53 protein-coding genes and 1 riboswitch (2 of these 54 cut by a window edge) are annotated in these 56,825 nt (G+C 72.1%); of the genes, 27 read left to right on the top strand and 26 right to left on the bottom strand.

Features of this window, described 5'->3' with window-relative positions; translation table 11 throughout:
• The 11 genes from ACXJ3V_RS06760 to ACXJ3V_RS06710 form a co-directional block, all read left to right on the top strand.
• On the top strand, positions 1–288 hold the 3' portion of the coding sequence (locus ACXJ3V_RS06760; RefSeq protein WP_457099514.1) for a GNAT family N-acetyltransferase. The gene continues 435 nt to the left of window position 1, outside the view; only the last 288 of its 723 coding nucleotides appear in the window; its start codon lies off the left edge, out of view; it ends in the stop codon at positions 286–288.
• A 96-nt stretch (positions 289–384) separates the two neighbouring features.
• Positions 385–1,323, top strand: a complete 939-nt coding sequence (locus tag ACXJ3V_RS06755; RefSeq protein ID WP_457099513.1) for a cyclase family protein — start codon at positions 385–387, stop codon at positions 1,321–1,323.
• A gap of 46 nt (positions 1,324–1,369) precedes the next feature.
• A complete protein-coding gene (locus ACXJ3V_RS06750) occupies positions 1,370–1,522 on the top strand; it encodes a hypothetical protein (protein ID WP_457099512.1) in 153 nt (50 codons plus the stop codon).
• Positions 1,523–1,550: 28 nt separating this feature from the next.
• On the top strand, positions 1,551–1,961 hold the full coding sequence (locus ACXJ3V_RS06745) for a hypothetical protein (protein ID WP_457099511.1): 411 nt from the start codon (positions 1,551–1,553) through the stop codon (positions 1,959–1,961).
• A 58-nt stretch (positions 1,962–2,019) separates the two neighbouring features.
• Positions 2,020–2,790 (top strand): isocitrate lyase/PEP mutase family protein, encoded by a 771-nt coding sequence (locus ACXJ3V_RS06740; protein WP_457099510.1) that lies wholly within the window; start codon positions 2,020–2,022, stop codon positions 2,788–2,790.
• Positions 2,791–2,821: 31 nt separating this feature from the next.
• Positions 2,822–3,955 carry an o-succinylbenzoate synthase gene (gene menC, locus ACXJ3V_RS06735; RefSeq protein ID WP_457099509.1) on the top strand — a complete coding sequence of 378 codons (1,134 nt, stop codon included), beginning with the start codon at positions 2,822–2,824 and terminating at the stop codon, positions 3,953–3,955.
• A 3-nt stretch (positions 3,956–3,958) separates the two neighbouring features.
• Positions 3,959–4,852, top strand: coding sequence for a hypothetical protein (locus ACXJ3V_RS06730; RefSeq protein ID WP_457099508.1), 894 nt, complete (start codon positions 3,959–3,961; stop codon positions 4,850–4,852).
• A 140-nt stretch (positions 4,853–4,992) separates the two neighbouring features.
• Positions 4,993–6,858 carry a substrate-binding and vWA domain-containing protein gene (locus ACXJ3V_RS06725; protein ID WP_457099507.1) on the top strand — a complete coding sequence of 622 codons (1,866 nt, stop codon included), beginning with the start codon at positions 4,993–4,995 and terminating at the stop codon, positions 6,856–6,858.
• A gap of 14 nt (positions 6,859–6,872) precedes the next feature.
• Positions 6,873–7,883, top strand: a complete 1,011-nt coding sequence (locus ACXJ3V_RS06720) for a hypothetical protein (protein ID WP_457099506.1) — start codon at positions 6,873–6,875, stop codon at positions 7,881–7,883.
• Between the two features lie 50 nt (positions 7,884–7,933).
• Positions 7,934–8,308, top strand: a complete 375-nt coding sequence (locus ACXJ3V_RS06715; protein WP_457099505.1) for a DUF4870 domain-containing protein — start codon at positions 7,934–7,936, stop codon at positions 8,306–8,308.
• A gap of 128 nt (positions 8,309–8,436) precedes the next feature.
• Positions 8,437–9,825, top strand: coding sequence for a glycine--tRNA ligase (locus ACXJ3V_RS06710; RefSeq protein WP_457099504.1), 1,389 nt, complete (start codon positions 8,437–8,439; stop codon positions 9,823–9,825).
• Between the two features lie 104 nt (positions 9,826–9,929).
• Here the strand turns inward: ACXJ3V_RS06710 and ACXJ3V_RS06705 are convergent, their stop codons facing one another.
• The 16 genes from ACXJ3V_RS06705 to ACXJ3V_RS06630 form a co-directional block, all read right to left on the bottom strand.
• On the bottom strand, positions 9,930–10,319 hold the full coding sequence (locus tag ACXJ3V_RS06705; protein ID WP_457099503.1) for a hypothetical protein: 390 nt from the start codon (positions 10,317–10,319) through the stop codon (positions 9,930–9,932).
• Between the two features lie 47 nt (positions 10,320–10,366).
• Positions 10,367–10,684: a hypothetical protein gene (locus tag ACXJ3V_RS06700; RefSeq protein ID WP_457099502.1), complete on the bottom strand. Its 318-nt coding sequence runs from the start codon at positions 10,682–10,684 to the stop codon at positions 10,367–10,369.
• Positions 10,668–13,013, bottom strand: a complete 2,346-nt coding sequence (locus tag ACXJ3V_RS06695; RefSeq protein ID WP_457099501.1) for a hypothetical protein — start codon at positions 13,011–13,013, stop codon at positions 10,668–10,670. The genes ACXJ3V_RS06700 and ACXJ3V_RS06695 overlap by 17 nt, the downstream gene beginning before the upstream one ends.
• Positions 13,014–13,358 carry a DUF6507 family protein gene (locus ACXJ3V_RS06690; RefSeq protein ID WP_457099500.1) on the bottom strand — a complete coding sequence of 115 codons (345 nt, stop codon included), beginning with the start codon at positions 13,356–13,358 and terminating at the stop codon, positions 13,014–13,016. It abuts the gene before it with no gap.
• A gap of 20 nt (positions 13,359–13,378) precedes the next feature.
• The gene (locus tag ACXJ3V_RS06685; RefSeq protein WP_457099499.1) at positions 13,379–13,690 is read right to left on the bottom strand and encodes a pore-forming ESAT-6 family protein; all 312 of its coding nucleotides are present in this window, start codon (positions 13,688–13,690) and stop codon (positions 13,379–13,381) included.
• 11 nt (positions 13,691–13,701) lie between these two features.
• Positions 13,702–14,037 carry a hypothetical protein gene (locus tag ACXJ3V_RS06680; protein ID WP_457099498.1) on the bottom strand — a complete coding sequence of 112 codons (336 nt, stop codon included), beginning with the start codon at positions 14,035–14,037 and terminating at the stop codon, positions 13,702–13,704.
• Positions 14,038–14,163: 126 nt separating this feature from the next.
• Positions 14,164–18,225, bottom strand: a complete 4,062-nt coding sequence (eccCa, locus tag ACXJ3V_RS06675) for a type VII secretion protein EccCa (protein ID WP_457099497.1) — start codon at positions 18,223–18,225, stop codon at positions 14,164–14,166.
• Entirely contained in the window at positions 18,222–19,016 is a 795-nt protein-coding gene (locus tag ACXJ3V_RS06670; RefSeq protein WP_457099496.1) for a hypothetical protein, read from the bottom strand. The genes eccCa and ACXJ3V_RS06670 overlap by 4 nt, the downstream gene beginning before the upstream one ends.
• Entirely contained in the window at positions 19,013–20,359 is a 1,347-nt protein-coding gene (locus tag ACXJ3V_RS06665; protein WP_457099495.1) for an EsaB/YukD family protein, read from the bottom strand. Before ACXJ3V_RS06665 ends, ACXJ3V_RS06670 begins: the two co-directional genes overlap by 4 nt.
• Positions 20,356–20,646 (bottom strand): hypothetical protein, encoded by a 291-nt coding sequence (locus ACXJ3V_RS06660; protein ID WP_457099494.1) that lies wholly within the window; start codon positions 20,644–20,646, stop codon positions 20,356–20,358. Before ACXJ3V_RS06660 ends, ACXJ3V_RS06665 begins: the two co-directional genes overlap by 4 nt.
• Complete coding sequence (locus ACXJ3V_RS06655; protein ID WP_457099493.1) at positions 20,646–21,791, bottom strand: DUF6177 family protein; 1,146 nt, start codon at positions 21,789–21,791, stop codon at positions 20,646–20,648. Before ACXJ3V_RS06655 ends, ACXJ3V_RS06660 begins: the two co-directional genes overlap by 1 nt.
• On the bottom strand, positions 21,788–22,564 hold the full coding sequence (locus tag ACXJ3V_RS06650) for an FHA domain-containing protein (RefSeq protein WP_457099492.1): 777 nt from the start codon (positions 22,562–22,564) through the stop codon (positions 21,788–21,790). Before ACXJ3V_RS06650 ends, ACXJ3V_RS06655 begins: the two co-directional genes overlap by 4 nt.
• A 109-nt stretch (positions 22,565–22,673) precedes the next feature.
• Complete coding sequence (locus tag ACXJ3V_RS06645; protein ID WP_457099491.1) at positions 22,674–23,417, bottom strand: ABC transporter ATP-binding protein; 744 nt, start codon at positions 23,415–23,417, stop codon at positions 22,674–22,676.
• Positions 23,414–24,442, bottom strand: a complete 1,029-nt coding sequence (locus ACXJ3V_RS06640; protein ID WP_457099490.1) for an ABC transporter ATP-binding protein — start codon at positions 24,440–24,442, stop codon at positions 23,414–23,416. Before ACXJ3V_RS06640 ends, ACXJ3V_RS06645 begins: the two co-directional genes overlap by 4 nt.
• Positions 24,443–24,446: 4 nt before the next feature.
• On the bottom strand, positions 24,447–27,191 hold the full coding sequence (locus ACXJ3V_RS06635; RefSeq protein ID WP_457099489.1) for a hypothetical protein: 2,745 nt from the start codon (positions 27,189–27,191) through the stop codon (positions 24,447–24,449).
• A complete protein-coding gene (locus tag ACXJ3V_RS06630; protein ID WP_457099488.1) occupies positions 27,188–29,896 on the bottom strand; it encodes a hypothetical protein in 2,709 nt (902 codons plus the stop codon). Before ACXJ3V_RS06630 ends, ACXJ3V_RS06635 begins: the two co-directional genes overlap by 4 nt.
• Positions 29,897–30,073: 177 nt before the next feature.
• On the opposite strand from ACXJ3V_RS06630, the gene ACXJ3V_RS06625 reads away from it, so the two are divergent.
• The gene (locus ACXJ3V_RS06625) at positions 30,074–31,075 is read left to right on the top strand and encodes an ATP-binding cassette domain-containing protein (RefSeq protein WP_457099487.1); all 1,002 of its coding nucleotides are present in this window, start codon (positions 30,074–30,076) and stop codon (positions 31,073–31,075) included.
• The gene (locus ACXJ3V_RS06620; protein ID WP_457099486.1) at positions 31,072–31,881 is read left to right on the top strand and encodes an ABC transporter permease; all 810 of its coding nucleotides are present in this window, start codon (positions 31,072–31,074) and stop codon (positions 31,879–31,881) included. Before ACXJ3V_RS06625 ends, ACXJ3V_RS06620 begins: the two co-directional genes overlap by 4 nt.
• Positions 31,882–31,938: 57 nt before the next feature.
• Here ACXJ3V_RS06620 and ACXJ3V_RS06615 read toward each other — a convergent pair whose 3' ends face one another.
• The gene (locus ACXJ3V_RS06615) at positions 31,939–34,821 is read right to left on the bottom strand and encodes an ATP-binding protein (RefSeq protein WP_457099485.1); all 2,883 of its coding nucleotides are present in this window, start codon (positions 34,819–34,821) and stop codon (positions 31,939–31,941) included.
• A 45-nt stretch (positions 34,822–34,866) separates the two neighbouring features.
• Positions 34,867–35,436: an HhH-GPD-type base excision DNA repair protein gene (locus ACXJ3V_RS06610; RefSeq protein WP_457099484.1), complete on the bottom strand. Its 570-nt coding sequence runs from the start codon at positions 35,434–35,436 to the stop codon at positions 34,867–34,869.
• Positions 35,437–35,502: 66 nt separating this feature from the next.
• On the opposite strand from ACXJ3V_RS06610, the gene ACXJ3V_RS06605 reads away from it, so the two are divergent.
• The 6 genes from ACXJ3V_RS06605 to ACXJ3V_RS06580 all read left to right on the top strand — a co-directional run bounded on the left by ACXJ3V_RS06605 (position 35,503) and on the right by ACXJ3V_RS06580 (position 39,736).
• On the top strand, positions 35,503–37,014 hold the full coding sequence (locus ACXJ3V_RS06605) for a protoporphyrinogen/coproporphyrinogen oxidase (RefSeq protein WP_457099483.1): 1,512 nt from the start codon (positions 35,503–35,505) through the stop codon (positions 37,012–37,014).
• A 103-nt stretch (positions 37,015–37,117) separates the two neighbouring features.
• On the top strand, positions 37,118–37,507 hold the full coding sequence (locus tag ACXJ3V_RS06600; protein ID WP_457099482.1) for a hypothetical protein: 390 nt from the start codon (positions 37,118–37,120) through the stop codon (positions 37,505–37,507).
• 1 nt (position 37,508) lies between these two features.
• The gene (locus ACXJ3V_RS06595) at positions 37,509–37,910 is read left to right on the top strand and encodes a phage holin family protein (RefSeq protein ID WP_457099481.1); all 402 of its coding nucleotides are present in this window, start codon (positions 37,509–37,511) and stop codon (positions 37,908–37,910) included.
• The gene (locus tag ACXJ3V_RS06590; protein ID WP_457099480.1) at positions 37,900–38,199 is read left to right on the top strand and encodes a hypothetical protein; all 300 of its coding nucleotides are present in this window, start codon (positions 37,900–37,902) and stop codon (positions 38,197–38,199) included. Before ACXJ3V_RS06595 ends, ACXJ3V_RS06590 begins: the two co-directional genes overlap by 11 nt.
• Before the next feature lie 201 nt (positions 38,200–38,400).
• Entirely contained in the window at positions 38,401–39,201 is an 801-nt protein-coding gene (locus ACXJ3V_RS06585; RefSeq protein WP_457099479.1) for a uroporphyrinogen-III synthase, read from the top strand.
• A 76-nt stretch (positions 39,202–39,277) separates the two neighbouring features.
• Positions 39,278–39,736 carry a hypothetical protein gene (locus tag ACXJ3V_RS06580; RefSeq protein ID WP_457099478.1) on the top strand — a complete coding sequence of 153 codons (459 nt, stop codon included), beginning with the start codon at positions 39,278–39,280 and terminating at the stop codon, positions 39,734–39,736.
• Here ACXJ3V_RS06580 and ACXJ3V_RS06575 read toward each other — a convergent pair.
• The 3 genes from ACXJ3V_RS06575 to ACXJ3V_RS06565 form a co-directional block, all read right to left on the bottom strand.
• Positions 39,729–40,550, bottom strand: coding sequence for an ABC transporter permease (locus ACXJ3V_RS06575; RefSeq protein WP_457099477.1), 822 nt, complete (start codon positions 40,548–40,550; stop codon positions 39,729–39,731). The two genes, ACXJ3V_RS06580 and ACXJ3V_RS06575, sit on opposite strands and share 8 nt — an antisense overlap.
• Positions 40,547–42,439, bottom strand: coding sequence for an ATP-binding cassette domain-containing protein (locus ACXJ3V_RS06570; protein WP_457099476.1), 1,893 nt, complete (start codon positions 42,437–42,439; stop codon positions 40,547–40,549). The genes ACXJ3V_RS06575 and ACXJ3V_RS06570 overlap by 4 nt, the downstream gene beginning before the upstream one ends.
• Before the next feature lie 156 nt (positions 42,440–42,595).
• Positions 42,596–43,597 carry an aggregation-promoting factor C-terminal-like domain-containing protein gene (locus ACXJ3V_RS06565; protein ID WP_457099475.1) on the bottom strand — a complete coding sequence of 334 codons (1,002 nt, stop codon included), beginning with the start codon at positions 43,595–43,597 and terminating at the stop codon, positions 42,596–42,598.
• A gap of 275 nt (positions 43,598–43,872) precedes the next feature.
• On the opposite strand from ACXJ3V_RS06565, the gene ACXJ3V_RS06560 reads away from it, so the two are divergent.
• Positions 43,873–44,943, top strand: coding sequence for an enoyl-CoA hydratase/isomerase family protein (locus ACXJ3V_RS06560; protein WP_457099474.1), 1,071 nt, complete (start codon positions 43,873–43,875; stop codon positions 44,941–44,943).
• Between the two features lie 46 nt (positions 44,944–44,989).
• Positions 44,990–45,919, top strand: a complete 930-nt coding sequence (locus ACXJ3V_RS06555) for a J domain-containing protein (RefSeq protein WP_457099473.1) — start codon at positions 44,990–44,992, stop codon at positions 45,917–45,919.
• A 25-nt stretch (positions 45,920–45,944) separates the two neighbouring features.
• Here ACXJ3V_RS06555 and ACXJ3V_RS06550 read toward each other — a convergent pair whose 3' ends face one another.
• Positions 45,945–47,327: a D-alanyl-D-alanine carboxypeptidase family protein gene (locus tag ACXJ3V_RS06550; RefSeq protein ID WP_457099472.1), complete on the bottom strand. Its 1,383-nt coding sequence runs from the start codon at positions 47,325–47,327 to the stop codon at positions 45,945–45,947.
• A gap of 155 nt (positions 47,328–47,482) precedes the next feature.
• A riboswitch (TPP riboswitch) is annotated at positions 47,483–47,591 on the top strand.
• Between ACXJ3V_RS06550 and ACXJ3V_RS06545 the strand changes: the two genes are divergently transcribed.
• From ACXJ3V_RS06545 to ACXJ3V_RS06535, 3 genes are all read left to right on the top strand, one after another.
• Positions 47,583–48,212 carry an ECF transporter S component gene (locus ACXJ3V_RS06545; protein ID WP_457099471.1) on the top strand — a complete coding sequence of 210 codons (630 nt, stop codon included), beginning with the start codon at positions 47,583–47,585 and terminating at the stop codon, positions 48,210–48,212. (Overlaps the previous riboswitch by 9 nt.)
• A gap of 1 nt (position 48,213) precedes the next feature.
• Positions 48,214–49,734, top strand: a complete 1,521-nt coding sequence (locus ACXJ3V_RS06540; protein ID WP_457099470.1) for an ABC transporter ATP-binding protein — start codon at positions 48,214–48,216, stop codon at positions 49,732–49,734.
• A complete protein-coding gene (locus ACXJ3V_RS06535; protein ID WP_457099469.1) occupies positions 49,731–50,522 on the top strand; it encodes an energy-coupling factor transporter transmembrane component T family protein in 792 nt (263 codons plus the stop codon). Before ACXJ3V_RS06540 ends, ACXJ3V_RS06535 begins: the two co-directional genes overlap by 4 nt.
• A gap of 9 nt (positions 50,523–50,531) precedes the next feature.
• Here the strand turns inward: ACXJ3V_RS06535 and ACXJ3V_RS06530 are convergent, their stop codons facing one another.
• Positions 50,532–51,044, bottom strand: a complete 513-nt coding sequence (locus ACXJ3V_RS06530; RefSeq protein ID WP_457099468.1) for an SRPBCC domain-containing protein — start codon at positions 51,042–51,044, stop codon at positions 50,532–50,534.
• A gap of 261 nt (positions 51,045–51,305) precedes the next feature.
• Between ACXJ3V_RS06530 and ACXJ3V_RS06525 the strand changes: the two genes are divergently transcribed.
• From ACXJ3V_RS06525 to ACXJ3V_RS06515, 3 genes are all read left to right on the top strand, one after another.
• Positions 51,306–52,067, top strand: coding sequence for an SDR family NAD(P)-dependent oxidoreductase (locus tag ACXJ3V_RS06525; protein ID WP_457099467.1), 762 nt, complete (start codon positions 51,306–51,308; stop codon positions 52,065–52,067).
• Between the two features lie 40 nt (positions 52,068–52,107).
• Positions 52,108–52,884: an enoyl-CoA hydratase/isomerase family protein gene (locus ACXJ3V_RS06520; RefSeq protein WP_457099466.1), complete on the top strand. Its 777-nt coding sequence runs from the start codon at positions 52,108–52,110 to the stop codon at positions 52,882–52,884.
• 118 nt (positions 52,885–53,002) lie between these two features.
• Positions 53,003–53,833 (top strand): SDR family oxidoreductase, encoded by an 831-nt coding sequence (locus tag ACXJ3V_RS06515; RefSeq protein ID WP_457099465.1) that lies wholly within the window; start codon positions 53,003–53,005, stop codon positions 53,831–53,833.
• Between the two features lie 136 nt (positions 53,834–53,969).
• On the opposite strand, the gene ACXJ3V_RS06510 is transcribed toward ACXJ3V_RS06515, so the two are convergent.
• The 3 genes in view from ACXJ3V_RS06510 to ACXJ3V_RS06500 are tightly spaced (at most 37 nt apart) and all read right to left on the bottom strand, a layout consistent with a single transcriptional unit that may run on beyond the window.
• A complete protein-coding gene (locus ACXJ3V_RS06510; RefSeq protein WP_457099464.1) occupies positions 53,970–54,608 on the bottom strand; it encodes a LysE family translocator in 639 nt (212 codons plus the stop codon).
• A 37-nt stretch (positions 54,609–54,645) separates the two neighbouring features.
• Positions 54,646–55,539 (bottom strand): hypothetical protein, encoded by an 894-nt coding sequence (locus ACXJ3V_RS06505; protein ID WP_457099463.1) that lies wholly within the window; start codon positions 55,537–55,539, stop codon positions 54,646–54,648.
• Positions 55,540–55,545: 6 nt separating this feature from the next.
• Positions 55,546–56,825, bottom strand: the end of a protein-coding gene (locus ACXJ3V_RS06500) for a hypothetical protein (protein ID WP_457099462.1). The gene runs 5,647 nt beyond the window's last position; the window shows 1,280 of its 6,927 coding nt (coding positions 5,648–6,927); the start codon falls outside the window, past its right edge; it ends in the stop codon at positions 55,546–55,548.

Here is a 56,825-nt window from a genome sequence, read left to right as displayed (position 1 = left end):
AACCGCTACGGCCCCATGGACGACGGGGTCAACCGCGGTGACGAGTCCGACCGCATCCTCGTCACGTGGTCGCTGGCCTCGCCGCCCGTGCCGACGCCGTCCGACGACCTGGTGGTCGCGACCGTAGCGGTGCCCCACGACATCGAGGCGCTGCGTCGGGAATCGCCGACGGATGCCGCGGGCTGGCGCCTGCGCGTCCGCGAGGGCTTCCTCGGCCACCGCGAAGCGGGTCTGACCGTCGGCGGGTTCGACGACGAGCGGGGCTATCTGTTCGTGCGCGCGTCCTGAGGCCTGGCGGAGGGATCCTGCCGACCGGTCAGGGAAAGGTGCCATTCTCCGAGGATCGGAGGAGTCGCGGCATCCGCCCGTCCTAGGCTCAAGCGCATGGCCAGCCCGGACTTTCGCGCCCACTTCGACTTCGACCTGTCGTTCGCCAACGGGGGTGAGCTGAGCGGCACCGCGTTCCGCCTCGACCTGCCGAGCGCCGACCTCGACGAGGCCGCGATCGGCCGGCTGCTCGTGCAGCACCTCGGGCTCGCGCTCGTCGACGACGTGCAGCTGCGGGGGCTGCGGATCGTCGAGGAGCCGCACCGCGGCAGCCGGGGCATCGCCGTGACGCCGGAGACGCAGGGGACGGATGCCGCGACCCAGACCCGCATCATCGACCTCAGCCACCCGATCCGGGCCGGGCTCGTGACGTATCCGGGGCTGCCCGCGCCGACCATCACGCCGCATCTCACCCGCGAGGATTCGCGGGCGAAGTACGCGCCCGGCACCGAGTTCGCGATGGATGTCATCACGATGATCGGCAACACCGGCACCTACCTCGACTCGCCCTTCCACCGCTACGCCGAGGGACCCGACCTCGCGGGCCTCGACCTCTCGACCCTCGTCGGGCTGCGCGCCGAGGTCTTCCACCTCGAAGACGCGTGGACTCCGGAGCGCCGCGGCATCCGTCCCGAGACCCTCGCCGATCGCGAGGTGCGCGGGTCGGCGGTGCTGCTGCACACCGGGTTCGACCGCTGGTTCGGTCAGCCCGAGTATGCGAAGGGCGCTCCGTTCCTCACCGCTGACGGCGCGCAGCACCTGATCGACGCCGGGGTCGTGCTCGTGGGCATCGACTCGCTGAACATCGACGACACCGAGTCGGGCGGCGAGCGTCCCGCGCACTCGCTGCTGCTCGCCGCCGGGGTGCACGTGGTCGAGCACCTGACCAATCTCGGCGCGCTCCCCCCGCAGGTCGCCCGGTTCACCGCAGCCCCGCCCGCGGTCGAGGACTTCGGCACGTTCCCGGTGCGCGCCTTCGCCGAGCTCACCGACTGAGGTATCTGCGTCGCCCCTCTCGCCTCCTCCACTCCAGGAGGAAGCCATGCGAGAGAACATCGAGACCCGGATCGCCGAATGGCGCTACGTGCTGCTGCACCGGCACACGCTGGCGTGGCGGCGCCACCAGCCGCGCGCGGCACGCGCATCGTTCCTCGCGGTCCCCGAGCCTCCGCGGGCCGGCATCTTCGCGCACTGACCCGGAGCATGGCCGGTACCCTGGCGCCGTGATCCCGGACGACTGGACCCCGCATCGCCGCGACGACGGCGAGCTGCTCGGCTGGATCCGGCCAGCGTCCAAAGCCGTCGGCGCCGACCAGTGGATCGCGGTCGACCTGCTCGGGCGCGCGGCATCCGATGTCCTCGACTGGCTCGACGCCGAAGCGGTGCTCGATGCCCGCGGACTCTCCTGGCTCGCGGAGATCTGGATGCTGGAGCGCCCGGACGCCGAGCCGCTCCGGGTGAAGCTGGTCGAGGTGAGCCCGCCGCGTCGCGCCGACGCGGGACGGGTCGTGATCCAGACCGACGACTTCGGGGCGATCGAGGTGCCGGTGGAGCGCTTCGAGCTGCCGTGGCCGGCGCCCGCGACGCTGCGGCCGCGGCGTCACGGTGAGTCCGGCGCACCGCCCTGGGGATGAGCCGTCACAGAGCGTCAACCCCCGTGACGATTCGCGCGTCGCGCGCTTGACTGGACGCATGACGATCCACGACAAGGCACGACGCCTCCTCGACCTGCACGAAGCCCCGGAACTCCTCACCGTCGTGAACGTGTGGGATCCGATCTCGGCGAAGGTCGTCGCCGGTGAGCCGGGCACGAAGGCGCTCGCCACCGCGAGCCACTCCATCGCCGCGAGCTTCGGCTACGAGGACGGCGAGCAGATCCCCCTCGACCTGCACCTCGACGCGATCCAGCGCATCGTGCAGGCCACCGACCTGCCGGTGTCGGCCGATCTGGAAGCGGGCTACGGCGACATCGGCGAGACGGTTCGCCGCGCGATCAACGTCGGCGTCGTCGGCGCGAACATCGAAGACCAGCTGAAGCCCCTCGACGAAGCCGTCCGCGGCGTCGAGGCGGCGCTCGCCGCAGGGGAGTCAGAGGGCATCCGATTCGTGCTCAACGCCCGCACCGACGCGTTCGTCCGCGGGCGCGATCGCACACCGGAGGAGAATCTCGCGGATGCCGTGACCCGCGGTCAGGCCTACATCGAGGCCGGCGCACCCGTGGTGTTCGTGCCGGGCAAGCTCGACGAGGCGCAGATCCGCACGCTCGTGGACGCCTTCGGCCCCCTCAAGCTCTCGGTCATCGGGGCGGGGGCCCCTTCACTCGCGAAGCTCGAGGAGCTCGGCGTCACGCGCGTCTCATACGGCCCGGCGCCGCAGCGGGTGGCACTCACTGCGCTGCAGGACCTCGTGCGCGCCATTCACGCCGGGGGCGGCATCCCGGCCGGCACTCGCGCCCTGAACTGACCGGCGTGCGCGCCGGGCGTAGCCTGAGCGCATGCCCATCGCCCGGCCCACGGCATCCGTCGCCCTTGAAGGTTTCGAGCTGCGGGTGCTGCAGATCCCGCTCGTGTCGCCGTTCACGACCTCGTTCGGCACCGAGACCGTGCGCGAGGTGATCGTCGTGCGCGCCCTGACCGCCGACGGCGACGGCTGGGGCGAGATCGTGACGGGCGAGTCGCCGCTGTACTCGAGCGAGTACACGGAAGGGGCGTGGGATGTCGCGACCCGCTGGCTCATCCCGGCGCTCCTCGATCGCCCCGCGCTCGCGCCCGAGGACGTCGCGGGCGTGCTGCATCCGTTCGTCGGCCATCGCATGGCCAAGGCGGGGCTCGAACTGGCCGTGCTCGACGCGGCGCTGCGCGCCGAAGGACGCCCGCTCGGCGAATACATCGGCGCGCTCCACGACCGGGTGCCGAGCGGCGTGAGCGTCGGGATCCAGCGCGACCCGGCTACGCTCGTGGAGGTGGTCCGCGGGTACCTCGACGAGGGCTACGTGCGGATCAAGATCAAGATCAAACCCGGACGCGACATCGGCGACACCGCGGCCGTCCGCGAGGCTTTCGGCGCCATCCCCCTCCAGGTCGACGCCAACTCCGCCTACACGCTCGCCGACATCGAGACGCTCGCCGAGCTCGATCGCTTCGACCTCCTCCTCCTCGAGCAGCCCCTGCAGGAAGACGACATCGTCGACCATGCCACCCTCGCCCGCCACCTGACGACGCCGGTCTGCCTCGACGAGTCGATCACGTCGGTCAAGGCCGCCCGGGATGCGCTCGCGCTGGGCGCGGCATCCGTCATCAACATCAAGGCCGGTCGCGTCGGCGGGTATCTCGAGGCCGTGCGCATCCACGATCTGTGCCGGGATGCTGCGATCCCGGTCTGGTGCGGCGGCATGCTCGAGACCGGCATCGGGCGTGCGGCGAACGCCGCGCTCGCCGCTCTGCCCGGTTTCACGCTGCCCGGGGACGTATCGGCGTCGAGCCGGTTCTACCACCGCGACATCGTGACCGAGCCGGCCGTGCTCGAGGACGGGCACGTGCGGGTGCCGACCGGCCCCGGGCTCGGCATCGAGATCGACCAGGTCGCGCTCGACGACTTCACGGCCCTGCGGGTGCTGGTGCGGCGGTAGCGCGTGCGGCGACGAATCGGAGTCTCGGCGGCGGTCGCGCTTGTCCTCGTGCTGGCCGGCTGTGCCGCGAATGCTCCGGATGCCGCGCCCTCCGGCCGCGCGACGGCGCTGCCCGACGGGGTCACGGTCGCCTTCGTGCAGCTGAGGTCGGACGTCGCCGCCCGCCAGGCGAATGTCGAGATCGTCAACGGCACTGACGACGTGCTCACGATCGGATCGGTCCGGGTGGCGGACCCGCGGTTCGACGGCCCCGCGGTGCGGGTGGTCGAGCGCGACAGCCGGGTCGCCGCCGGCAGCACCGTGGACATCCGGGTGCAGCTGCCCGCGGCCGCCTGCGCGGGTGCCGGGGTGGACGCGGATGCCGAAGCCGAGGCATCCGTCACGTTCGACTATTCGACCGGCGGCGACAGCGTCGAGGTGACGGCGCCGCTCCCCGATCCCGTCGGATTCGTGGCGCCGCTGCACGAGCGCGAGTGCCGTGCGGCGCTGCTCGCGAAGGCCGCGGACCTCGCCTTCACCGGATTCACGCCGTCGCCGGCGGGCACGCCGGCCTCGCTCGAACTCACGATCCGGCCCACCGGCGCCGCCGGAGCCGTGATCCGCGGCATCCAGACGACCAACCTGCTCACGTTCGGGCAGGGGGCCGGCGACACGGCCGACACGCACACCCTCGACCTCGAGGTCACGAGCACCGACACCGACGCCGTGGTGGTGTCGCTCCCGCTCGTGCCGCTGCGCTGCGATCCGCACGCGGTGCAGGAGGACAAGCGCGGCACGATCTTCACTCTCGCGGTCGAGGTGGAGGGCGATCCGGGCGAGATCGAGCTCGCCGCGCCCGCGGACCTGCGCGGCAGGATCCTCACCTGGGTCGCCGCCTGGTGCGGCTTCGGCGGCTGACCGAGCAGGTCGCTGAGCTTGTCGAAGGGTCCGGCGCTGCGCATCGGACCCTTCGACAGGCTCAGGGACCGATGCTCCGCTCGCACCGGCCGCGACGGATCCCGTGCCCGCCGCGGACCTGCGGGATTTACGCTGTACGCATGGCTCCCGGCCGACCTCCCGCTTCCACCCGTCCGACCCGCTCCTCGTCGTCAGGATCGCACCGGCGCTCCCTGGCCGTGGGAGCCGTGATCGCGGCCGCGCTCCTGTCGCTGACCGGATGCTTCGGCTCGGACGCCGAGCCCGACACGGTGGGCGGCGGAGACTTCGCCGACGACGGCTGCACCAACGTCGTGGTCGCGACATCCTCCGAGAAGGTCAACATGCTCGACGCCCTGGCGAAGGCGTTCAAGGAGTCGCCGGAGGCGGCGGCCCTGGACACCTGCGCGACGGTGCGCCCCATCAACGTGTCCTCCGGTGAGGCGACGCGGATCCTCACTGCGGGCGGCGACTGGCCCGATGAGAACGAGCGACGGTGGCCGAGTCTCTGGTCACCGGCCTCGACCGTGTGGACCGAACGGGTCGCGGCTGCGGCGTCGCCCGCCCTCGTCGGCGAGCCGGTGTCGTTCACCCACACGCCGGTCGTGTTCGGTGTGCCCGAGACCATGGCGCGCGCGCTCGGCTGGCCCGGCGCCGAGATCGGGATCTCCGACTTCGAGCGCCTGTGCTCCGACCCGGCCGGCTGGGGGAGCGTCGGCAAGCCGCTGTGGGGCTCGTTCAAGATCTCCAAGACCAACCCGAACACCTCCACCACGGGGCTCTCGGCGATCCTCATGCAGTCGTACGAGGCCTCCGGCAAGACTGCCGACCTCACGACCGCTGACGTTTCGGCGGCAGAGGACTTCTCGCGCGTGTTCGAAGAGTGCGTCATCCACTACGGCGACACCACCGGCAAGGTGCTGGCCACCCTCTACGACGAGACGCAGAACGGCGCCGGAGGCTCCGGATACGTCTCCGCGGTCGCACTGGAAGAGACCTCACTGCTGAACTACAACCAGGGCAACCCCGACTCGCACACCGTGCAGCCCGGTGAGAAGCTCACCCCGCCGAAGGAGAAGCTCGTCGCCGTCTACCCCTCGGGCGGCTCGATGTGGTCGGACAACCCCGTCACGGTCCTCGGCGCCGACTGGGTCACCGCCGAGCAGGCGACCGCGGGGGCGGCGTTCGTCGCCTTCCTGCAGACGGCGGCGGCGCAGCGGATCCTTCCCGAGTACGGCTTCCGCCCGCTCGACGAGTCGGTGCCGCTCGGCGACCTGTTCACCGAGGCCTATGGCGTCGACCCGGCCAAGCCGGCCGTGACGCTCCCGCGTCCCGAGGTCGACGTGGTGTCCGCGGCGATCGACCAGTGGACGCAGATCCGCAAGCCGTCCTCCGTGCTCGAAGTGGTCGATGTGTCCGGATCGATGGACGACCCGATCGGCGATGGCCGGTCCAAGCTCGACGGTGCGATCGAGGGCGCGCAGTCGACCCTCGGGCACTTCCGCTCGACCGACGAGGTCGGCATCTGGATCTTCACGACCGGCATGTCCTCGCCCGAGGGCGAGGGCATCTCCGTGCTCCGCGAGGTCTCGCCCCTCGCCTCGGACGGCGAGGCGCTGCGGAGCTCGCTCGACGACCTCCGCTTCGTCAACCGGCAGGGCACACCGCTGTACGACGCCGTCGCCGCGGCCTACGACGAGATGATCAAGCGCGCCGAACCCGGTCGCATCAACGCCATCGTGGTGCTCTCCGACGGGCAGGACACCGACTCGAAGATCTCGCTGGACTCCCTCGTCGCGAAGATCGGCAAGTCCGCGCGCGAAGGCGATGAAGCCGCTCCGGTCCGGGTGTTCCCGATCGCGTACGGCGAAGGGGCGGACACCGGAGCGCTGCAGCGCATCGCCGAAGCCACCGGCGGCCAGTGGTTCGACGCGTCGGACCCTGCGCGCATCGACCTCGTGTTCGCCTCCGTCATCAACAACTTCTAGGCGGCTGGCGACCGATGGAGCTTGTCACCGCTTCCGCGGGGTATGTGGACGACGCCGTCGCCGCCCTCCAGAGCGACAACGTCTACGTCTCCCCTGAGGTGAGCGGATCGGCTGAGCTCACCGCCCAGCTCGAGCAGCAGGTGACGGATGCCTCGATCGCGGTTGTGGTCTTCTCCGACAATGCGAGCCTCGAGGGCTCCGGCCCGGAGATCGTCGCGGAGATCGCGGCCAAGACCCAGTACGACACGATCATCGTCGCCGTCGGCGACGATCTGCTGGCAGGTTCCCACGTCCTCCCCGAGGGCGAGGCCCTGCGGATCGCGAACGAGGCGGAGAACGCGACCGACACCCTGGAAGCGGGGCTGACGCAGACCGTGCAGGGCGTGGTCGCGGCATCCGATTCCGCACCGCCGCCGGCCGATGCGGGCGTCGGCGGCGGTATGGTCGTCGCCCTCGCGATCGTGGTCGCTGCGCTGCTGGCCGCCGGGATCGGCGTGGTCGCCATCGTGCGCTCGCGGAATTCCCGCGCCGACCGGCGGCTGCCCGAGTCGGTGCGCACGCGCGTGATCGCGCTGCAGACGCTCGCCGGCGAGTACGCCGCCGTCGGTTCGGCGGGCAACCCGGTCGCCGCCCAGACCGGCCAGGAGATCGCCGTCATCGCCGGCAATGTCACCGAGCTGTTCACCCGGCTCGACAAGCGCAGCGGCGCCGACCAGCGGGGGATCGCCGCCGTCGAGTACGACGACAAGCTGCGCAAGCTCTCGGCGGCGCTCGATCGCGACTACCTCCTCGACATCCTCACCCACCCCCACCTCTGGGACGACCCCGACGAGCGGGTGCTCGAGGTGCGCGGCGCGCTCTCGGCCGTCTCGGACGAGCTCGTGGGCAACATCAAGCAGGTCAACGCCAGCCGAGGGCTGCACTTCCAGGTGTCGCTCGACGGGCTGATCGGGCGGCGCAAGGAGCTGCAGGAATGGGACCGGGCGTTCGGGCAGGCCTCCGACTCCGACCCCCAGCCGCAGTAGGCCCGACCTCAGGGGTCGAGTACGCCGGCGATCGCGCCTATCCTTCAGAGGTGACTTCCCCGAACTATCCCCCCTACGGTCCCCCGCAGCCGGTCCCGACGATGAGCCCGGCCGACGAGAAGCTGTGGGCGACGCTCATCCAACTGGGCGGGCTGTTCTTCGGCTTCCTCGCCCCCCTGGTCGGCTATCTGGTGCTCAAGGATCGCGGGCCGTTCGTCCGCGGCTACGCCGCCACTGCACTGAACTTCCAGCTCACCCTGCTGATCGTGAGCTTCGTCGGCGGCCTCCTCACCATCGTGCTGATCGGGTTCGTGATCCTCTTCGCGGCCTGGCTGGCCGGCGTCGTCTTCTCGATCATCGCCGCAGTGAAGGCGAACCGGGGCGAGTGGTACCAGTACCCCGCCACGATCCGCTTCGTCAGCTGACCAAGGTGGCACCCTGAGCCCCTCGGCTCGCTCAGGGTGCTCGGATTCCGCTGGGTAGACTGGACGGATGCCGCGAGTCCGCGGCATCCCGCGATTTCCGCGCCTCCCACCCGACCATTGGAGCCACCGTGGCCGAGCAGTCCCGCCTCGACAAAGTCATCGCCCTCGCCCGCCACCGCGGGTTCGTCTTCCAGGCGGGAGACATCTACGGCGGATCCCGCTCGGCGTGGGACTACGGCCCCCTCGGGACCGAGCTGAAGGAGAACATCCGCCGCCAGTGGTGGCAGACGTTCGTGCGCGGCCGGGGCGACATGGTCGGCCTCGACTCCTCGGTGATCCTGCCGAAGCGCGTGTGGGAGGCATCCGGTCACGTCGCGACGTTCACCGACCCGCTCGTGGAGTGCCTGAGCTGCCACAAGCGGTTCCGCGGCGACACTCTCGTCGAGGACTTCGAGGCCCGCAAGGGTCGCGCCGCCGAGAACGGGCTCGGGGATGTCCCGTGCCCGAACTGCGGCACCAAGGGTCAGTGGACCGAGCCCAAGGCGTTCTCCGGCCTGATGAAGACCTACCTCGGCGTCGTCGACGACGAGTCGGGCCTGAACTACCTGCGCCCCGAGACGGCGCAGGGCATCTTCGTCAACTTCGCCAACGTCGTCACGGCCGCCCGCAAGAAGCCGCCGTTCGGCGTCGGCCAGGTCGGCAAGGCATTCCGCAACGAGATCACGCCGGGCAACTTCATCTTCCGCACGCGCGAGTTCGAGCAGATGGAGATCGAGTTCTTCACGCCCCCCGCCGAAGCGGGCGAGTGGTTCGACCATTGGGTCGAGGCGTGCTGGAACTGGTTCATCGACCTCGGCATCGACCCGGGCAACCTGCGGCGCTTCGACGTGCCCGAGCACGAGCGGGCGCACTACTCCGCCGGCACGATCGACGTCGAGTACCGCTTCGGGTTCCCTGGCAAGGAGTGGGGCGAGCTCATGGGTGTCGCCAACCGCACCGACTTCGACCTGAAGAGCCACATGGATGCCTCGGGCCAGAGCCTCGCCTACTTCGATCAGGCCAGCGGCGAGAAGTACCTCCCGTACGTCATCGAGCCCTCGTTCGGACTCACCCGCGCGATGATGGCGTTCCTCGTGGACGCCTACCGCGAGGAGGAGGCGCCCAACGCCAAGGGCGGCACCGACACCCGCACCGTGCTCGCGCTCGACCCGCGCATCGCGCCGGTCAAGGTCGCGGTGCTGCCGCTGTCGCGCAACGAGAGCCTCTCGCCCATCGCGCGCGGCCTCGCCGCCGACCTCCGCGCCATGGGCTGGAACACCGACTTCGACGATGCCGGCGCCATCGGCCGCCGCTACCGCCGCCAGGACGAGATCGGCACGCCGTTCTGCGTCACGGTCGACTTCGACTCGCTCGAGGACCGCGCCGTCACCGTGCGCGATCGCGACACGATGAACCAGGAGCGCATCCCGCTCGACGGCCTTCAGACCTACCTCGCCGAGCGCCTCAAGGGCGCATAGCTCCCCGCCAGCCGAGGAGATTCGCACTTCTGAGGACGAATTCCCCTCGGATCGTCCTCGGTACTCGAGATCTCCTCGGAACGGATGCCGCGACAGCGGCGCCGTCAGCGCGGAGTGCGCTGGGGCGCGAGCCCCTGGTGCACGACGATGCCGCCGGATGCCCGGGCCGCCGCCTCGAGGATCGCGACGCCGATCGCACCATGCGGCTCCCACGGCGTGTAGGCGTCGGTCCACCAGGACGTGCCGGCAGGCGGTGTGACGCCTGGGAGCAGCCGCTCCACCTCGTCGAGACGGGGCAGCAGCCGTGGCCGCAGCACCGACAGCACCACGTCGTCGCCGGCGACGATCTGAAGCACAGCGCCCTCATCGAGCACACGGGCCTCGAACGCCTCGACGTCCGAGCCGAGCTTCTGCGACCGCACCGCTTCGGCCGCGGCCACGACGGCGTCGCCGCTGAGCGGCGTGGGTGTCAGCGCGACGCTGCTGCGAGGCATCCGTTACTCCCGTCCCACACGCCGAGTTCGCTGAGTCGTCGTTGATGTCAACCGTGGAAGGTGATGTAGCCCCACCGCCAGACGAGGGCGTCGATCGCGCGATCGTCCAGGTCGGGGAGCAGCTCCCGGTGCTTGGCGATGACCGCGCCCTTCACCTCGCTGCGGTCGCTCTCATCCACGACGATCGAGTCGGAAACCTTCAGGACCGCCTTCACCGCGGCGATGACTTCGTCGAAGCGCTCTGGATCGAGCGCGAACACGGCAGCCTCATCGGCGGTCGGGATCTTGCGGGTTCCGCGACCGGTGAATGCGACGATCGCCTCGGCGAGAAGCTCGCCAGACGGTCGGTCAGCGTCGGTAGACATAGAGGACATCTCCTGTTTGCGCATCGATGACGGTCACGGACGTCACATTCGGATTGTCGATCAGGGTCGGCAGCTCGACCTCGTTCCACACCGACTGCTCGCGCACGTCGCCCAAGAACGCCCGGACGTCTCCCGATGCGTTCTGCGCGAGAGACTCCGACACGGCCCGCCAGGTGGCCTCGGTAGCCGGGTCGTACCAGTCATCCGGCATGTCGTCGAGCAGTCCCTGTCGCTCGAGCAGCTGCTCGAGCGTCGATCCGTGCGTGCGCGAGGTGAGGTCCGCCGCCCCGTTCATTGCCGCATCGGGAATGACGACTCCGTCCTCGTCGAGGACGCGACCCGACCAGAAGGTCGCACTGTCGGGGCCGGTGACGGGATCGAGCCGGGCGAGGATCTGATGATCGACGAGGGAGTCGTCGATGACCACCGCCGGCGCATGATCGCCGGGGAACGGTCGATACTCCACCTGGCCGGCATCGGCGGGTTCCGTGGGGTTGGCGGACTGACCGGCATCGTCGATACCGTCCGGCGAGCCGCTGAGCTCACCCTCCGGCCCATGCCCGCCGCCGCCGGAGTCGCCGCCGCCGGAGTCGGCTCCTCCGGAGCCCGAGCCGTCATCGCCGCCACCCGTCGTGGTCTCCGGCTCGCGCACGATCGTCGACTCGCCCGACCCGCCTGTCTCGGTGCGGACGGGCGCCTCGTCGACGGTGGAGTTCACGGCACCGGGGCTGGTCTCGCCGCGCACGCCGCCTGCTCCGACGAGCTCGGGCTCGCGGACGTGCGCCGGGATCGAGGCATCCAATCCGCCGTCCGCCCCGCGGATGCCGCCGAGGGCGTTGTCGAACGTGCCCGCGGGCATCTCGATCTTCCCGCCGGGAAACTCGAGCGTGTGGGTGCCGAAGTCGTCGACGTGGGCGGTCACCGTGTTGAGGTCGACGCCCCAGTCATCGAGGGCCTTGATGGCGGATGCCGAGTCCGTCGCCGTGAAGACCTCGATGTGCGGCGGGTCGAGCTTCGCGCCGAGGTCGAGGCCGCCGATGAGGTTGTCGAGTGAGCCCAGGCCGACCTCCCCGAGCCGCACCGCGCCGTTCACGGCGAGCGATGCCGGGTCGATCAGGTCGACCACGCGGGCCATCTTGGAGAGGACGGATGCCGCGGTCCCGGCTGTCTTCACGCCCGCGATGGCCGCGCCGGCGGGGATGAGGATCGTGCCGACATTGAAGACCGACTCGCCGAGGGCGGTGCCGGGGTCGTCGGCCCACTGATCCCATGCGATGAGGGCCTTGCCGGTGTTGAGGGCGGCTTCGTCGGCCTGCGCCTTGAAGTCGCGGATCTCCTGGGGGAGGAATCCGCCGCCGCCCAACGCCGCCATGCCCTGGTCGGCCCACAGGAGGGGGCCGAGCACGGGAGAGTTCATCACGCCCGACGCGACGAGCAGGCCGAGGCCGCCCCACGCGGCACCGTAGGCGTCGCCGGAGAACCAGTCGCCCGTGGCGGGGTTGTAGCCGAGCACGAGCGTGCCGAGGCCTTGGATGGTGCCCCCGACACCGCCGACGAGGAGGCCCTCCCAGAGGAAGTCCTTGAACACGAACTTCGCGGTGGCCTCACCGCAGCCCTCGGATCGCTCGACGGGAGCACCCCACGGCATCTCGGTGCCTTCGGGGATCTCGCTCAGCCCGTAGCCGAGCGGATCGTTCTCCGATTCGTACGCGTGCAGGGGCGACGCGCCGTAGAGGGCGCGGATCTTGTTCGCCGCCGTCCGCTCGGCATCCCACAGGGCCACCTGCTGCGCGTTGACCTGCGCGATGAGGTCGTTGTTGCGGTCGACGTACTCCTGCACCTCGTGCCACTCCTTCGTGACGCTGCGGTACTGCGGGATGTCGGTCGCCGGGCTGGTCGTGTCGGTGGCGCCGTAGGCGTTCCATGAGCCCGAGTAGCCCTGCGCGCTGATGTAGGCGGGGTTGAGCTCCCGCACCGAGACGCCGCCGTCGATCTCGGTGCGAAACGCCTCCGCCTGCAGGCGGAGCGCGTCCAATTCGGCTTTGATGGGCCGCACGTCCGCTGCGAACTGCTGCAGCGCACCCGAGACGGTCTCGAGGTTGTCGCCCGCCGTCGTCGCCTGAGACGACACCGGCTGCATGAGCCTCAGGAGCGTCCCCGACTCGGGCGCCTCATAGACCCCGGCCATGCCCTGCCATTTGAGGTGCACACCCGAGCCGTTGTCGCGCACCGCTCCGGCGATCGTGCCGATCGTCGACGCGTTCGCGTCGATCGCATCGGGATCGATGTCCTTACCCGGAATCTGGCTCGGGTCGATGGCGGACGGCACTCACATCACCCCCGGCGGCAGGTGGGCAGGGTACACGGCGGCCACGGAGGCCGACTGCGCGTTCGCTGCCATCTCGAGGTCACCCGCGACGTACGCCTCGGTGGCTTTCACGACACCGGATGCCGCGGCGCCGATGCGGGCGTTCATGCCCTCGATGCGCGGCCCCTCCTCCTGGGTGAAGTAGGCCTGCACCGCCTCGGAGATGGCGCCGGACTGCGTCGCCGTGACGGCGCCCTGCATCGCGGGCGCCAACCCGTTCAGTGCCTCGCCGAGGGCGACCGCGTAGGTGTTGACGTCTGCCAGCACCGCCACGACCCCCGACGGCTGGATGCTCCAGTGCGTCATGGATCAGTCGCGCAGCGCGCTCAGCCGATCGACTCGACGGCCGCGCGCGCCTTGCGCAGCGCGTCCTGTGCCGACTCGTCGTTGCGCTCGAGCGAGGAGCGCAGCGTGTGGATGATGCCGCGCACCTCGGCGGCGGCGTTCTTCCAGCGCGTCTCCTTCGCGCGGTAGTCCTCCGACACGCCCTCCGCGGCGTAGTCGGCCATCGCCGCCTGCACATCGCGGTCGCGCTGGTCGATCAGCGCTTCGAGCTGCGCCGCGACGCGGTTGAAGTTGTCCTGCGCGTTCTGGGATGCCGCGATGTCGTAGTCGCGACGGTCGCTCTGATTCGCCATGGTCGCCTCCCTTACTTTCCGCTGCCGAACCGGGCGGCGTCGAACGACGACCCGGCCTCGAGGCTCTGGGTCTGGTCCACCATGGCGGACTCGCCTTCGAGGAACGAGCGGTTCATGCCGCCGATTCCGCCGAGCACGCCGTCCAGCGACGCCTTCAGCTCAGCCGAGATCGCGTCGGTGCGTCCCTTGAAGCGGTCGAACGCGGCGCGACCCGCGCCCTGGAAACGCCCTTCGAGCGGCTCGGCCGCCTCGAACAGCTGGCGAACCAGCACCGACAGGTCGTCGCTCGATCCCGAGGTCGCCTTCGTCAGCACGGTGAGGGTATCTGCGCCCATTGCGAACTTCATCCGCGTGTCATCCCTTCTCGGCGGCGAGAGGTGCGTCGCCGGATTCGACATTTATGGAACTCAGACAGGCTAACCCAAACCCGCGAGAGGGCATGTCCCCCGAATGGGGGGTTGCGCGGCAGGCGTTCATGGGGCATCGCGCCGCTCCCGGCGCGTCGGCAGGGCGGCCGTGGTCGTCGGCAGGGCGGCCGTGGTCGTCGGCAGGGCGGCGTCCTGGAGCTCCGGCGGCGCCGCGGGCGCGGCATCCTGAGCCGGCTCTTCGGTGGGGGTTGCCGCATCCGTCACCGCCGCGGGCTCGAAATGGGCGACCTGAACGAGCGCGGGACGCTCGCCGCGACGAGCGAGGCGGCCTCGTCCGGCGATCATCGGCTCGGCGTAGAGCTTGGGGAGCAGCTGACCCTCGCCGCGGTCGCCCGACATGATGAGCGCCGTGGCGCCGGTATCGCGCACGCCCTGCAGCGCGACGTCGAACATCGCGCGGGAGGCACCCGCGACGGGACGGCTGACGACGACGTTGAGCCGCAGGTCGCGCGCCGAGGCGAGGTAGGGCAGGAGTGGACGCAGGGGCTCGGCTCCGCCGGCGGCGAGGATGTCGAGGTCGTCGGCGATCACGAGGATGCGCGGACCGCCGGCGCTGCGGTCGGCCGCGCGCTTCTCGAGCTCTGCGGCGATGGACTCAGCGAGCTGGCGCGCCTGGCGCCCCGAGGTGGCGTGGCCGCCGAGGTAGTCGTCGGGGATGTCGCCGGCGAGTTCGCCGCGGGCGTCCATGAGCCCGATCACGAGCTCCTCGGGCGAGTGTCGGTCGATCGCACCCTGGGCGAGGCCGCGGAGCACCGTCGTCTTGCCGCAGCGCGAGTCGCCGAGCACCAGGAGGTGGGGGTCGCGGCCGGCGAGGTCGACCAAGGCCGGAGTCATCGTGTCCTGCCGCAGGCCCAGCGGGATCTCGTCCGGCTCGTCCAGGGCGTCGGGCAGCTCGAGGGGCGCGAGGTCCTCGGGCAGCAGACGGATGGGCGCTGCCCCTGGCCCGCCCCAGCGGGCCGCGCTCTCGCGCGCGATGCGTTCGAGGGCCTCGCCGAAATCGGCGTCGTCGACCTCCTCCAGCAGCGGCAGGGCGACCTGCGCGAAGAGCCTGTCGTCGGTCAGCACGCGCCCAGGCTCGTCGGCGCGGAGGGTCGAAGCGAGCTTGCGCGCGATCTGCGAGTCGGACGGGTCGTTGAGCTTGAGCTCCAGTCGCGTGCCGACCAGGCCCTGCAGATTGAGGCGCAGCTCGCTCCAGCGCGACAGCGTCACGACGACATGGACGCCGAAGCTTCCCCCGCGCTCGAGCAGCTGGCCGAACGGCTGCTCGAGGTCTTCGAACTCCGTGCGCAGCGCGCCGAGACCGTCCACGAGCAGCACGACGTCGGCGCTCGGCAACTCGGGGAGACGCCCGTCGGCGTGCTGGCGGCGCATGTCGGCGAGCGTGTCCAGGCCGTGCTCGCGGAAGACCCGCTCGCGCACGGCCAGCATCGCCGTGAGCTCTTCGAGCAGGCGGGAGAGCCGCTCGCGGTGACCGCGCGTCGCCACGCCGCCGACGTGCGGGAACGGCTCGATGCGGGCGAGTCCGCCCCCGGTGAGGTCCATGCCGTAGATGCTCACCTCGCGCGGCGAATGCGTGAAGGCGAGGGATGCCGCGAGCGTCCGCAGGAACGTCGACCGCCCCGACTGTGGCGCTCCCGTGATCGAGACGTGCCCGCCCGACCGGGTGAGGTCGAGCAGCCACGGCGCCTGCTGCTGGCGGCTCGGGTCGTCGAGAAGGCCGAGGGGTGCGCGCAGCCCTCCGCGGCCCTCCGTCGTCGACAGGACGCCGCCGAGCGTCAGCACGGGGGGCAGCGGCGGCAGCCAGACGGGTTTCGTGCGCACGACGCCCCGCGTGAGACGGGAGGTGGTGGCCTCGACGAGCGTGCGGCCCGTCGTGGGAGCCTCCGGCATGGCCGGCGACGCCAGCGGCTCGGCGTCGTCATCGGCGGCCCGATCGTACGGCGGCAGCTCCAGGAGCGTCGGCGCTTCGGACCGCCCAGGTCCGGCCTCCATCGGCGCGGGCACCGCGCCCGACACATAACCGGCGCGAAAGCGCGTGTAGACGGACGTGTCGACCTTGAGGTAGCCGAACCCGGGGATCGCGGGAAGGTGGAAGGCATCGGGGGTGTCGAGCACGACGGCCGACTCCGACTCCGAGAAGGTCCGCAGCCCGATGCGGTACGAGAGATAGGTGTCGAGGCCCCGCAGCCGACCGCCCTCGATCCGCTGGCTCGACAGCAGCAGGTGCACGCCGATCGACCGGCCGATGCGTCCGATCGTGAGGAGGAGCTCGACGAAGTCGGGCTCGGCCGTGAGCAGCTCGCCGAACTCGTCGATCACGAGGAACAGGTGCGGGAGGGCCGGGAGGTCCGGACGTTCGCGCCGCAGTCGGCGGTAGTGGCCGATGGATGCCGCGTTCCCGGCATCCTTCAGCAGACGCTGACGGCGCACGACCTCGCCCTGGATGCTCGCGCGGGCGCGCTCGGTCAGCTGCGGGTCATCGGCGAGGTTGTCGATGATGCCGGCAACGTGCGGAAGGCCGGCGAACGGCGCGAAGGCTGCGCCGCCCTTGTAGTCGACGAGGATCATGCTGAGGTCGTCCGGGGAGTGCGTCAGCGCGAGACCCAGGATGAGCGTGCGCAGCAGCTCGCTCTTGCCCGAGCCCGTCGCGCCGATGCAGATGCCGTGCGGGCCCATGCCCAACTGGGCCGACTCCTTGAGGTCGAGGAGCACGGGCGCGCCGCGGTCGTCGACGCCGATCGGCACCCGCAGGAAGTCGCCGGCTGTGCGCGGTCGCCACGCCTCGGCCAGGTCGATCGCGTCCACGTCGGCGATGCCGAGGAGTTCGGTGATGTCAGGAGCGAGTGTCGTCTGCGCATCGACGGCGCTCGTCCGGCTGAGCCGCAGCCCCGTGAGTGGACGCGCGATCACGTCGAGCAGCGCCGGGGGCACGGGATCGGGGCGGATGCCGACCACGGCGTCCGCGCCGGTGCCCGGCGTCTCGATCCGCGCCGTGCCGTCGTCAGCGAGCATCACACGCGCCGTGACGGCAGAGGGCTCCTTCACCCGGTCGTCGACGACGTGGATGACGGTGATGCCGAGGTCGGCGAGATCCAGCGCCGAGTCCAGGCGCGGCAGCGGGGTCGCGGCATCCGTCCCCTCGTCGATGAAGATGACGAGACGCGCGGGCTTCGTGCGCCGGCCGCTGCGCCGGGTGGCGGCGGCGGAGGCGACGCGGTCGCGCAGCTCTTCGGAGAGGAGGGCCAAGAGCTCGGACAGGGTCGGCGCGATTCGCCGCGCGGCCGCCTGCCCGGGTGGCGGACTCGCCGCCGACGCGTGGGGCAGGAGGTCGAGCCCCTGCCACTCGCCGCGCGCGGCGGCGGGGACGACGGCGGCCACGTGCACGTCGTCGGGCGAGTGCAGCGCACCGATCTGCGCGGCGATCGCGCGGCACAGGCCCACGGTGTCTTCGCGTCGCCCGACGATCGAGACATGGCCCCCGCGCTCGAGGTCGAGCACCGCGGGGAGGCCCTGCGCGACACCCGCGAACTGCACGAGCCGGGTCGCGGCACCCTTCATGACGGGGTCGAACGGCTGCACGGGGTTCTGCTCGGGCGGGAGCAGCACATCGACGGCGCGGAGGTCGCCCGTGCCGATCCGCACCCGCAGGAAGTCGGCATCGCCGGGGCGCCGCTCCCATCGCCGCGCGGGGTTCGCCCCGACCTCGACGAGCGTCGCGGGTGCCGGATCGAGGGCGAGCGCCTCAGCGAGGTGCGTCTCGGCGACCTCGCGTACGGCGCCGCGCTGCTCCTCGAGGTAGTCCAGGTAGCGTTCGCGCTGCACGCGCCGCTGGCGGGCGGCGTTGCCTCGGGCCGTGAACGCCATGCCGAGGCCGCCGACGAGCGCGACGACGAGGATGACGGCGCCGACCACGACCATGACGGGGTTGTTGCGCAGCAGCACGATCATCGTGATCGACGAGAGGCTGCCGAGGATGGGCAGGAGCGACTGCAGCGGAAACGGCGTCGAACCCTCGCCGATCGGGGGCGGTGGAGCGAGGACGATCGGAGCGGGCGCCTCCAGGGGCTGCGTCACTCGCGCCGGCCGATGGACGATGCGGAGCGTCACCGCTCTTCCGCCTTCCGGCCCGAGAGCACCGTCGCGGCGAGCTGCAGCAGGGCGCGATGCGTGGACCGGCCGCTCGGCCGTCCCTCGCCGCGCAGTCCGCGATCGAACGGGATGCCGACGACCGGCCAGGCGTCGGACGACATCATGCGGACCACGGCGCCTCCGGCGCGGGAGTGATCGACGAGCGCGAGGACGGGGATCGGTCGTTCCGGCAGCCCCGCGATCGCCGGTGCGATCGCCCGGGCGAGTTCGGCCGAAGACCGGCGTCCGTCGCTCACCAGGCAGACGACATCGCACAGCGCGGCGCACGCGGCGAGGTCGCCACGGGGATGCCGCACCCCGAAGTCCGTGATCGACACCTCGAAGAAGCGCGTGATGGGGGCGGCTTCGGCGAGCCACGCACCCACCGCTCCGTCCGGGAGAGCAGGGCGCAGGCCGAACCAGCCATCGCCGGTGGGGAGGCCGCTGACGGCGTCCGCCGTCGTCCGGGCGCCGGCACGGGTGTCGTTCGGCGTGGTTGCGGTGATGCCGAGACGTGCTCCCAGGTCGTGCTCGCCGCCCGCGACGTCGATCGCGAGCGCCGGCTCCGGGCGGCGGGCGGCGGCGATCCGCAGCACGTGGTCGGCGAGCGTCGTCGCGCCGGCCCCCGGTTCGAGCGACACGAATCCGATCCGCCGCGCGGTGGAGCGGATGCCGCGGATCGCGGCATCCCACTCCGTCAGGCGATGGTGCCCCGCGCGTGCGCTGCCGAACACGGCGGCAGGCGCGTCCCGCAGATCGAGGGTCGTCACGACCCGCCGCCGAACATGCCGAGCAGTTCGGCGTACACCCCGAGCGCGCCGAGGAGCAGTGGAAGGAGCGAGATCACCGCGAGCGTCTCGACGAGGTTGCCGAGTCCGCGCAGCCGCGCGCGCGTGTGGGCGGCGGGCCGCGCGAGCACCGCGGCGGCGACGAGCACCGCTGCCAGCGTCGCGACGCCCACGCCGATCCCCGCGAGCGCACTCGTGAGCTGCGTCACGACGGCGACCGCGGCGATCGCGGCGGCGACCGCCCACAGCGACCACACCTGCACGCGGAGGGGGAAGGCGCGCGAGCGCAGGGCGGCGACGAGCGCGAAGGCGAACGCGAGCAGCCCGCTCCACAGCTCGGACGCGAGGACGAGTGCGACTCCCGACACGGCGAGGACGGCCGACACGGTGGCGACGCTCCACGTGAGTGCCGAGTAGGCATCGTCGACCGACGAGAACGCGCGCGGCCGGTCGACGCGCTCACCGGCGGCCACGCCCCGGTCCAGGCGCGTGAGGCCCGCCGCGGAGAGCGCGATCCAGGGCAGCGGGCCCGTGGCGAAGGCGGCCACGGTTCCCGCGATGGCGGCGGCTGCGGCAGCGCCGACCCCCGCGAGGAGGAGTACCAGGAGGATCGACGCGAGCACAGCCCCCACCGCGCCGCCCGCGGCTGCGCCGGGGCGGCGGAGCGCGACGCCGAGCCCGAGGAGGACGACCGTGGCGCCTGCGGCGATCGCGACCGCGGCGCCGATGAGCGCGGCGTCGGCKGGGAAGCCTGCCGAGCCTGCCGCCGTGGACGCCGCGAAGCCGAGCGGAACGACGAGCCCCGCCGCGGCGGCGCTGGCGCACACCGACACACGCGCCAGTCCCATCAGACCGAGACTCATCGCGATCGCGACGAGCCCGGCGAGTGCGATGAGGAGCACCCATGCGGCGGTGACGGCGCCGCCGTACGGGGCGATGAGCCCTGCCACCGCGGCAGCCAGCGCGATGCCGGCGCCGCCCGCCACGGCGCGGGACCGGTCGTCCCAGCGGTCGGGGCGCGCCTGATGCGCGTCGGCGGCGGCATCCGTCACATCGATCACGACGGGAGGGGGCGGAGCGGCGTCCAGGCGCACGAGGCGCACCAGGGCGCCGTCGGGCAGGTCGAGCTGCTGGGGCGATCGCCCGATGTCGAGCTGCTCTCCGTCGGTCGCGACGAGCGTCAACGGGCGGGCGACCGTGCCGCGCGTCTCACCCAGGAGGTCGAGCAGGCGAGGAAGAACGGCGCCGAGCGGCTCGTCGCTCGAGACGACGACCTCGGCGCGACGGGTGCTGCCTGCGACGGTCAGCCGGGTGTACGGGCTCACGATGCTTCCCAGGGGGTCTTCTCGAACGGTGGGGCCGATACGGCGGAGGAGGTGCTGGAGGGCGATGGCGCCGTCGCCTGCTGCCCCGCGAGCAGCTGTACGACGAATGCGATCCCCACGCACGTCGCGCACGCGACGGCGGCGAGGATGAGCGAGCCCACCAGCCGGCGGGAGTGGTCGTTGACGGTGCGGCGCTCGTCGATCCGTCCGTAGAGGAGGGCCGAGCCGAGCCGCATGCGCTGGATCCTGGCCTGTTCGATGAGCACGGTGTCGCGCTGGTCGGGCATCATGTACTCCCTTCGTCTGGCATGGCGTCGCGGCCCGCCTGGAGGCGCGCAGCGACGTGCGGTGCGACGGACAGCAGCGCTCCGACGCGCGCGGCGTCGAGCGTGCCGAGCACGTCGGCCAGACGCCGCCACCCCCCGCCATCGGGCGAGCCGAGGTGCAGCAGCACGCCGGGCAGCCGCGGACTCCCCACGACGGCCGCGCCGAACTCCCCGGCCCAGCGGCGGGGGTCGATACCCGCCGCGCGCACGCCCGGCGGACCGATCAGCAGCGCGAGCGGCTCCGGCTGCATCGCGGCCGTCGACCGGCGCGCGAGGTCGGGCGAGCCGAGCGCGGCGAATGCGACGCCGAGCAGCGGCATCCCGATCGCCGCGGCCCGCGCGAGGAACTCGCGCGCGGCGAGCCCGATGCCGTCCGCCCGGTCGTCGCCTGGTCCCGCGACATCGGCCCACACCCGCGTCGTCTCCTCGATGCCCTCCGCCGTGCGGGCGTGGTGCAGCGTTGCGATGACGGGATGGTCGTCCGACGTGACAGCGCCTGAAGTGACAGTGCCCGAAGTGACAGTGCCTGCAGTGACAGCGGCCCAGCGGCTGTCGAGCGGCATGCGGCGGCGCGTGCGCTCGGTGAGGTCGTCGCGGTCCCACGGGGCGACGAGCGGCTCGGTCGGGCCCCAGGCATCCGGCGCGCGATCGGCGAACCGCTCGGAGGCGGCTTCGAGCACACCGCCGAGGCGCACGGGCCGGCTCACTCGGTGCCGTGTGGACACGGTCGCCACGACCTGCAGGCGCGTCGTCACTGCCGCGCGAGTGAAGGCGGCGTGCACGCCGTTGCGCGTCGGATGCGGCGGCAGCGCGAGCGCCGCGGCAGGCTCGTCGAGCGGCGCGCCGGTGCGGGCGTCGTAGCAGCCACCGTCTGCCGTGCGGATGACCCAGTGGCCCTGCACGGACGAGAGGGCCTCGGCGAGGGGCTGCGTCATCCGCGAGAACTCACCCGACACGACGATCGGCCGCTCGCCCGCGGTCGACACCCGGTGCAGGAAGTCACTCATGCCGACCGTGAGCGCGACGACATCGGCGCGGGTCTCGGTCGCGGCCCAGCCTTCGGCTCGGCCGTCCAGCAGCGGATGCGTGACGATCGGGGCGCTCACGCGGGTGCCTTCACGATGATGACGCGATCGCCCAGCTCGAGCGTCGCCTCCGCGGGCAAGGGGGTGCGCTGGAAGGGGAGAAGAGGATGCGGCACGCCCGCCGCCTGCAGGATCGTGCCGTTCGTGGAGCCGAGATCGGTGACCCACGCGAGTCGGCCGTCCCATTCGAGACGTGCGTGCGACTTCGAGAGCGTGCGGGAGAGGTCGACCCAGCGATGCAGCTGAGCGGGCGCATCCACCGTCGCGGCGGGGTTGCGACCAAGGACGAGGGGCGAATCGAGGGAGAAGGTCTGACCCGAGTCGAGCACGACGACGGGTGCGGAGCGCGTCAGGCCGGGAAGTGCCGAGATGAGCGGCGCGGGCTCGGCGACCGGGAACTCGAACGCCGCGAGGGCGGGCGCGAAGGGATCGCGGCCCCGGTGGACGTCGAACGTCCCGAGTCCGCCGCTGAAGAACGCGGGGAGCAGGGAGGCTCCGGCTGCGGCGCCCGTCGACCGGCGAACCGTGCGCGTGCTGGCGGCGATGCGGCCGAGCGAGCGCCCGGTGCGGGCGACGAGCCCGACGGCGACGCCGATCCATGCGACGGCGACGAGCACCACCACGACGCCGAGCCCCGAGTTGCCTCCCACGAGGAGAAAGACCGCGGCGACCGCGAGGAGCAGGGGAACGCCGACATCGACAGCGAACGCCGCCACCCGCTGTCCGGCGTGGGCAGGAGCCGTGAGCACTAGCGGATCGACGTCGGCGGGTCGTGTCTGGTCCGGTGTCGTCATCGTTTCAGGTCCCCCTCACGGGAACCCCCCGAGTCTAGACGGACGCCCGGATGAGTCGGTCAGGCAGCCGGCAGTGGCCTCCCCTTAGGCCTTCGGGCGTATCCACCGGTCAGTCCGAATGCTGCTGGGCGGCGGCTCGGGCCTCGGCACGCGTGCGCGGCGCCGCCGCCGCGGGATGGGAATTCAGGATCCGGCCATCGTGCAGCTCGATGAGGCGGTCCGCCTGCGCGACGAGCTGCGGGTCGTGCGTCGCGACGATCACGGCGATGCCGCGGGTGTGGGCGAGGTCGACGAGGAGCGACATGATGGCCGCCGCCGTGCGCGAGTCGAGCTGACCCGTCGGCTCGTCGGCGATGAGGATCTGCGGCCGGGCGACGATCGCGCGAGCGATCCCGACGCGCTGCTGCTGGCCGCCGGAGAGCTCTGCAGGACGCTGGGGGGCCTGCGCCTCGAGCCCGACGTCGCGCAGCGCCTCGGCGACTCTGGAATCCCGCTCGGCCGGATCGAGGGCGGCGATCCGCAGCGGCACCTCGACATTCTCGGCGGCCGTGAGCACGCCGAGCAGTCCGAACGACTGGAACACGAACCCGAAGCGCTCCCGCCGCAGCGCTGCGAGCTGCTCGTCGTCGAGGGTGGCGGTGTCGACGTCCGCCACGAACACGCGGCCGCTCGTCGGCTCGTCGAGCGTTCCCAGCAGGTTGAGGAGGGTCGTCTTGCCGGCGCCGGACGCGCCGCGCACGACGACGAGCTCACCGGCCCGCAGCTCGAGGTCGACATCGACGCACGCGTGCACATCGCCGCCCTTGGTCGCGAAGGTCCGGGTGAGGTGCTCGGCTCGCAGCACGACGCTCACGACGCGGCACCTTCGTCGGTCGTGGGCGCTTCGTCGGACGCTTCGTGTCCTGCGGCGACCGGATCGACGGATGCCGCACCCTCCGGCTTCGCGGCACTCTCCGCCGCCGCACCGCGGCCTGGCCAGACCCCGACGTGGTCGGGCTCGAGGGCGAGCCGCACTCGGTCGCGCAGGTCGAGCGCGCGCACGAAGTCGTCAGGCAGCTGCAGCCGCCCGACCCGGTCCAGCACTGCGTACTCCTCGGCGACGTGATGCTCGGCGCCGGTCTCGTCCACGTGGGTCGAGCGCACGACTTCGGTGGCGGTGCGCCCGTCGCGGATCTGGACGGTGCGTCCGACGTGCTCCGAGACACTCGGATCGTGGGTCACGATGAGCGTCGTGACGCCGAGCTCGCGGTTGACCGCACGCATCGCCTCGAGCACATCGGCGGTGGACTCGTCGTCGAGCTCACCCGTCGGCTCATCGGCGAGCAGCACCTGCGGTCGGTTCGCGAGGGCGATCGCGATCGCGACGCGCTGCTGCTCGCCGCCGGACAGCTCGGCGGGGCGCCGATCCGCGGCATGGGAGACGCCGAGAAGCTCGAGCACCTCGGCGATGCGGGAGCGCCGCGCCGCGCGTCCGCGCACCACGCCCGCGACCGAGAGTGCGGCCGCGACGTTCTCGGCCGAGGTCAGGTACGGCAGCAGGTTGCGCGAGGTCTGCTGCCAGACGAACCCCACGACCCGTCGACGGAAGTCGACCCTGCCCTGCTCGGTCATCGTGAGCAGGTCTCGGCCGGCGACCCGCACGGTGCCGGCGGTGGGCACGTCGATGCTCGACAGGATCGAGAGGAGCGTCGACTTGCCCGATCCCGACGCCCCGACGAGCGCCACGATCTCGCCGTCGTCGACGCGGAGGTTGAGGCCCTGCAGCGCCTGCACCTCGATGCCCTTTGCGGTGTAGATGCGCACGAGGTCGGCGCAGAGGATCGCGGGCTCGGATGCCGCGCCCAGCCGGGCCGGGTGTGTCTCGGTGACGACCGACATGGTGTCATCCTTCCTGACTGTCGCGCAGTACGGCGCTTGCGCGTACTCGGCGGGCGACGCCGACGGCCACCGCGGCCGCGCAGCCGGCCATCGCGACGAATCCGGCGAGGGCGGCAACGAGGAGCAGTGGGTCGAGGTGGTAGCTCGGGGTGGCTCCGGCGAAGACCCCGAAGTCGACGGTTGCGAGGAGGAGAGCGGGCACGCTCAGTCCGACCACGAGGCCGAAGACGAGTGCCGCCGCGAGCGAGGGCCACAGATCCCACCAGGCGAGGCCACGACCCACCCCGGCCGGGGTGCCGATCGCGCGCAGGAGGGCCATCGTGCGCTCCCGCGAGGCCGCGCTCAGCACGAGCGAGAGCACCACCGCGATGGCGGCGAACAGGGCGGTCGCGGCGGTCGCGATGAGGAACGCCGTCGTGATCGCGGCCGTCCCCGTGCCGCGCTGGAGTTTCTCGCGTACGGCGTCCGCGGTGAGGATCGTGGCGTCCGGTCCGACGATGTCGCGCACGGCAGCCTGCACCTGCGCGGCATCCGCTCCCGTCTCGAGGTCGATGAGCGCGTTCTGCGCGGACGGGGCCGTGTCGGTGATGTCCGGGGCGCGGGCAGCGTCGATCACGGCGAAGTCGCCCGTGATCCCCTCGGGCGCGCGAGCTGCGGACACCCCGACCATGGTCGCGGGCGCGCCGCCGATCGCGGCATCCGTCGCCTCGCCCAGCTGATCGGCGACGGCGGCCGCCGCGACGAACGGCACCGCGCTGCCGGGCGCGGTGAGGTCGGTTCCCGTGGGCACGAGCGGATAGCCGGCATCCTGAACGGCGCCGAGCGTCTGCGGGTCGACGGTCAGGAGCGTCACGAGCACGTGACCGGCATCCGTCTCGATCGTGATGCGCGTGAGCGATCCGATGCCGGCGACCCCGGCGACGCCCGGCAGCTGCGCCATTTCGGCGAGTGTGTCGGGGCCGAGGTCGGCCCGCGCGACCTGCATGTCGGCGCCGACGGATGCCCGCGCCGACGCATCGATCTGGTGGGCGATCGATCCGAGCAGCACGGCCGAGGTCACGGCGGACGAGATGCCGATCACGAGCGCGAGGACGGGCGCGACGCTCGCCGACCGCTCGCGCAGGGCTCGCGCGGCGCCGAGGAATCCGGTGAGACCCGCGGCGGCCCGCCGACGGCGCAGGATCGCGCGCAGGGGGAGCGGATAGAGGCGGAGCGCCGTCATGCCGCCGACGAGCGCCGCGAGCAGCGGCACGGCGAGGACGACCCCTGACGTGGCCGCCCCGGCCGTGCCGACCCGCTCGCCCCGGAGCGCGCCGCTCACGAGGGCGCCGATCGCGAGAACCGTGAGGGCGACGACGACGCCCTCGACGGCGAGCCGCCATCGGCGTGCGGCCGGAGTCGGGTCGTGGGACAGTTCTTCGCGCAGTCGAGGACCCGGCGGGGTGAGCAGGGCCAGGATCGCGGGGGCGAGCGCGGCGACGGCGAACGGTGCGGCGATCGAGAGCGGCGGCACCGGCAGCCCGAGCCCGACGACCAGGGCGACGCCGATGGCCGCTGTGCCCAGCGCCGGCACGCTGCCGTACCAGACGCCGTGCCAGGCCTGCAGTGCGCGCAGGCGACCGGGCGAGGCGCCGCGTGCGGACAGCAGAGCGAGCTCCGCCCGACGGCTGCGGGCGATCACCCGGCACGCGGCGATGATCAGGGCGATGGCCGCACCCACCGGGCCGGAGGCGGTGATCGCGAACACCGCCGACATCGCCGATTGCGTCGCGAGTGCCGCCTCGAGGGTGTCGATCGTCGACGTCGCGAAGGTCATGATCTCGATCGAGCCAGGGGGAGCGTCGCTGTTCGCGACGGGGACGGGGTTCGCTGTGAACGCCCGGAGCTGCGCCACCACAGTCTCCGCGTCCGACGCCGACAGTTCGGCCGGATCAAGGGGGTACCAGGCCTGCGTCGTGCCGCGCCCGAGGATCTTCACGAGCTCGAGCGCCTCCGGCGCGAGCACCGCAGCACCCGTCGTGTACTGCTCGAGGTCGATGTAGCGGATGTGCGGGGTGAGCGCGGAGGGGACGTGGTACCAGTAGTCGTCCGAGCCCGGCGCGGCATCGAACGTGCCCGAGAGCCGCAGCGGGAGCTGCATCCCGGGCACCGCCGTGAGGATCACGCGCTCCTCGCCGACCGACCAGCCGAGCTCGTCTGCGGTGTCGGTCGACAGCGCCATCTCGACCGCTGCGGCCCCCAGGTCGCCGGCTTCGTCGATCGACCACTCCGGGGGCGCCGGCCACGCGCCGGCGCTCAGGACGGCGTGATCGACGATGCGCGGGTCGAGGAGATAGGTCGCCGACTGCGTGCGGCGGCCCACGAGGCCGTACTCCGGGGTGCGCACGACGTACTCAGCCGGTCCGAGAAGCGGCGCGAGCGGCGGCTCCTGCGCCGCCCGCGCTGACTCGAGGCCGCCGTCGAACACGCCCCACTGCTCGGCCACGGCGGGAGGCAGTCCGGTCGCGTCGTCCTCGGCCGGAGCGACCTGGGGCAGCCCCACGGCGCTCGACTGCAGATCGCGCGAGCCCGGTGCGAGCTGGTCTACTGCCTCCTGCGCAACGCGGTCGCTCAGGGTGCGCAGTGCTGCCGGCACCGCGACGGCGGCACCGGACAGGATGATCGCGAGCCCCGCGACCAGGAGCGCCGCGCCCGGCCGGCGGCGCAGCATGCGCGCCGTCAGCGCTGACGACCGCACCCGGGCGCTCATCCCGCCTCCGCAAGTCGCCCGGCCAGCGCCTGCCGGCGGATCACTGCCGCGACGCTCACGACTGCGGCGACGGTCGCCACGGCGATCATGACGACGACGATCGCGAACGGGACGGGTTCGAACTCGAGGGCATCCGCGAGCACGGCGGGCACGCCCGGTACGGCGGCGCGGGTGAGCGCGGGCACCGCGATGAGGGCGAGCGGGATGCCGAGCACCGCCCCCGCGACGACGGCTCCGGTGGCGACCAGGGCGTGCTCCGCGGAGCGCCAGCGAGCCTGGCGCTTCGCGGTGACACCCAGTGCGGCCAGGACGAAGACGTCGCCCGCCCGCGCCCGCGCGAGTCCCAGGGCCCCCGCGACCAGCGCGACGCCGGCGAGCGCGGCCGCCGCGGCCGCAGCGATCCACCACGGCACGGTGAGCGCGTCAGAGAGCAGCCCGCCATCGTCGCCGCGGATGACCTCGGCCTCGGGCAGAGCGGCGGCGATCGCCGCGGCGGCGTCAGGGCCGGACGCCCACAGCTCGTCGGGCGCGACGCTGCTGCGCTCGTTCGCCACGAGCACGAGGGTCGCCTGGTCGAGGGGCAGGAGTGCCGCCGACGCGTCGGTCGAGCCGGGCACCGCGGGCACCACCAGTGCGATCTCGACCGGGATCGTGCGAGTCGAGTCGTCGAGCTTCAGCTCGAATCGGTCCGATTCGCCGAGGCCGAGCGCCGCGGCGAGTCCCGTCGTGATGACCGCCGGGACAGCGAGGGGCACAGGCGCGAAGGTCAGCGTGAGCGCGGGCGAGTCATGGTTCAGCACCCACGGCCCTGCGCTCGGCCACGCCAGCTCCCCCGCCCCGGTCGCTGCGAGCTGCTGCGGGTCGAGCATGGTGCTGAAGCTCCCTGCCGAGGTCGCGAACCCGAGGCTCAGCCCGACGAGGGTCCACGGCGCCCGTCCGGCCGGGAGTTCGGCGGAGGCCGTGAGCGTCCCCGAGGTCGGCTCGGCGGGGAGCACCTGATCGGGCTCCGTGGGGTTGGGGTGGATGGGATCCGACCAGGTGAGCGGCGCGAACACGGTCTCGAGCGGCACCGACACGGGCGTCCCCAGCGCATCGACGAACCACGCCTTGCCCGCATACGCGTCTGCTGCGGGCACGGCAGTCCGGCCGGCTGCGGCGCTCGGCGTCACGAAGAAGGTCGCCTGAACCCCTGTCGAGGCGGGGTCGAGAGTCGTGCCGACGGGTGCCGAGCCGAGGGCCGCGGCAAGCTCCGCGGGATCGATCCCGGCCGCCGGGAGGGGCGCGATGAGTGCCGCAGCGGAGTGCTCGGGCAGCGCGACCACATCGAGCGCCGCGCCGCCCGCGATGGCCCGATCGGTCAGCACCGCGCTCGCCGCATCGACGCCGGCTGCGGCATCCGTCTGCGCGACGCGAGCGGCGTCGACCTGCTCCGAACCCGCACTGCGGGCATCTGCACCGGCGACGAGAACGCCGGTCGCGTCCGCCGCGACGCGCCAGGTGCCGAGCGCCGCGCCTGCGAGCACGGCACCTCCGGCGGCGAGCGCGAGGATTGCGACGACGGCACCGGATGCCGCGATCTGGCGCGCCGTGGTGCGGGCGGAGAGGGCCGACCCGAGGCCGCGCGAACGCGCCGCAAGACTCGCGACGCCTGCAGTGGTCGGCGCGAGCAGGAGCGTGGCGAGCGTCACGACCGCCCCGAGCCCCAGTGCGGGCGCAAGCGCGACGACGATGAGCGACCACGGGTCGGCTGTGATGGCGCCGGCGTCGCGCCCGAGGGTCGCCAGCAGCCACAGGAAGACCGCTGCGGCGAGCAGGAGGAGCGCAGCGCCGACCGCGGAAACCGCGCCGCGTGCGCGGCTGGTGCCGGCGGCCGGGGGATCCTCGGCCCGCCATGCGGCGACGCCGACCGTGATGCCCAGGACGAGCGCGGCTGCGATGGGCACGAGCGCGGTGCGGGCAAGAGCATCCGCGAAGCGCCCTCCCGTCGCCGCGACGACGCCGGCGGCGCCGAGCCAGCCCACGAGCGCGCCGACCGCAGCGACGATGAGGCTCTCGGCGAGTGAGCCCCGCAGCGCCGTCCGGCGGCTGCGGCCGCGGGCGGTGAGCACCGCGGCCTCGCGCACGCGCGCCCCGCCCAGCAGCCGCGACACCTGCACGCTTGCCACGAGCCCCGCCGCGGCCACCAGGGCGAGCGGCACCGGCACGACGGCCTGCGCGGCGCGCACGACCCCGGCAGCCTCCGTGAGGGTGGCAGAGAGTCCGCCCTCTGTCGATGCACCTTCGGGCGCGAGGCCGGGCACCTCCTGGGCGAGCACGGCGAGGTCGTGCAGATCGACGGCGATCGCCCCGGTCGCCCAAGGGTCGAAACGCGTCGGGTCGACCGTGAGCGTCCACCGCGAAGTGCCACCGGGCCCGGCGGGCTGGATCTCGATCTGCAGCGAAGTGCCGAACCGGCCGCTGAGCAGTCGTGCGACCTGATCCGCCTGTGCCGCGGGATGCGCCGTCGCGGGGATCTCGAGGATCGTGGTCTGCGCGGAGGCTCCGCCGCGCTCGACCGCGCCGACCACGGCCGATCGCATCGCACCCGTGAGCCAGCCCAGGGCGGCGGCGAGCGCGATCACGACGATGAGAGCCGTACCGGCGATCGCCCAGAGCAGACGTGATTGGGCGCGAGCGCGGGCCACTGCCAGCAGCTGTCCCGCCACGTCACCTCCTCGTCCGGCCGGTCCGAGTCTCGCATATCCGCCCCCGCCGCCCGACTCGCGCGATGGCGCACGCTGACCGGCCGATGACAGCGCTCTGACAGCGTCCCTGACGCGATGACCGCGGGATGACAGCGCCTCGGGCGCAGTGTGAGATCACGCCACAGAAAGGCAGACACCATGACTTCATTCCCCTCCGCATCGCGCACGCTCGCGGTGCGCGCCGAGGGTCTCGTCAAGACCTTCGGTGACAACCGCGCGGTGGACGGCGTCGACCTGCAGGTCGAGGCCGGCACCGTCTACGGCGTGCTCGGGCCCAACGGCGCGGGCAAGACCACCACCATCCGCATGCTCGCGACGCTGCTGCGCCCCGACGGCGGCCACGCCGAGATCTTCGGCCACGACGTCGTCCGCGAACCGCAGATCATCCGTCAGCTCGTCGGCGTCACCGGACAGTACGCGTCGGTCGACGAGACGCTCTCGGCCACCGAGAACCTGGTGATCTTCTCCCGCCTCCTCGGGCTGTCCCGCGCCGACTCCAAGCGCAAGGCCGTCGAGCTGCTCGAGGAGTTCGGACTGACCGCAGCCGCCAAGCGACCGCTCAAGCAGTTCTCCGGTGGCATGCGCCGCCGCCTCGACCTCGCGGCATCCCTCATTGCGCGGCCGCCGCTCATCTTCCTGGACGAGCCGACCACGGGCCTTGACCCCCGCACGCGCGCCCAGATGTGGGACACCATCCGCCGGCTCGTCTCCGAGGGCTCGACCGTGCTGCTGACCACGCAGTATCTCGACGAGGCCGACCAGCTCGCCGACCGCATCGCGGTCATCGACACCGGCAAGGTCGTCGCCGAGGGCACGTCCGACGAGCTCAAGTCGTCGATCGGCACCTCGAGCCTGCAGCTGCGCCCCGCGGACCCCGCCGACCTCGAGGCCGTGGGCCGCGCCGTCGAGCGCGTGCTGGGCGTCCCGGCGACGGTGAGCCCCGAGCGCGGACGCCTCACCGCCCCCATGCAGAACCCCGACCTCGTCACCGAGCTCCTCCTGACGCTGCGCGAAGCGGACATCCGCCTCGCCGAGCTCAGCGTGCAGAAGCCCACCCTCGACGAGGTCTTCCTCACCCTCACCGGCCACGGCGTCACCGACGCCGAAGCCGAGCCCGAGCTCGAAGGGAGCCTGGCATGACCTCGCTCGTGTATTCCCCCGATCGGCCGCTGCGCAACCACGTCAGCCTCCGTCAGACCGTCAGCAACACGTTCACGATGGCCGGACGGGGCCTGCTCAAGGTGCGCCGCACCCCCGAGCAGTTCCTCGACGTCACGATCCAGCCGATCGTGTTCACCGTCATGTTCGCGTACATCTTCGGCGGCGCGATCGCCGGCAGCGTCGAGGACTACCTGCCCTACCTGCTGCCGGGCATCCTGGTGCAGACCGTCATCACGACCTCGGTGGTGACCGGCGTGCAGCTGCGCGAAGACATGGAGAAGGGCGTGTTCGACCGCTTCCGCTCGCTTCCGATCGCCAGGGTCGCGCCGCTCGCAGGTGCCCTCCTGGCCGACACCCTGCGGTACCTGATCGCGACGACCATCACCTTCGCGATCGGCTACGTGATGGGCTATCGCCCCGACGGCGGATTCTCGGGCGTCGTGCTGGGGGGCCTGCTCGTCATCGCGTCGGCGTGGGCGCTCAGCTGGATCTTCGCGTTCTTCGGCGTCATCGCCCGCTCGGCGGCGTCAGTGCAGGGGATCTCGTTCCTCATCCTGTTCCCGCTGACGTTCCTCTCGAACGCGTACGTGCAGAAGGACACCCTGCCGCCGGCACTGCAGTGGTTCGTCGAGATCAACCCGGTGACGCACCTGGTCTCCGCCACGCGCGCACTCACGATGGGCGTCTCAGCTGGTGGCGACATCGTCGCGACGATCGTCGGCGCCGCCGTCGTCGTCGCGGTGTTCGCACCGCTCACGCTGCGGGCCTACATGCGGCGCGCCTAGGAGAAGCGGACACTTCGACTCGCTTCGCTCGCTCAGTGCAAGTGCCGAGCGGCCGTCCTATGCGGACGGCTGCGGCAGCAGGGCCGCCAAGCTGTCGAGTTCGTCCGATGCGGCGCCGGAGAGATCCGGCGCCGCATCGTCGTGACCGGGGGCCAGCCGCTCGGTGACGAACCGGTGGAACGGATCGGCTGTGTCAGCCCGGCCCCGTCGCGCGGCCGAGACGTCGAGTGCGCGCCGGGCTGCGGCATCCTGCCCCGTCAACGCGAGCCAGCCGGCGAGACTCAGCGCGACATCCGCGATGATCGGCTGATCGCCGCTGCGCTGTGCGAGGGGAAGGCCCTGCGTGATCGCTTCGGCGGCCTCGTCGGCACGTCCGGAGAGCAGCAGCGCCTGCGCGCGCTTGGACAGCGCCCACGCCGTCACCTGTCCGGGAAAGTCGGGGGCGAGGAGCGTGGAAACCACGTCGAGGTGTGCGAGGGCGGCCTCGCCGTCGCCGGCCGCGATCTCGATGACTGCGGCGCTCATGCGCGACTGCGCGAGGGCGCGGTCCGACCCATCAGCGCGTGCCAGGCGGTCGACGTCGGCGACCCTCGCCCTGGCATCGTCGAGCCGGCCGAGGCGGATGAGCAGGTTGACCCCCTGTGCACGCTGCTGCAGAGCGTCGGTCACCGACGTCAGCCCTACGAGATCGGCTGTCGCGGCGTCGGCGAGCTCGAGCGCCTCTTCGAGCCGGCCCTCGAGCATGAGCCATTCCGAGCGCATCTGGCTCGAGAATGCCGTGGCCCACACGTCGCCCAGCGCGCGGAACGTGTGCACCGCGCGTTCGCTTTCACTCCCGAGGGTCTCGACGTCGCCGCTGTTCTGCGCGAGCGCGGACCGCATCATGCTGACGAAGGCCCGAGTCCACTCGGGTGCGGCGGACGGCAGAGCCGGGATGCGGAAGCTGCGCGACCACAGCGATTCCCCCGACGTTCGGGCGATCGCCTCGCTCGCACCGGCGAAGAGCGGGGGGAGAACCGCGGTCAGCTCCGACGGATGCTGGGCCGCCGCCTGCACGATCCGGTCGGCGGTGCGGTCGAAGGATGCGGAGAGTTCGGCGGTGGCGGCGCCGTCGGCGGACGCCTGCATCGCGGCGCTCACCGTCCGGAAGATCGTCGCAACGCCGTCGACCACCACCGCCGCCTCCGAGTCGAGGGTGCCGTCCTCGGACGAGAACGCCGTGATCCCCGCTTCGAGCCGTTCGAAGCGCTCGCGCATGATCGACTCCCAGAGGGTGGCGCGGACGAGCTCGACCCCCGTCGGGTGAAGCCGGGGCTGCTCGGTGCACGTGCGCAGCGCCGCCGTGAGGTTCTCCTCGTTGGCGTCGAACCACTTGAGGCCGGCGCGCACGTGGGGTCCTCGCAGCAGCGCGTCGCGCGCGAGGGCGAGCTCGGCCATCGACTGCGCGTGGCGCGCCCGCGCCCGCCCTTCGCGTCCCGTCGCGCGCAGGCGGTCGAGCCCGTACTCGCGGACGGTCTCGAGCATCCGGTAGCCCCCGTCGTCACGGCGCAGCAGCGAGCGGTCGACGAGCGACTCGAAGGCCGAGGCATTCGTCTCGAATCGGCGCGCGACGACGACGGCGTCCGCCGCGACGATCCCGTCCGGAAAGACGGATGCCGCCAGCAGCGCCTCGCGTTCGCCCTGGCCGAGCGTCTCCCAGCTCCAGTCGATGAGGGCGCGCAGGGTCTGGTGGCGCGGATCCGAGGTGCGCGGACCGGTGGCGAGCAGGGCGAATCGGTCGTCGAGGCCCTCATCGATCTCGGCGAGGGTGAGGACGCGAGCCCGCGCGGCGGCGAGTTCGAGAGCGAGCGGCAGGCCGTCGAGGCGCCGCACGATCCGCTCCACGGTGTCGCTCTCCGCCGGGGTCGGCGCCGAGCCCCGCGCGGCGCGGACGCGCCGGGAGAACAGCTCCACCGCGTCGCCGTCCGGCAGCGGACCGAGGTCGACGAACGCCTCGCCCGCGACACCGAGGGGTTCGCGGCTCGTCGCGAGGACGCGGGCCGCGGCGGTGGCATGCAGGAGCTCGAGGGCCACCGCGGCGGCCTCGGCAGAGAGGTGCTCGCAGTTGTCGAAGACGATCAGCACCGGACGCCCGGCGAGTGACTCCAATGCGCGCTGGCGGGGCGTCGTCGCTGAGGCGGTGGTGTCGGCGACCCGGATGCTGCGGCCCGCAGCCGCTGCGACTGCCGCCCATACTTCGCCCGGCGCCGCGGGAGCGAGTTCGACCACGACCGCCGCGCCGTGGGCGCGTGCCGTTTCGAGCGCGAGCGTGGTCTTCCCTGCGCCGCCGGGGCCGATGAGGGTCACCAGGCGCTCCGCGGCGAGCTGGTCCGCGATGAGCGCGAGCTCGCGCCGTCGTCCGACGAGTGGGGTGAGGGGTGCGGGGATGACCTCAACGACACGAGCGACCGAAGAGGCGGCGGCGCCGGCCGCACTCGCGCGCAGCTTCTCGACCCGTGCCCGGTCTTCGAGCAGATCGCGGATGACCCAGTCGAATCCGTCCGGCACCCACGGCTCGCCGGTCCACAGTGCGAGCGCCTGGTCGACGAGGTCGGCGACCTCCGCGGCATCCGTCGCTCGTCCGGCGTGTGCGACGAGGTCCTGGAAGTGCGTGACGTCGACCTCACGCCGATCGAGCGTCAGGCGATAGCCGCCCGCGGTGGCCTCGAGGGCGTCGGCCGGCAGCGCCCGCCGCAACCGCGAGGCGAGCGACTGCAGCGATGCGCGCGGGTCCACCGGGAGGTCGTCGGGCCAGACGTCCTCGGCGAGGGCGCGGTAGCCGACGGTGGTGCCGGTGTCGATCGCGAGCCGGAACAGCAGCGCTTCCTGGCCCCGGCCGCGCACCACGACCGGCTGTTCGCCGTCGTGGACGGAGAGCCCGCCGAAGAATCGCACCTGCACGCGTCAACTTTAGGTGCGCGCCTGCCGTCGCCGGAGTCGGCGGACTCAGCCGCGCGCGGCGGCCTTCATCGCGCGCTTGTGCTCGCGGACGAGGCCGAGCGACTCGGGGCTCGTGATGTCCGCGACGCTGCGGTGGCTGCCCGCTTCGCCGTAAGGAGCGGATGCCTCGCGCCAGCCGTCGCCGGTGAACCCCCGCTGCTTGCCCAGCAGCGCCAGGAAGATCTTCGCCTTCTGCTCGCCGAAGCCGGGCAGGGCCTTCAAGCGCCGGAGCACCTCCGGCCCGTCCGGGTCGCCCTGCGTCCACAGCGCCGCGGCGTCGCCGCCCCACTTCTCGATGAGCGCGGCGCACAGCGCCTGGGTGCGCCCGGCCATCGAGCCCGGGTAGCGGTGCACCGACGGGGGCTGGCGGAACACCTCGACGAACTCGTCGGGGTCGTAGGCGGCGATGGCAGCGGCATCGACCCCTCCGGTCCGGTGGGCGATCTTGAGGGGTCCGGAGAAGGCGGTCTCCATCGCGACCTGCTGATCCAGCAGCATGCCGATCAGCAGGGCGAGCGGATTCTCCGTCAGGAGTGCGTCGGCGTCGGGGTCTGCGGTGATGTGGAGAGCGGGCATGGCACCATCGTGACACCGTCGCCCGGGCCCCGCGAGGGGGTGGAGTCCCGGTGCGAGGATGGAGCAATGCGCAACACAGCGGACTCAGCGGCGGTGCGCGCCGGCGAGAAGCACGTCGTGGTGGTCGGCGGCGGGATCGCCGGACTGACCGTCGCGCTCGAGTGCGCCAAGGTCGGCCTCGCCGTCACCGTCCTCGAAGCGGGGGACCACCTCGGCGGCACCGTGCGCGCCACCGAGGTGGCGGGTCTCCGCCTCGATGCCGTCGTCGAAGGGTGGCGGACCGGCGGGGGATCCGTGCGCGCCCTCGCCACCGACCTGGGTCTCGGCGCCGAGATCGCCCCGGCCGCAGACGGAGACGTGTGGATCGACCCCGGCGACGGACCTGCGGCGCCGCTGCCCCGTCGCACGCTGGCCGGCATCCCGGAGAACCCGTGGGACGAGGGCGTCCGCCGGATCATCGGCTGGCGCGGCACCTGGCGCGCGTATCTCGACCGAGTGCGACCCCCGCTCACGATCGGGCAGGAGCGCAGCCTCGGCAAGCTGGTGCGGTCCCGGATGGGCGACGCGGTGCTCGACCGCATGGTGGCCCCGCTGAGTCTCGGTGCGTATGGGATCCACCCGGACGACGTGGACGTCGAGGCCGTCGCCCCCGGGCTCAGCACCGCCCTCACCCGCATGGGCTCGCTCAGCGGCGGCGTCTCGCAGCTCCTCATCGACGACCCGGGACCCGGGGTGGAGGGCCTCGCCGGGGGAACCTTCCTCCTCGTCGATGCGCTCAGGGCTCGCCTCGCCGACCTCGGCGCCGACCTGCGCACCGACACCCGCGTCGACCGCCTCGAGCGCGGCGTCGACGGCCGTTGGGAAATCGGCGTCTTGAGCGGAACGGATGCCGCGACCGCTGCGCCGCGTGCGGCCGCGCCCGCCGACCAGACGACGGACGACCCGAGTGCGGCATCTGCTCCACCTGTGCGTCCCGCCGACGCCGTGGTCGTGGCCGTTCCCGATGCGGAGGCAAGGCGCCTCCTCGCCGGTGTGGTCCCGGCCCTGGACGGCCCCGTGCGCCCGGTCGGTGCGACCGAGGTCGTCACCCTCGTGGTGCACGAACCTGCCCTCGACGCGCATCCGCGCGGTCGTGCGGTGTACCCGGTCGCGGGCAGTCGCCGCGCGGCTGCCGTGAGCGATTCCACCGCGCGGTGGCCCTGGCTGGCGGCAGCTGCGCCGGACCTGCACGTCCTGCGGGTGGCCTTCGGGACGGCCGCCCACCCCGCCGCCACCGCCGAGCTGGACGACGCCGCTGCGCTCGCGCTCGCGCGGGACGAGGCATCCGCCCTGCTCGGCGTGCCGCTCGCCGATCTGCGAGGCGCCGTTCGCGAACGGTTCACCCCGCCGACCCCCGCGTCCACGCTGGGTCACGACGCCGCCGCGTCCGCCGCGCGCGGCGCGATCAGAGCAGTCGCGGGGCTTGGTGCTGCCGGCGCGTGGCTGGCGGGGTCGGGACTCGCCCCGGTGATCGCCGACGCCGTCGAAGAGGCCGAGCGGGTGCGTCGTGCGGTGCTCTGGGGACCGGACGGACGCTGATCTCCCTCACCCGGGGGCGTTCTGTCAAGGCCGGATGCCGGAATCGGCATGCGGGTCTACCCTGGGGAGCAGGCAGCACCCCCGTCGACCGGAGGAGACCCACATGAGGGGCAAAGTAGGACTCGTCATAGGACTGGCGGCAGGCTACGTGCTTGGCACGCGCGCCGGCCGCGAGCGGTACGAGCAGATCAAGCACCAGGCGCTCAAGGTCTGGAACCTCGACCCCGTCCAGCAGCAGGTCGCCAAGGCGAAGGACTACGCGAAGTCCGCCGCTATGGCCCTGCCCACCACGGTCTGGGACAGCGCCGTCAAGATGACCAAGGCCGCCGGCAGCAAGGGCACGCCCGGTCAGCGGCTCGACGCGACCCTCAAGGTCGGCAAGGACTCCGCCGATGACATCGGCGCCGCGGCCCAGCAGTCCGCGGATGCGGTGAAGGATGCCGCGGAAGACGCGGTCGACGACATCTCCGACGCCGGTCGTGGCGGAGCGTGACATGACCGAACCGCGCGGCTTCCGCGATCGGGCCGACGACAGCATCTTCACCCTCGTCGGCGATGTTCCCGAACTCATCCGCAACCTCGTCATCGCCGAGGTCGATGCGGCGAAGGCCTGGCTGCGCAAGACTTCCAAGGACGCCGGCATCGGGTCGGGGTGGATCGTCGGGACGCTCTTCATGCTGTTCTGGTCGATCCCGGCCCTGGGCGCGTTCATCATCTTCGGACTGTCGTCGTGGATGCCGGAGTGGCTCGCGGCGCTGATTCTCTTCCTCTTCCTCGTGCTCGTCGCGGCGGTCATGGGTTTGCTGGGCTATCTCCGCTGGCGCAAGCTGCTCGCGCGGGAGAACCCGGTGCAGGCGATCATCAAGGACGTGGAGGTCGTGCGCGATGAGTTCTGAACTGGTTCGGCCCAGCACCCCTGGGCCCGTCAGCCCCGTCACCCCCGTTCCGCGCACCGCGGTTCCGGTCGGCCTGGTCGACCCGGTCGCGCAGGCCCGTGCCGAGCTGAAGGCTGCGCTCGCCGCGATCGAAGACAAGGCGAACGTCGCGCGGCGGACGAACCGCGCAATAGACCGGCTCGCCGTGAAGGCTCGTGCGAACCCGGTGCTCGCGGCGGCCGTGGTGGTCACGGCGGCAGCGGCCGCCGGCGCCATCGTGTGGTCGCTCGTGAGCAAGTACACGCGCTGACACGACGCACTGCATCGCGGCTATCCCCAGGCGTCGCACCGCACCGGACAGCGGCGCGGCGGCGGGGGTATGCTCGACGCAGGCAGTGCGATGGAGCAGGAACTGCCGACGGCACGAGAATCCGCAACCCGATGGATTCGAGTCACCGTCGGCTGCTCGAATGATGGGCGGCTGACCTAGCAACACAAAGAATCGACGCCCATGAACTCAGCACCCAAGCAGACACCCGACAAGCCGCTCAGCGGCTGGCGCGTGCTGGTTCCTCGTGGTGGCCCCTGGGGCGACACCGTGGCAGCGACGCTGCGCAGGCAGGGGGCTGTTCCCGTCATCGCGCCGCTCATCAACTTCGCACCGACCAACGATCAGGCGTCCCTCGAGCAGGCGCTCGCCGATCTCGCCGCCGGCGCCTTCGACTGGCTGACGCTGACGAGCGCGACGACCGTCGATGTGCTCTACGCGTATCGCGCCACCATCCCGGCCAAGACCAAGGTCGCCGCGGTGGGCGAGACGACGGCCGCGGCGATGCTCGCCGTCGGGTACCGCGTGGATCTCGTCCCCGAGCGGGACAACTCCGCGGCCGGGATGGCCGAGCAGATGATCGAGCTCGAGCCGGAGGCGCGCGACATCCTGACCCTCCGCAGCGAGATCGCGAAGCCCGTGCTCACCCGCATGCTCTCCGAGGCGGGCCACCGCGTGCGCAGCGTCGTCGCGTACCGCACGGTCGGGGTCCCGGTCACCGACCGGATCGCCGCGGACGTCCGCAGCGGACGGATCAACGCGATCCTCGTGACGAGCGGTTCGGTTGCGGAGCAGGTGCAGTCGCAGTTCCCGGACATCCCCCCGGCCACCGTCGTCGCGGCGATCGGGCCGCGCACCGCGAAGGACGCACGTCGTGCGGGGCTCCCCGTCGACGTGATCGCCGACACCCAGACCGTCGACTCCCTGATCGACGCCGTGGGGCGATTTCCGCTCCCGCACGCGTCCGACGAGTTCGCCACCTGACCTCGGCCGGTCGATCGTTGCGCTCCTGTGAGGAACGACCCCCGCGCGAGAGCGGCAGCGCTGGCAGACTAGACGCATGGTGACCCTGCTGCTGGACTCGACGCAGCTCGAGATCGCGCTGTCGGGAACGGAACGCGCGCTCGCATTCCACCGTGGGAATGTCGTCATCGAACGCACCGCCATCGCGAAGGTGCAGCTCACCGACGACGCGTGGACCTGGCTTCGCGGCGTCCCGAGTCCCGGCACCCACATCCGCGGCGTCGTGGCAATGGGCACGTGGCGCTCGGCCGGCGGCGACGACTTCGCGATCATCCGCCGCCACCGCGCCGGTGTGGTGATCGACCTCGACGGACACCCGGACTTCCACCGCATCATCCTGACGACGCGACACGGCCTCGAACTCGTGCAGGCGCTCCGCCTCGATGTGCCCGCTGAGGCCGCCGACGTGGTGGAGATCGCCGCCGAGACCGGCACGATTCCGACGACGAAGCCGAGCCCGCGCAGAGCTCCTCGTCCCGCGCCCGCCGTCAGCTGACGTCGCGGCGCCAGCTGAACAGGTAGCCCAGCAGCACGAGCACCGCGGCGTAGCCGAGCAGCACCGCGCCGCCCGCCCACCACTCCAGTTGCACGCTTTCGCCGGTCGTCGCCATGCTCGCGGTGAAGACGCTCGCTCCCACCAATGCATCGCTCGCGGCGCCGGGCAGATACTGCGTGACGTCCGAGAGGCCGTCGACGAAGGATGCCGCGGCCCGGGCGACCGGCTCGAGGAACTGCGTGAACACCAGCACTCCGACGATCGCACCCACCTGGTTGCGCACGAGCGCCCCGACCCCGATCCCGATGAACACCCACAGGACGTAGGCGAGCAGCATCCGTCCGAACATCGCCCAGGTGTCCGCGGAGGTGAGCTCGGTGTCGAGGCCGTAGCCGGCCAGGAAGGCCGCCGCGGGGCCGACGGCGGCGACGATCCCGACGACGCCGTAGAGCGCGCCGAGCAGGACGCCGACGAAGATCTTCGCCCAGAGCACCGTGCCGCGGCGCGGCGTGGCCAGGAAGGTGGGGGTGAGCACCTTGTGGCGGAACTCGCCGGTCACCATCAGGGTGCCGATGAGCAGCGGGAAGACATAGCCGATGGATGTCGCGGTGCTGTACAGCAGGGTGGGCAGGCCCTCCGCCGGCAGCTGCGGGCCGTTCCCGCCCAGTGAGCCGGTCGCGGATGCCGAGAAGACGAATCCCAGGACCGTCGCGGTGAACGCGACGTACGCGAAGAGCACGATGGCGAGGATCCACCACATCGCCGTGGTGAACTGCTTGGTCGTCTCCGACCGGGTGGTGTTCGTGAGGCTCATCGCTGCTCACCTCCCTCGCTGTCGTCGGCATCTCGGGGATCGGCGGCTCCTGGCTCTTCGCTCCAGTCGGGCGAGAGGTCGCCGATCGTCCCGAACTCGCTGGTGTCGGGGTTGGGCTCGTCCGCGGTCTCGTCCGACGGGGCATCGTCCGAGTCGTCGACGTCGGGCTCGAAGGTGACGACCTCGTCCGTGATGGCCTCGTCGGTGTCAGCCTCGATCGGCGGTTCGCTCACGGTCGGCTCCTCCGACTCCGGCGCGTTGTCCACGTGCCCGGGGTCGACGGGCGGCGCATCGGCGTCCGCATTGCCGAACGGGGGTTGGTCGGGGTGATCCTCAGGTGCCTCGGACTCGGCGGAGGAATGGGCGTCCTCGGGGGCTGCGGCGGAATTCGCGGCCGCGGCGGCGGCCGCCTGGTCGGCGTCGAAGGACGAGAAGAAGCGGTCCGCCTCTTCATCCGAGTCCGTCCTGATGTACTCCTCCCAGGGCCGCTCGACGTCGTGCGGCGCCTCCTCAGGGGAGTCCTCCGTCACCGCGTCGTCGGCTGCGGGCTCAGCACTGTCGTCGCCGTCGTCGGGCGCACCGTCCCCTTCGGCGCCGGCCTCGGCGCCGTCCGCGTGCACTTCGTCATCCGCGACGTCGGGGTCGGAGGTCTCGTCCGCCACCGGGATGATGTCGATGACGCCCGTGCCCGCCACCGCGAACCCTGCCGCAGCCGGGGCTTCGGCATCCGTCTCGGCGTCGACATCCGCTTCCGTGTCGTTGTCGGCGTCGGCGTCTGCGGAGTCGCCGGCGAGCACGGCGGCTGCGGCGGCACCCGCCGCGACCGGGGCGCCAGCGTCCGCCTCCGCGGCGACTTCGGTCGCCTCCGCTTCGGTCGCCTCTTCCGGTGCTGCTTCCGCGGGCACCGCTTCGGCGTCAGCCGCCTCGACCGCGGCGGCAGCAGCCAGGCCGGCCCCAGCAGCAGCCGGGCCCGCCCCGGCGGCGCTCGCGTGCACCCGCACACCGTTGACCAGGTCGAGGAAAACCTCTTCGAGCGCGGGACCGCGGCGCTGCAGCGACGAGAGCGGAACGCCGGCGTCGGCGGCAAGACGGCCGACGCTCGCCGGATCCAGGCCGCGCACGGTGAGGCCGGAGCGGAGCACCTCGACCTCGACGCCGGCGGCGGTCAGCACTCCGGCCAGGGCGGAACGGTCGGGCGAATCGACGACCGTCGCGAATTCGTCAGGGTTGGTGAGCTCATCCAGGGCCCCCTGGAACACGAGCCGTCCGGTGGCGATGATCAGCAGCGAGTCGACGGTCTGCTGCACCTCCGCGAGCAGGTGCGACGAGACGAGCACGGTCCGACCCTGACGGGCGAGGTCGCGCAGCAGTCCGCGCATCCACTTGATGCCCTCAGGGTCGAGGCCGTTGGCCGGCTCGTCGAGCACGAGCACGCCCGGATCGCCGAGCAGCGCGTAAGCGAGTCCGAGGCGCTGCTTCATGCCGAGCGAGTATCCGCCGACCTTGCGGCCCGCGACATCCGCGAGACCGACGAGTCCCAGCGCCTCGTCGACGCGGGACGCGGGAAGGCCGGCGGCCTGGGCGTAGACCTTCAGATGATTGGCGGCGGTGCGCCCGGGGTGGAAGCTGGATGCCTCGAGTACCGCGCCGACGGACTGCAGCGGGTTCGCGAGCTTGGCGTAGGGGAGTCCGCCGATCGTGGCGGTACCGCTCGTGGCACGGACGAGCCCGAGCAGGACGCGCAGCGTCGTGGTCTTTCCGGCGCCGTTCGGACCGAGGAATCCAGTGACCAGCCCCGGCTCGACGCGAGCGGTGAAGCCGTCGACAGCGGTCACCGCGCCGAAGCGCTTGGTGACTGCGGAGAATTCCAGCACTTGTCCTTCGGGCATGCCGAACCCTCTCGTCGTCGTGACTTTCCCCTATCTTTGCGGAAACTTCACGCTCTCGCCGGGACTTTGTGCACCGAGCCTGCGGCGCGTTGAGCGCCGTGCCGCGGCAGACACGGCGAAGGGCGCGAGGCTCCTCGCCCCGCGCCCTTCGACCCGTCAGTACCAGCCGGTCGATTGCGAGTGCGACCACGCCCCGCAGGGCGAGCCGTAGCGTCCCGAGATGTAGCCGAGACCCCAGGCGACCTGGGTGGCGGCGTTCGACTGCCAGTCGGCGCCGGCGCTGCCCATCTTGCTGCCGGGAAGGGCCTGCGGGATGCCGAAGGCACCGCTCGAGCGGTTGTAAGCCTGGTAGTTCCAGCCCGACTCCTTGTTCCACAGCGCGACGAGGCATCCGAACTGGTCGTCACCCCAGCCGTATTTCGGGAACATCGCGTACGCGGAGGCCTGTGCGCCGGCGGGGCTGTTGTCGCCAGAGCCGCCGCCGGAAGGGATCGCGGCGGTCGGGCGGGACGACGACGACGACGACGAGTCTTTACGCCCCGCAGCTGCAGCGGCAGCTGACGCGGCTTCGCGCTCCGCAGCGGCAGCGGCTTCGGCCTCGCGGCGCGCCTTCTCCTCCGCCTCCTGCTGAGCCTTGAGGGCAATCGCCGCGTCGAGGCTGCCGCGGAGTCCGGCCACCTGCTCGCTGACGGACGCGACAAGGGCGGTGACGTCGTCGGTGACATCGGGAAGCAGGGGTGCGGGCAGGTGGTCGATGCCCAGGTCGAGGCGATCCGCTGCGTCCTCGAGCTTCGCGGTATCGACCGACGTGTCGGGCACGCCGACGTCAAGTCCCGACGCCGCGATGTCGGCCGTGACGGTCACTGCTGCGGCGACTGCCGCATCTGCGGCGGCGATCGCTTCGTGTGCGTCGGTCGACGCTGCGTCGGCCGTCGACTCCGTGACTGCCGGAGCAGGCTGAGCGGAAGTCGCGAAGGAAGCGAGTGCGAAGTTCACGGGCGTTACGGAGGCCTCAGCCGTCGAGACCGGCACCGTGCCGGCGAATCCGACGAGGGTGAGTACGCCGACAGCGGCTGCTCCCGCGAGGATCGCCGGGCGGCGACGAGCGCGCCGTTCGACCAGGCGACGGGTACGGCGGTCAGGTGTGAAGGACGTCATCGAGCGCATGAATTCGGGTTCCGTATCAGTAGTCCGCGCCACCGGGAAGGCGGCCTGCGACCGCACCTGCGGACACAAAACCCTGATCCTGCACGTCTTTTCTGGACGTTATCTGAGCGTTACCTGGACGCGGGGGGTTTCGAGGGGCTTCGCAACGGGACTTCGGCATCGCGTGGAAGCACTGGTTGGTCGCCCCGCCGGGGCGTGCGTTCGAGCCGATGATGGCTGCGACGGCACCCGGCGCACGTGATCCGCCGCGCGGTAACGTTGCGATCGTGACCGACACCGCGCCCGAAGCCGAACAACGCATCCTCGCCCGGGCGGCAGGCGGGCTCGGTCGGCTGACTCTTGATCGCCCTCGGGCCATCAACGCTCTCGATCTCGGCATGATCCAGGCCATCGGCGCGGTGCTCGATGCCTGGGACGACGATACCGACGTCGACGTCGTGCTGCTCGACGGCGCGGGCGACCGCGGGTTCTGCGCCGGCGGCGACGTGCGGGATCTCTACGATCAGATCGGCTCGGGCGATCCTGAAGGAGCCGCGCGGTTCTTCCGCGCCGAGTACGCCGTGAACGCCCGCATCGCGGAGTACCGCAAGCCCATCGTCGCCCTCGCGGACGGCATCACGATGGGCGGCGGCATCGGCCTCGCCGGCCACGCATCGCTGCGGGTGGTGACCGAGCGGTCGAAGCTCGCCATGCCCGAGACCCGCATCGGGTTCTGCCCCGACGTCGGCGGCACCTGGCTGCTGGGTCGAGCGCCCGGGCGGCTCGGCGAGTACCTCGGGCTCACCGGCGGGACGATGGATGCCGCGGACGCGATCTACGCCGGCTTCGCGGACACGCTCGTCCCGTCCCAGAACCTCGAGGGGCTGCGCGACGCCCTGGAGACCCGCGCCGACCCCACCGGACCGGGCGAGCTGGTGCTGCTCTTCGACGAGACGCCTGGGCCGTCCGCGCTGCAGGCCGCACGGCCCTGGATCGACGACGCGTTCGCCGCCCCGACGGTGGCTGAGATCATCGAGCGGCTCCGCGCGCGGCCGGAGGCCGAGGCATCCGCCACCGCCGATCTGCTCGACACGCTCTCGCCCACGGGCCTCGCGGTGACGCTCGCGGCGGTCCGCCGCGCCCGCGAGCTCCCCGACCTCCGCGCCGCCCTCGCGCAGGAGTACGGCCTGGTGATGTGGTTCGTCACGAGCCACCCCGACCTCGTCGAGGGGATTCGCGCCCAGCTCGTCGACAAGGACCGGTCGCCGCACTGGCAGCCGGCGACCATCGGCGAACTGGCACCGGACACCGCGGCATCCGCCTTCGCATACGTCCCCGCGATCCCGCTGTGGGCGTGACGCAGCCGCCGCCTGCCGAATCAGGCGCGGACGAGGCGGCTTCCTGATGTTCGATTCCCCACTGTCCGCGTCGGCCTACGAGGTGCTCGAGGTCGATCCGGCTATCGATGAGGACGCGCTGCGCAAGGCGTACCGCCTGCGGATGCGCCAGACGCACCCCGACACCGGCGGCGACGCGGCCGTGTTCATCCAGGTGCAGCGCGCCTGGGAGCTCGTCGGAACACCCGAGGCGCGTGCCGCGTACGACCGAGGTCACGGGTTCGGTGCGCACGCCGCCCCGTCCTTCGCTCCCGATGCCCCAACCTGGCGTCCGCCGTCGGCCCCCGCCGACACCCGCCCGCGCGCCCGCTCGTACGGCCAGCCGGGCGGGTGGCGCCGCGAGCGCTACCTCGACCTGATGCGGGAGTGGGTGGGCCGAGGCGTCGCCCTGCCCGATCCGTACGATCCCGTGCTCGTCCGCTCCGCGCCGCAGCACCTGCGTCGCCTGCTCGCCGATGCACTCGCCGAAGAGGCGACCGCGGGGATCGTCGCCGACCTGGGCATGGGCTACACCGTGTGGCACGACGTCTCGAGCGGCCCGAATCCGGAGGCGAAGCTCGATCACATCGTGCTGGGCCCGAGCGGTCTGTACGGCGTGCTGTCCGAGGACTTCGGCGGCCCGGTGCGGGTGCGCCGCAGCGAGCTGGTCGGGGCGCCGATGCCCGGACCGCCCATCACCGGGCTGCTCAACGCGATCCGGGCGATGGCCCGCGGCACCGGGGTGCGCTTCAGTGGGGCGATCGTGGTGCTGCCCGACGAGGACCTGCTCGGGCCGATCCAGGAGCTCGGCCGACTGAAGGGCACGCCCGTTGCGGTCGTCTCCCGCAGTGCCCTGTCCACGGTGCTGCGTCGTGGACTCACCGGCGCGCGCGCCCTCGGCGGCAACGAGCTGTTCGACGTGCGCACCCGCCTGCAGCAGGCGGTCCGGTTCGTCTGAGGACGGATGCCGCGACCTCGCGCGTTCAGCCGGCCAGGCCGAAGAGCTCCAACGGGTGGGTGAGTCGCCACCAGGCGGTGGGGGGCTTGATGTCCGACGCCAGCTGGGCGCCCACCGTGCTGCTGTCGAGCGGCCCGGTCACGGTGACCGAGCCGACGACGTCGCGCTTGTCGCGCTTCTCGCCCAGGTCGAAGGTGCTCGACACCGCGCCGGCCCCGCTGTTCCACAGCACGACCGCGGCATCGGCATCCGTCACGACATCCGCGTGCTCGCCCCAGACGGTGTCGACGACGCCCACGATCGTTCCCTGGGTGACCGACGGCTCGGTCTGCAGGTCGGCCTCGAGCTGCGCGAAGAGAGCGCGGGTGGCCTCGAAGCGGGCGTCGTCGTCGGGCTGGCCGAGGACGTCGGCGTAGAGGCGCACCGGCGTCGTGCCGACCGTCACGTCCTTCGCGGCGAGGAGGTTGAACTGATCGAGTGACCCCGTCTTGACGCCGATCACGCCAGGGTCGGCGAGGAGCTTGTTGGTGTTCTCCACGTGTCCCGCGCCGGGCAGCTCGGTCGAGGTCTTCGCGACGATCTCGGCGATCACGGGGTTCGCGAGGGCCTTCTGCGCCAGCGGGATCAGCGCCGCAGCACTGCCGACGTTGCGGGAGTTGAAGCCGGTCGGCTCGACGATGGTGAGTCCCGGCACCCCGTGCGCATCCATCCACGCGCGGGCGGCGCTGGCGAAGACGGCATCCGTCGACCAGATGTCGCCGGCGAGGCGGTCGGCATAGTTGTTCGCCGAGCCGATGAGCATGCCCTCGAGCATCTGGTACTCGGTCAGCGAGCCGCCGACCGGTACGTTCAGCGCCGACTCGCCCCGCGACAGGTAGCCGTAGTAGCGGCTGCGGTCCGCCGAGGTGAAGTGATACTCCGGGCCCTGCTCGCCGAGCCCGAGCGGCAGCCGGTCGAGCACGAGGAGGGCCGTGACCACCTTCGTGATGCTCGCGATGGAGTCGGTGTCGGTCGTGGAGGCCAGGACGCCGTCGATGCCGGCGACCGAGACCGCCCCTGATCCTTGCGCAGGCCACGCGGGTGCGGCGGCGGGGGCTGGGATGGAGTCGACCTGGACCGCCGCGATCGTGGGGGCGACGGCGGTCAGTGGCCACAGCAGGGTGGTGATGGAGTAGGCGCTGAGGAGCATCGCGATGACCGCGATCGGGACGAGCACGCCGGCACGGAATGGAGACCTGCGCGGCGCGCGGCCGAGCAGGTCGGGCTCGACCGGAATGACCGGGCTCGTGGCCGCGGTGAGATCCGCCGCCGGGCCCGGCGCGAGCAGCAGGGACTGCTCGTCCAGCCACCCGAACGCGACCCGCGCGGGAGGCGCGTCCTTCACCTTCGTGACCTTCGTCGACGTCATCGTCGAATCCTTCAGTGGTATCGCTTCCGGCGCCGGCAGTGGGTCGTCGAGGACGACCGTACCCGTCTGCCCGCGGAGCGCACGGCGCGACGGCGGCGCGGCGTCGGGGGGGTTCACTCGCCTAAGGTACCGTGCCGCGGCGGCGGTATACTCATCGCCATAACCACGGGAGTCCGGTGTGCCGGGCTGAGAGGAAGCGACCAAGCTTCGACCGTCGAACCTGATCTGGGTCATGCCAGCGCAGGAAGGAGAACTATGAACGCGTCTGCGTCCGCCGCCACGGTCCCCGCACCGGTCGGATCGCGCCTGCAATGGCGGATCGTCGACATCGTCGTCGCCAGTGTCATCGGCGTCGCTTCGGGCCTGATCTTCCTCTTCTGGAATATCGGATACCTCGGCCCGAGCGCCCTGCTGTCGTCGCTGCTCCCCGGCCTGCAGGGGCTGCTCGATGGCCCGTGGCTGTTCGCCGGAGTGCTGGGTGCCCTCATCATCCGCAAGCCCGGTGCAGCCGTCTACACCGAAGTGCTCGCCGCGGTCGTCTCGGCGCTGATCGGCAACGTGTGGGGCGGGTTCCTCACCCTCGAAGCGGGGCTCATCCAGGGTCTCGGCGCCGAGCTGATCTTCCTCGCCTTCCGCTACCGGGTCTGGACCCTGCCGGTCGCGGTCCTCGCCGGCATCGGCGCGGCGCTGGCGGGCGGGATCAACAACCTCGTGCTGTGGTACTCCGGGGCCGACCTCGCCTTCACGATCGTCTACCTCGTGAGCACCGCGATCTCGGGTGCGCTCATCGCCGGCGCCCTGCCGTGGGTGCTGGTGCGCGGACTCGCCAGGACCGGGGCGCTCGACCGCTTCGCCTCCGGCCGGGCCGTCCGCGCGCGCGTCTAGCGTGACCGGCGATTCGCTCGCCGTCGCTCCCGCCGCGGTCGAGGCGCGCGGCTGGGGCTGGCGGCACGCGAGCCGGCGCGCCTGGGCGCTGCGGGATCTCTCCTTCCGCATCGAACCAGGAGAGCGGGTGCTGCTGCTCGGCGCGTCGGGATCGGGCAAGTCGACGCTGCTGCACGGCCTCGCGGGTGTGCTCGGCGGCGACGACGAAGGCGAGTCCGAGGGAGCCCTCCTCATCGACGGCGAGCCGGCCGCGGCCGCGCGTGGTCGGGCCGGGCTGGTGCTGCAGGACCCGGATGCCCAGGTCGTACTCGCCCGGGTCGGCGATGACGTCGCGTTCGGGTGCGAGAACCTCGGCATCCCGCGGGCCGAGATCTGGCCGCGCGTGCGGGCGGCGCTGGACGCCGTCGGACTCGAGGTGCCGCTGGATCGCCCCACCAAGGCGCTCTCCGGCGGCCAGAAGCAGCGGCTCGCCCTGGCGGGCGCGCTGGCGATGCGCCCAGGCATCTTGCTTCTGGACGAACCCACCGCCAATCTCGATCCGCAGGGCGTCGGCGAGGTGGTCGCGTCGGTCGGGGCGCTCCTGGACGCGCAGGCCTCGACGCTGGTCGTGGTCGAGCATCGGGTCGACGTCTGGCTGCCGGTCGTCACCAGGGTGATCGTGCTGGATGCCGAGGCGGGCGTCGTCGCGGACGGCTCGCCCTCCGCCGTGCTCGGCCGCGAAGGCGCCCGGCTCGCCGAGCGCGGCGTGTGGGTCCCTGGTCACGGCCCTGCCGTTCCCGCCCCGCCTGGTCGCGCGCCGGGGGCGGCGCTGCTGTCGGCACGAGGGCTGACGGTGGAGCGGGTGCGCGGCACCACGGTGGCCGCCGGGATCGACCTCGATGTGCGCGCCGGAGGCGTGCTCGCGATCACCGGCCCGAACGGCGCGGGGAAATCGACGCTCGGGCTCACCCTCGCCGGTCTGATCCCGCCGGGCGGCGCTCCCACCGGCCGGACCGCGCCCGCGAGCACGACGCTCGTCGCGACGCCGGAGCTCGCCGGAGGGATCGGCAGTTCGCCGATCCGCTGGACCTCCCGTCAGCTGCTCACGCGCATCGGCACGGTCTTCCAGGAGCCGGAGCATCAGCTGCTCGCCCGCACCGTCCGTGAGGAGCTGGAGGTCGGCCCGCGGGCGCTCGGCCTGGACGACGCCGCGAGCCGCGCCCGGGTGGACGAGCTCCTCGTGCGGCTGCGGCTCGACAAGCTCGCCCTCGCGAACCCCTTCACCCTGTCGGGCGGCGAGAAGCGCCGGCTCACCGTGGCCGCGGCCTTGGCCACGCGCCCGCGCGTGCTCGTGCTCGACGAGCCGACCTACGGCCAGGACGCCCGCACCTKGGCGGAGCTCGTGGCGCTGCTTGCCCGCCTGCGCGACGGAGCGGATGCCGAGGAGCGCACCGCGATCGTCGCGATCACGCACGACCTCGAGGTCGTGCGTGCGCTGCACGCGGAAGAGTTCGTCCTCGCCGGGGACGAGGCATCCGCATGACCCTCCTCGAATCTCGGGCGCGCACGGGGATGGTCGCGCGGATCAACCCGGTCGCCAAGCTCGGCGCGAGCGCGCTGATCGCGCTGCCGCTGATCCTGACCCTGGACTGGGTCTCGGCGGCGGTGGCGCTCGCGCTGGAGTGCCTGCTGTTCCCGTTCGCGGGGCTCGGCTGGCGGGAGTTCTGGGGGCGCACCTGGCCGGTCTGGCTCGCCGCGCCGCTCACGGCGCTCACGATCGCGCTGTACGGCGAGACGTCCGGCACGGTCTACGTGGACTGGTTCGTCGTCCGGATCAGCGAGGGGTCGCTCTCCCTCGCCGCCGCGACCTTCTTCCGGGTGCTGGCGATCGCCCTCCCCTCGGTGGTGCTGTTCGTCACGGTCGACCCGACGGATCTCGCCGACGGGCTAGGCCAGGTGCTGCGCCTGCCCGCACGGTTCGTGCTGGGCGCGCTCGCCGGCTTGCGGATGGTCGGGCTGTTCGTCGACGACTGGCGGGCGCTCGAGCTCGCGCGGCGTGCCCGCGGCGTCGCCGACCGGGGGCGCATCCGACGCTTCCTCGGCATGGCGTTCGCGCTGCTGGTGCTTTCGATTCGCCGCGGCTCGAAGCTCGCCACCACCATGGAGGCGCGCGGATTCGGGGCTCCCGGCCCCCGCACCTGGGCGCGGGAATCGCATTTCGGCGGCCGCGAGTGGGTGCTCATGGCGATCGGCGCCGCGATCTCGGCGATCGCCGTGACCGCCGCGGTGCTCGCCGGCACCTGGAACTTCATCCTCGGGCCCGCTGGCTGACCGCAGGGATCAGCCGCCCGCGACCAGGCGCTCGTAGGCCGGCTCCATGGCGGGGTAATAGTCGTCCCAGGCCACGGCGCGCGGGTCGCGTCCCTGGTGCACGGCCATCAGCCGGTCGAGGTAGTACTCCCAGCCTGGGCCGATCGAGCCGACGTCCTCGCCGGGGTTCAGGCGCTGCCCGAAGATCAGCAGGGTGGAATCCCCCCGCGGGACGAGTTCGAACCACAGGTGCCACGCGCCGGCCTCCGGCGCAGTGTCGCCCACGAACCGTCGCGGCGGGTCGCACTCCAGGATCGTGTACTCCACGGGCACCGGGTCGTCGGCCTCGGCGGTCATGAAGAACATGATCTGCCCGGTGGTCGGGTCGCCCTCCCACCCGCCGATCCACTTCTCCAGCTGCTCGGACTCGGTGAGCGCGCGCCACACCACGACGGGGCGCGCGGCGAACGTGCGGGTCAGCACGAGATTGGGGTGGCCGTCGATGTCAGTGACCGTGCCGGTGATGTCCGTTCGATCGGTCATGTCGCGTTCCAGAGCTCCCGGTAGTAGGTGAGGCGCCGCCGATCCAGTGTGCCGCAATTCAGCCTGGATACGGGAGACGGATGCCGAGACCGGCGTGAATCCGCACCTCTCGCCGAAGTGCTCGAACGATTAGCCTGAGTTGGTGCACGCCCTTGCCCGCCGGAGGCGTCCCGGCGGACCGTCCTGACACTCCGTCCCGCGTATGGTGGGATGCGATGTCACGGGGCAGCTGCCCGGCCCCCACCTGTTCGAAGGAGAACCATGGACCTCACCGGCGCATCCGCGCTCGTCACCGGCGGCGCGAGCGGTCTCGGCCTGGCCACCGCCCGGCGCCTGGCCGCAGCCGGCGCCGCCGTCACGATCGTCGACCTGCCGACCTCGGCAGGTGCCGACATCGCGACCGAGCTGGGCGGCTCCTTCGCTCCCGCAGACGTCACCGATCCGGACCAGGTCGCGGCCGCCGTCGAGACTGCCGCGGCGGCGGGACCGCTCCGCGTCGTCGTCAACTGCGCGGGCATCGCGCCACCCGCCAAGGTGCTCGACCGCGACGGCAGTCCGTCGCCCCTCGCCGGGTTCGAGAAGATCATCCGGGTCAACCTGGTCGGCACCTACAACGTCATCGGCCAGGCCTCCGCGGTCATGGCCCGCACCGAGGCCACGGAGGACGGCGAACGCGGCGTCATCGTGAACACCGCGAGCGTCGCCGCCTTCGATGGCCAGATCGGCCAGCCCGCGTACTCCGCGAGCAAGGGCGGTGTGCACGCCATGACCCTGCCCATCGCCCGTGAGCTCGCGCGCTACGGCATCCGTGTCCTCACGATCGCCCCGGGCATCATGGAGACGCCGATGCTCATGGGGCTGCCGCAGGCCGCCCAGGATTCGCTCGGCGCCCAGGTGCCGTACCCGCAGCGCCTCGGCCGCCCCGACGAATACGCGCGCCTCGTCATGGCGATCGTCGACAACGGCTACCTCAACGGCGAGACGATCCGACTCGACGGCGCGATCCGGATGGCGCCGAAATGACCCGCACGCACGCATCGCACCCCGAGCAGCAGGAGCAGCCATGACCGAGTCGATCCTCGTCACCGTCGCAGACGGACTGGCGCGCGTCACCTTCAACCGCCCGGCCTCGCTCAATGCGATGGACTTCGAGATGGGCGGGCGCTGGCGCGACGTCGCGCACGAGATCACCACCGATGACTCGATCGGAGCGGTGATCCTGGATGCCGCAGGCCCGGCGTTCTGCGCCGGCGGAGACGTCCTCGCCATGGGCACCTCCGGCGCCACCGGTGCCGACGTCACCGCGGCCGCGCACGTGATCCACGACGGCATCCGCACCTTCGTCCGCTCCGACAAGCCGATCGTCGCGGCCGTGCAGGGCGCCGTCGCGGGCGGGGGACTCGGCCTCATGCTCACGGCCGACTACATCGTCGCGGCGGAGGGGGCGCGGTTCGTCAGCAAGTACGCCAACATCGGCCTGACGCCCGACCTCGGCGTCTCCACCCTGCTGCCGGCGGCCATCGGCCAGCGCCGCGCCCTCCAGCTGCTGCTGCAGGACCGCTCCCTCACGGCCGCCGAGGCGCTGGACTGGGGGCTCGTGGCCGAGGTGCTTCCGGTCGGCGAGATCGCCGCACGTGCGGAGGAGATCGCCCGGTTCTGGCTCACCGGCGCCACCGCGGCGTTCGGACAGGCCAAGCGGCTCGTCCGCACCGGCGCCGATCGCACGTTCGCCGAGAACCTCGACGACGAGGCGGCGTCGATCGGCGCGCGCTTCGACACCGACGAGGCGAAGATCCGAGTGGCGGCCTTCGCCGCGGCATCCGCGAAATCCGCCCGATGATCACTGTCCAACCGATACGTTCCCCACGAGCCGATACGGTTCCCACCGTCGGCGACGTATCGGCTCGAAAAGTTCGTATCGGCTCGCGGGTGACCGCGGGCCCCATGAAGGAGACGCGATGACCCTCGCCGGCAAGACCATCCTGATGTCCGGCGGCAGCCGGGGCATCGGGCTCGCGATCGCCCTGCGGGCGGCCAGGGATGGCGCGAACATCGCGCTGCTCGCGAAGACCGACACCCCTCACCCGAAGCTCGAGGGCACGGTGCACTCCGCCGCCGAGCAGATCCGGGCGGCCGGCGGCAACGCGCTGCCGATCGTCGGGGACGTGCGCAACGACGACGACATCACCGAGGCGGTGCTCAAGACCGAGGGGGAGTTCGGCGGCATCGACATCGTCGTCAACAACGCGAGCGTCATCGACCTCTCGCGCTCGCTCGACCTGCAGGCGAAGAAGTACGACCTCATGCAGGACGTCAACGTGCGCGGCACGTTCCTGCTCTCGCGCGCGGCCGTGCCGATCCTGCGCGAGAGCGCGAACCCGCACATCCTGTCGCTGTCGCCGCCGCTCAACCTCTCGCCGAAGTGGCTCGGCGCGCACACCGGGTACACGCTCGCCAAGTACGGGATGACGATGGTCACGCTCGGCCTGGCAGCGGAGTTCGCCGGCGACGGCATTGCCGCCAACACGCTGTGGCCGCGGACCACCATCGCCACCGCGGCCGTGCAGTTCGCGCTCGGCGGTGACCGCATGATGAAGGTCAGCCGCACGCCGGAGATCTACGCTGATGCGGCGTACGAGGTCCTGATCCAGCCCGCCCGCACCTATACCGGGCAGACCCTCATCGTCGAAGACGTGCTGGAGGCGGCCGGGATCACCGACTTCTCGGGGTACGCCGCCACCCCGGGCACGCCCGACTCGGGGCTGTTCCCCGACATCTTCCTGGACTGACCCGCGGCTGCGGCATCCGCGCCTCCGCGCGCGTCTTCACAGACTTCGCAAGATCGCGCCGACAGCGCACGAATCAGCCGGATTTCTGCGAGCTTCGCCTACATCTGCGAAGTCTGTGTGGTCCCAGCGCTGCGGCTCAGTGCTTCTGGCCGGTGAGCAGCAGGATGCCGCCGAGCCCGATCATGAGGCCGCCGCCGGTGGCGGACAGCGCCGCGATGCGCTTCGGCGACCGCCCGAACCACTGCCGTGCGCCGGCGGCGGCGAGGGCCMACGCGCCGTCCGAGATCAGCGCGACCACGAAGAACACCAGGCCGAGTTCGATCATCTGCAGCGGCACGGCGCCCGCGTCCAGGTCGACGAACTGGGGCAGCACCGCGACGAAGAACGCGATCGTCTTCGGGTTGGTGATGCCGACGACGAACCCCTCGCCGAGCTGACGCCAGTGCGAGCGCGGCAGCGTGGCCGCAGTGGCCGCCTCGGCAGCGCGGTGGCGATGCCGGATCGCCTGCACGCCGAGGAACATCAGGTACAGCGACCCGGCGACCTTCACGATCGTGAAGAGCACCACCGAGCGCGCCACGATCCCGCCGACCCCCAGTGCGACGGCGAGGATGATCGGCAGCAGCCCGAGCGCGTTGCCGAGCACGCTCAGCAGCCCGCCGATCCGGCCGAGCGCGAGCGCCCGTCCGATGGTGAACAGCACGCTCGGGCCCGGAATCACGATCAGCACGAGCGCGGCGACCATGAAGGCGAGCAGGTTCTCGGTCGGGACCACCGGCCCATCGTAGTGGCGGATGCCGCGGCCCTCGGCGTCAGCGGGTCTCGAGCCGTGCGCCCATCAGCACGGTGATCGCGTCGTCCTCCAGCCACCAGAATCCGATGCGCTGGCCCCGCGTCATCGCGAGAGGCTGGGCGCCGGCGGCGATGTCCTCGTAGTCGAGGTCGATGACGAGGGTGCTCTGCGAACGCAGCGTCGACGGCGAGCACCGTCCTTCGCTCCGGGAGCCACGGGTGAGGAGGATGCAGTGCTCCGGCTGAAGCGCTCCGGCCGCCCCGGCGATCCACAGCTCCCACCCGTAGAACGAGCCGACGTTCGCGACCCACTCGACCTTCCCGCTGGACGGCATCTCGGGAGTCTCCTCATCGGGGGTCTCCGACCCAGGCCCGAGCGCGCGATCGAGCGGGATCTCGTACAGCGTGCGGGCGGTCGGATCGCGCAGGAATCCGTAGGCCTCGGGCGGCATCACGGTGGTCGGGGTGGGGGCCGCCCCGCGCTCGGGCGCGACGACGGGGGCGACCACGGTGCCGACCGCGACGGCGATCCCCACCGCGATCACCGCGGCGATGCCGACCGCGATCGTGCGGCGCCGGGGTCCACCGGCTCTGCCGGGGTCGGGCGACGCCGGGACGCCCGCACGAGGCGACCGCGGGTCGTCCCGTGCGAGCCCGTCCGGGTCCTGCGCCAGCCCGTCCGGGTCGGTCGGCGGATGGCCGATCGCGCCTCGCGGCCATTCGTCGGCGGCGTTGTCCTGCGCGACCGGCGCCAGCGCCCGTGCGGAGTCCACCATCACGTGCTGGTCCTCGAGGGCGCGGGCCTCGAGCTCGATGAGCCGCTCCACCGCCGCCGGGTCGGCCGCGATGTCGGCGTCCGGGCCGTAGGCCCGCAGTCTCAGCGCTGCGAGCTCCGCGCGGGTCGCGTCATCCATCAGCCCTCAACGCACCCCGAAGGTGACGGTGAATGCGGTGCCGTCGGCGAGCAGGACCCGGTAGGTGTACTCCTTCCCGCTCGCGAGCTTGAGGGTCTGGATGTGCCCGGTCCACAGCTGCGCCGACTTGGCGTAACTGAAACCGGCGCCCACCGGCGGGTACCAGAGCTCATTCACCCGCGCCGAGGGCGACAGAGCCGCGGCGGCCACGAGGGTCGTGCTCTGCACGAATCGCCTCGTCCCGATCGGCACGCCGTCGGCGTCGCAGGCGCGGAAGACCACCGGCACGCCGGACGAGCTCCGGAACACGCTCGACCCGTCCGCGTTGAGCGGGGCCAGAGCGACTCGGTCGTCCACCCCGCCGCAAGCGGTCAGGGGCTCGTGCACGGTGTAGTTCGCGGGGGCGGTGCTGCGGTTGCCGGCGACGTCGGTCGCTTCGCAGAGGACGGATGCCGGGCCCGCCGTCGTCGTCTGCGGCACCGCGCAGGATTCCGAGGCGACGCCGGACGAGGCATCCGTCGCCCTCGCCTCTGCCGTGGGGGCGGGTGCCCCGACCTCGACCGTCGCGGGCGTCACGCGGGGATCGAGCGTCGGCCCATGGCCGTCGTACTTGACGACGACGGTGGCGGTGGCGCTGCGGCCGAGCAGGTCGGTGACCGTGCCGGTCACCTCACGACCGGTGCTGATGGTGTCCTGATCGACCGGCACGGCGGCGGGGCACACGCCCACGAGGGGCGCTGAGTTCGTGCAGGTGAACGTCACCGTCACCGCAGTCGTGCTCCACGTGCCCTCGGCGTAGGCGACCCCCGGGCTCGTCTCCGCGACGGCGGTGATCGTCGGGAGCGGCGGCGGCGTCGGCGTCGCGCGCACGAGCAGATCGGCGGATGCCGCGTGCCCCGTGCCGCGCGCGTCTGACGGGGTGACCGTCACCGCAATGACGTCGCCCGGCTGGGCGATCCCGTCGAGGGCGAGCGTCGCCGCCGTCTGGTCGGGGATGCTCACGCCGTTGCGGGTCCACGCGTAGGCGAGCGCGACCGGGTCGTTCTCGGGGTCGGAGGGCGTCGCGATCGCCATGAGGGTGCTCGTCGGCTGGGCGGGGGAATCGCTCGGCGAGAGCGAGACGTGGACGGCGGGGGGAGCGTTCGGCGCAGGCACGTCCACGGCGAACGACGTGCGGGTGCAGGCGTCCGCGCGGCAGACCGCCAAGGTCACGGTGAAGTGCCCTGGGCGGGTGAAGGTCTGATCGATGAGGGCCCGCGTGGTGGCGCCGTCCGGGCCCGTCTCGA

This window comes from Microbacterium sp. P5_E9, from assembly GCF_054049175.1.
This window is presented reverse-complemented; position numbering and strand designations above follow the sequence as displayed.

Coding starts and splice junctions, on each gene's coding strand:
- ACXJ3V_RS06755 (WP_457099513.1), top strand. CDS start 385: ATGGCCAGCCCGGACTTTCGCGCCCACTTCGACTTCGACCTGTCGTTC.
- ACXJ3V_RS06750 (WP_457099512.1), top strand. CDS start 1,370: ATGCGAGAGAACATCGAGACCCGGATCGCCGAATGGCGCTACGTGCTG.
- ACXJ3V_RS06740 (WP_457099510.1), top strand. CDS start 2,020: ATGACGATCCACGACAAGGCACGACGCCTCCTCGACCTGCACGAAGCC.
- menC (WP_457099509.1), top strand. CDS start 2,822: ATGCCCATCGCCCGGCCCACGGCATCCGTCGCCCTTGAAGGTTTCGAG.
- ACXJ3V_RS06725 (WP_457099507.1), top strand. CDS start 4,993: ATGGCTCCCGGCCGACCTCCCGCTTCCACCCGTCCGACCCGCTCCTCG.
- ACXJ3V_RS06720 (WP_457099506.1), top strand. CDS start 6,873: ATGGAGCTTGTCACCGCTTCCGCGGGGTATGTGGACGACGCCGTCGCC.
- ACXJ3V_RS06705 (WP_457099503.1), bottom strand. CDS start 10,319: ATGCCTCGCAGCAGCGTCGCGCTGACACCCACGCCGCTCAGCGGCGAC.
- ACXJ3V_RS06700 (WP_457099502.1), bottom strand. CDS start 10,684: ATGTCTACCGACGCTGACCGACCGTCTGGCGAGCTTCTCGCCGAGGCG.
- ACXJ3V_RS06690 (WP_457099500.1), bottom strand. CDS start 13,358: ATGACGCACTGGAGCATCCAGCCGTCGGGGGTCGTGGCGGTGCTGGCA.
- ACXJ3V_RS06685 (WP_457099499.1), bottom strand. CDS start 13,690: ATGGCGAATCAGAGCGACCGTCGCGACTACGACATCGCGGCATCCCAG.
- ACXJ3V_RS06680 (WP_457099498.1), bottom strand. CDS start 14,037: ATGAAGTTCGCAATGGGCGCAGATACCCTCACCGTGCTGACGAAGGCG.
- ACXJ3V_RS06660 (WP_457099494.1), bottom strand. CDS start 20,646: ATGCCCGACCAGCGCGACACCGTGCTCATCGAACAGGCCAGGATCCAG.
- ACXJ3V_RS06650 (WP_457099492.1), bottom strand. CDS start 22,564: ATGACGACACCGGACCAGACACGACCCGCCGACGTCGATCCGCTAGTG.
- ACXJ3V_RS06640 (WP_457099490.1), bottom strand. CDS start 24,442: ATGTCGGTCGTCACCGAGACACACCCGGCCCGGCTGGGCGCGGCATCC.
- ACXJ3V_RS06635 (WP_457099489.1), bottom strand. CDS start 27,191: ATGAGCGCCCGGGTGCGGTCGTCAGCGCTGACGGCGCGCATGCTGCGC.
- ACXJ3V_RS06625 (WP_457099487.1), top strand. CDS start 30,074: ATGACTTCATTCCCCTCCGCATCGCGCACGCTCGCGGTGCGCGCCGAG.
- ACXJ3V_RS06620 (WP_457099486.1), top strand. CDS start 31,072: ATGACCTCGCTCGTGTATTCCCCCGATCGGCCGCTGCGCAACCACGTC.
- ACXJ3V_RS06610 (WP_457099484.1), bottom strand. CDS start 35,436: ATGCCCGCTCTCCACATCACCGCAGACCCCGACGCCGACGCACTCCTG.
- ACXJ3V_RS06605 (WP_457099483.1), top strand. CDS start 35,503: ATGCGCAACACAGCGGACTCAGCGGCGGTGCGCGCCGGCGAGAAGCAC.
- ACXJ3V_RS06600 (WP_457099482.1), top strand. CDS start 37,118: ATGAGGGGCAAAGTAGGACTCGTCATAGGACTGGCGGCAGGCTACGTG.
- ACXJ3V_RS06595 (WP_457099481.1), top strand. CDS start 37,509: ATGACCGAACCGCGCGGCTTCCGCGATCGGGCCGACGACAGCATCTTC.
- ACXJ3V_RS06590 (WP_457099480.1), top strand. CDS start 37,900: ATGAGTTCTGAACTGGTTCGGCCCAGCACCCCTGGGCCCGTCAGCCCC.
- ACXJ3V_RS06585 (WP_457099479.1), top strand. CDS start 38,401: ATGAACTCAGCACCCAAGCAGACACCCGACAAGCCGCTCAGCGGCTGG.
- ACXJ3V_RS06580 (WP_457099478.1), top strand. CDS start 39,278: ATGGTGACCCTGCTGCTGGACTCGACGCAGCTCGAGATCGCGCTGTCG.
- ACXJ3V_RS06575 (WP_457099477.1), bottom strand. CDS start 40,550: ATGAGCCTCACGAACACCACCCGGTCGGAGACGACCAAGCAGTTCACC.
- ACXJ3V_RS06570 (WP_457099476.1), bottom strand. CDS start 42,439: ATGCCCGAAGGACAAGTGCTGGAATTCTCCGCAGTCACCAAGCGCTTC.
- ACXJ3V_RS06565 (WP_457099475.1), bottom strand. CDS start 43,597: ATGACGTCCTTCACACCTGACCGCCGTACCCGTCGCCTGGTCGAACGG.
- ACXJ3V_RS06555 (WP_457099473.1), top strand. CDS start 44,990: ATGTTCGATTCCCCACTGTCCGCGTCGGCCTACGAGGTGCTCGAGGTC.
- ACXJ3V_RS06550 (WP_457099472.1), bottom strand. CDS start 47,327: ATGACGTCGACGAAGGTCACGAAGGTGAAGGACGCGCCTCCCGCGCGG.
- ACXJ3V_RS06545 (WP_457099471.1), top strand. CDS start 47,583: ATGAACGCGTCTGCGTCCGCCGCCACGGTCCCCGCACCGGTCGGATCG.
- ACXJ3V_RS06535 (WP_457099469.1), top strand. CDS start 49,731: ATGACCCTCCTCGAATCTCGGGCGCGCACGGGGATGGTCGCGCGGATC.
- ACXJ3V_RS06530 (WP_457099468.1), bottom strand. CDS start 51,044: ATGACCGATCGAACGGACATCACCGGCACGGTCACTGACATCGACGGC.
- ACXJ3V_RS06525 (WP_457099467.1), top strand. CDS start 51,306: ATGGACCTCACCGGCGCATCCGCGCTCGTCACCGGCGGCGCGAGCGGT.
- ACXJ3V_RS06520 (WP_457099466.1), top strand. CDS start 52,108: ATGACCGAGTCGATCCTCGTCACCGTCGCAGACGGACTGGCGCGCGTC.
- ACXJ3V_RS06515 (WP_457099465.1), top strand. CDS start 53,003: ATGACCCTCGCCGGCAAGACCATCCTGATGTCCGGCGGCAGCCGGGGC.
- ACXJ3V_RS06505 (WP_457099463.1), bottom strand. CDS start 55,539: ATGGATGACGCGACCCGCGCGGAGCTCGCAGCGCTGAGACTGCGGGCC.